33 protein-coding genes are annotated in these 57,671 nt (G+C 63.8%); 10 read left to right on the top strand and 23 right to left on the bottom strand.

Translation table 11 applies throughout. From position 1 onward, the window contains the following. Positions 1-89: 89 nt before the first annotated feature. The 7 genes from lpdA to sdhC form a co-directional block, all read right to left on the bottom strand. On the bottom strand, positions 90-1,526 hold the full coding sequence (lpdA, locus tag FS777_RS20125) for a dihydrolipoyl dehydrogenase (protein ID WP_058602666.1): 1,437 nt from the start codon (positions 1,524-1,526) through the stop codon (positions 90-92). Between the two features lie 94 nt (positions 1,527-1,620). Further along, entirely contained in the window at positions 1,621-2,841 is a 1,221-nt protein-coding gene (gene odhB / locus FS777_RS20120; protein WP_078478823.1) for a 2-oxoglutarate dehydrogenase complex dihydrolipoyllysine-residue succinyltransferase, read from the bottom strand. Positions 2,842-2,883: 42 nt separating this feature from the next. After that, on the bottom strand, positions 2,884-5,715 hold the full coding sequence (locus tag FS777_RS20115) for a 2-oxoglutarate dehydrogenase E1 component (protein ID WP_058602664.1): 2,832 nt from the start codon (positions 5,713-5,715) through the stop codon (positions 2,884-2,886). 239 nt (positions 5,716-5,954) lie between these two features. Beyond that, the gene (locus tag FS777_RS20110) at positions 5,955-6,659 is read right to left on the bottom strand and encodes a succinate dehydrogenase iron-sulfur subunit (protein ID WP_023533615.1); all 705 of its coding nucleotides are present in this window, start codon (positions 6,657-6,659) and stop codon (positions 5,955-5,957) included. An 11-nt stretch (positions 6,660-6,670) separates the two neighbouring features. Further along, complete coding sequence (gene sdhA, locus FS777_RS20105; protein WP_058602663.1) at positions 6,671-8,443, bottom strand: succinate dehydrogenase flavoprotein subunit; 1,773 nt, start codon at positions 8,441-8,443, stop codon at positions 6,671-6,673. 3 nt (positions 8,444-8,446) lie between these two features. Continuing rightward, complete coding sequence (sdhD, locus tag FS777_RS20100) at positions 8,447-8,815, bottom strand: succinate dehydrogenase, hydrophobic membrane anchor protein (protein ID WP_023533603.1); 369 nt, start codon at positions 8,813-8,815, stop codon at positions 8,447-8,449. Continuing rightward, entirely contained in the window at positions 8,809-9,195 is a 387-nt protein-coding gene (gene sdhC, locus FS777_RS20095) for a succinate dehydrogenase, cytochrome b556 subunit (protein WP_008091902.1), read from the bottom strand. Before sdhC ends, sdhD begins: the two co-directional genes overlap by 7 nt. A 352-nt stretch (positions 9,196-9,547) precedes the next feature. Here sdhC and gltA point away from each other — a divergent pair, with 352 nt between their 5' ends. After that, positions 9,548-10,837, top strand: coding sequence for a citrate synthase (gltA, locus tag FS777_RS20090; RefSeq protein ID WP_058639744.1), 1,290 nt, complete (start codon positions 9,548-9,550; stop codon positions 10,835-10,837). A 110-nt stretch (positions 10,838-10,947) separates the two neighbouring features. Here gltA and FS777_RS20085 read toward each other — a convergent pair whose 3' ends face one another. From FS777_RS20085 to FS777_RS20045, 9 genes are all read right to left on the bottom strand, one after another. Further along, positions 10,948-11,553 carry an START domain-containing protein gene (locus FS777_RS20085; protein WP_058602662.1) on the bottom strand — a complete coding sequence of 202 codons (606 nt, stop codon included), beginning with the start codon at positions 11,551-11,553 and terminating at the stop codon, positions 10,948-10,950. Positions 11,554-11,586: 33 nt separating this feature from the next. Beyond that, complete coding sequence (locus tag FS777_RS20080; protein ID WP_027916297.1) at positions 11,587-11,841, bottom strand: YkgJ family cysteine cluster protein; 255 nt, start codon at positions 11,839-11,841, stop codon at positions 11,587-11,589. Between the two features lie 126 nt (positions 11,842-11,967). Further along, positions 11,968-12,432, bottom strand: a complete 465-nt coding sequence (locus FS777_RS20075; protein ID WP_058639745.1) for a hypothetical protein — start codon at positions 12,430-12,432, stop codon at positions 11,968-11,970. Positions 12,433-12,496: 64 nt separating this feature from the next. Next, positions 12,497-13,939, bottom strand: a complete 1,443-nt coding sequence (locus tag FS777_RS20070) for a PLP-dependent aminotransferase family protein (protein ID WP_058602659.1) — start codon at positions 13,937-13,939, stop codon at positions 12,497-12,499. 293 nt (positions 13,940-14,232) lie between these two features. Then, entirely contained in the window at positions 14,233-15,042 is an 810-nt protein-coding gene (locus FS777_RS20065; RefSeq protein ID WP_100852658.1) for an OmpA family protein, read from the bottom strand. Further along, positions 15,042-15,395 carry a DUF4398 domain-containing protein gene (locus FS777_RS20060; protein ID WP_058639747.1) on the bottom strand — a complete coding sequence of 118 codons (354 nt, stop codon included), beginning with the start codon at positions 15,393-15,395 and terminating at the stop codon, positions 15,042-15,044. Before FS777_RS20060 ends, FS777_RS20065 begins: the two co-directional genes overlap by 1 nt. A gap of 9 nt (positions 15,396-15,404) precedes the next feature. After that, positions 15,405-16,226, bottom strand: coding sequence for an ABC transporter substrate-binding protein (locus FS777_RS20055; protein ID WP_145257312.1), 822 nt, complete (start codon positions 16,224-16,226; stop codon positions 15,405-15,407). A gap of 75 nt (positions 16,227-16,301) precedes the next feature. Further along, positions 16,302-17,231 (bottom strand): electron transfer flavoprotein subunit alpha/FixB family protein, encoded by a 930-nt coding sequence (locus FS777_RS20050; protein ID WP_058602655.1) that lies wholly within the window; start codon positions 17,229-17,231, stop codon positions 16,302-16,304. Continuing rightward, positions 17,232-17,981, bottom strand: coding sequence for an electron transfer flavoprotein subunit beta/FixA family protein (locus tag FS777_RS20045; RefSeq protein WP_023533596.1), 750 nt, complete (start codon positions 17,979-17,981; stop codon positions 17,232-17,234). It lies immediately after the preceding gene. 585 nt (positions 17,982-18,566) lie between these two features. On the opposite strand from FS777_RS20045, the gene FS777_RS20040 reads away from it, so the two are divergent. Next, positions 18,567-20,231, top strand: coding sequence for an electron transfer flavoprotein-ubiquinone oxidoreductase (locus tag FS777_RS20040; protein ID WP_058602654.1), 1,665 nt, complete (start codon positions 18,567-18,569; stop codon positions 20,229-20,231). 99 nt (positions 20,232-20,330) lie between these two features. On the opposite strand, the gene FS777_RS20035 is transcribed toward FS777_RS20040, so the two are convergent. The 3 genes from FS777_RS20035 to FS777_RS20025 all read right to left on the bottom strand — a co-directional run bounded on the left by FS777_RS20035 (position 20,331) and on the right by FS777_RS20025 (position 22,827). Then, complete coding sequence (locus tag FS777_RS20035) at positions 20,331-21,650, bottom strand: MFS transporter (protein ID WP_144965070.1); 1,320 nt, start codon at positions 21,648-21,650, stop codon at positions 20,331-20,333. A gap of 73 nt (positions 21,651-21,723) precedes the next feature. Then, positions 21,724-22,197 carry a response regulator gene (locus tag FS777_RS20030; RefSeq protein ID WP_058639751.1) on the bottom strand — a complete coding sequence of 158 codons (474 nt, stop codon included), beginning with the start codon at positions 22,195-22,197 and terminating at the stop codon, positions 21,724-21,726. 153 nt (positions 22,198-22,350) lie between these two features. Then, positions 22,351-22,827, bottom strand: a complete 477-nt coding sequence (locus FS777_RS20025) for a sigma-70 family RNA polymerase sigma factor (RefSeq protein ID WP_058602651.1) — start codon at positions 22,825-22,827, stop codon at positions 22,351-22,353. 211 nt (positions 22,828-23,038) lie between these two features. Between FS777_RS20025 and FS777_RS20020 the strand changes: the two genes are divergently transcribed. Genes FS777_RS20020 through FS777_RS20010 form a run of 3 tightly spaced genes read left to right on the top strand, consistent with a single transcriptional unit; the run spans position 23,039 to position 27,589 of the window. Then, positions 23,039-24,205 (top strand): efflux RND transporter periplasmic adaptor subunit, encoded by a 1,167-nt coding sequence (locus FS777_RS20020; RefSeq protein WP_078478828.1) that lies wholly within the window; start codon positions 23,039-23,041, stop codon positions 24,203-24,205. Beyond that, positions 24,206-26,170: a MacB family efflux pump subunit gene (locus FS777_RS20015; protein ID WP_145257309.1), complete on the top strand. Its 1,965-nt coding sequence runs from the start codon at positions 24,206-24,208 to the stop codon at positions 26,168-26,170. A gap of 3 nt (positions 26,171-26,173) precedes the next feature. Beyond that, positions 26,174-27,589, top strand: a complete 1,416-nt coding sequence (locus tag FS777_RS20010) for an efflux transporter outer membrane subunit (protein WP_058639754.1) — start codon at positions 26,174-26,176, stop codon at positions 27,587-27,589. Positions 27,590-27,839: 250 nt separating this feature from the next. Here FS777_RS20010 and FS777_RS20005 read toward each other — a convergent pair whose 3' ends face one another. After that, positions 27,840-29,468, bottom strand: a complete 1,629-nt coding sequence (locus FS777_RS20005; RefSeq protein ID WP_145257306.1) for a PvdJ/PvdD/PvdP-like protein — start codon at positions 29,466-29,468, stop codon at positions 27,840-27,842. A 211-nt stretch (positions 29,469-29,679) separates the two neighbouring features. On the opposite strand from FS777_RS20005, the gene FS777_RS20000 reads away from it, so the two are divergent. From FS777_RS20000 to FS777_RS19980, 5 genes are all read left to right on the top strand, one after another. Continuing rightward, positions 29,680-31,026 (top strand): dipeptidase, encoded by a 1,347-nt coding sequence (locus FS777_RS20000; protein ID WP_058602646.1) that lies wholly within the window; start codon positions 29,680-29,682, stop codon positions 31,024-31,026. Between the two features lie 16 nt (positions 31,027-31,042). After that, the gene (locus FS777_RS19995; RefSeq protein WP_145257303.1) at positions 31,043-32,329 is read left to right on the top strand and encodes an aminotransferase class V-fold PLP-dependent enzyme; all 1,287 of its coding nucleotides are present in this window, start codon (positions 31,043-31,045) and stop codon (positions 32,327-32,329) included. Positions 32,330-32,366: 37 nt separating this feature from the next. Next, complete coding sequence (locus FS777_RS19990; protein ID WP_145257300.1) at positions 32,367-33,269, top strand: formylglycine-generating enzyme family protein; 903 nt, start codon at positions 32,367-32,369, stop codon at positions 33,267-33,269. A gap of 27 nt (positions 33,270-33,296) precedes the next feature. Beyond that, the gene (locus tag FS777_RS19985) at positions 33,297-34,946 is read left to right on the top strand and encodes a cyclic peptide export ABC transporter (protein ID WP_058639758.1); all 1,650 of its coding nucleotides are present in this window, start codon (positions 33,297-33,299) and stop codon (positions 34,944-34,946) included. A 110-nt stretch (positions 34,947-35,056) separates the two neighbouring features. Beyond that, the gene (locus FS777_RS19980; RefSeq protein WP_145257297.1) at positions 35,057-37,507 is read left to right on the top strand and encodes a TonB-dependent receptor; all 2,451 of its coding nucleotides are present in this window, start codon (positions 35,057-35,059) and stop codon (positions 37,505-37,507) included. Positions 37,508-38,070: 563 nt separating this feature from the next. On the opposite strand, the gene FS777_RS19975 is transcribed toward FS777_RS19980, so the two are convergent. The 3 genes from FS777_RS19975 to FS777_RS19965 all read right to left on the bottom strand — a co-directional run. Then, a complete protein-coding gene (locus FS777_RS19975) occupies positions 38,071-39,033 on the bottom strand; it encodes an alpha/beta hydrolase (RefSeq protein WP_145257294.1) in 963 nt (320 codons plus the stop codon). Positions 39,034-39,069: 36 nt separating this feature from the next. Next, the gene (locus tag FS777_RS19970) at positions 39,070-56,757 is read right to left on the bottom strand and encodes a non-ribosomal peptide synthase/polyketide synthase (protein ID WP_145257291.1); all 17,688 of its coding nucleotides are present in this window, start codon (positions 56,755-56,757) and stop codon (positions 39,070-39,072) included. Then, the coding region (locus FS777_RS19965) for a phosphopantetheine-binding protein (protein ID WP_306107638.1) at positions 56,757-57,671 on the bottom strand (915 nt) is incomplete at its 5' end. The genes FS777_RS19970 and FS777_RS19965, both read right to left, overlap by 1 nt.

Below are 57,671 nucleotides of genomic sequence, written 5' to 3'. Positions count from 1 at the left end.
TTATCCCATGTGATCCGGTCCGGCGGACTTTCCGCGGTGAGTCATGCACGCAAGACTCACGACGGGCAGCCCGCCGTGGTTTCTTATGATTAACGCTTCTTACGGTTGGCGACGTGAATGGCACCGCCATTCACCGCCAGCGCTGCTTCGTGCAACGCTTCGGACAGGGTTGGATGGCTGAAGACCATCATGCCCAGATCCTCGGCACTGGTGCCGAATTCCATTGCGATTGCGCCCTGCTGTACCAGTTCGGCAGCCGATGGGCCAATCACGTGCACACCCAGTACGCGGTCGGTCTTGGCATCGGCGATGACCTTGACGAAACCACCGGTGTCGTTGGCCGCCATCGCACGGCCGCTGGCCGCGAACGGGAAGGTGCCCACGTTAACCTCAACACCCTCGGCCTTCAAGGACTGTTCGGTCTTGCCGACCCATGCGATTTCCGGGTGGGTGTAAATGACCGATGGGATCAGGTCGTAGTTCATCTGGGCCTTGTGACCCTTGATGCGCTCGACGACCATGATGCCCTCTTCCGAGGCCTTGTGCGCCAGCATCAGGCCACGCACCACGTCACCGATGGCGTAGACGCCCGGCACGCTGGTCGCGCACTGGTCATCGACGTAGATGTAGCCACGCTCGTCGATGTTCACACCGCTGTCGGCAGCCAGCAGGTCGGTGGTCACTGGACGGCGGCCCACCGCAACGATCAGCTTGTCGAAGGTGATCTTCTGCTCGCCTTCGGCGTTGGTGTAGGTCACTTCGACTTCGTCGCCGTTGACCTTGGAACCGGTGACGCGCGCACCCAGCTTGATGTCCAGGCCTTGCTTGGTCAGAACCTTCTGGGCTTCCTTGGAGACGGCGGTGTCGGCAGCCATCAGGAAGGTGTCCAGGGCTTCGAGTACGGTCACTTCTGCGCCCAGACGCGCCCATACCGAACCCAGTTCCAGGCCGATCACGCCAGCACCGATCACGCCAAGGCGCTTGGGCACAGCTTGGAATTCCAGGGCGCCGGTGGAGTCGACGATCACATTCTGGTCGACCGGGGCCGGCGGAATGTCGATCGGGCGCGAGCCGGAAGCCAGGATGACGTTATCCGCTTCGATGACTTCGCTGGTGCCGTCAGCCTTGGTCACTTCGACTTTCTTGCCCGCCAGCAGCTTGCCGTGGCCCTGGATGGAGGTCACGCCGTTGGCCTTGAACAGGGTGGCGACACCGCCGGTCAGGTTCTTGACGATGCCTGCCTTGCGGCCAACCATCGCCGGTACGTCCATCTTCACTTCGCCAGTGGAGATACCGTGGACGTTGAAGCTCTCTTTGGCTTCCTTGTATTTCCAGGAGCTGTCCAGCAGCGCCTTGGAAGGAATGCAGCCTACGTTGAGGCAAGTGCCGCCCAGGGCCAGCTTGCCCTCGGCGTCGGTGTACTTCTCGATGCAGGCAGTCTTCAGACCAAGTTGGGCGGCCTTGATAGCAGCTACATAGCCGCCAGGACCGGCACCAATCACTACCACGTCGAATTTCTGGGTCATAAAAGATTCCTTGTTAGCTCAAGCGGCCGCTGCAAGCCGCAAGACAGACAGGCTTCGATCTGAAGCCTGTCGCTCGCAGCTTACAGCTGCGCGATTAGATGTCCAGCAGCAGGCGGGACGGATCTTCCAGCAGGTTCTTGATGGTCACCAGGAAGGTCACCGCTTCCTTGCCGTCGATCAGGCGGTGATCGTAGGACAGCGCCAGGTACATCATCGGGCGAATCACCACTTGGCCATTGATGGCCATCGGGCGCTGGATGATGTTGTGCATGCCCAGGATCGCGGCTTGTGGTGGGTTGACGATCGGCGTCGACATCATCGAACCGAAGGTACCACCGTTGGTGATGGTGAAGGTGCCGCCGGTCATTTCTTCGATGGCCAGCTTGCCGTCACGGGCTTTCTTGCCGAAGGTGGCGATACCGTTCTCGATTTCGGCCAGGCTCATGGACTCGGCGTTGCGCAGTACCGGGACCACCAGGCCACGGTCGCTGGAGACCGCTACACCAACGTCCGCGTAACCATGGTAGACGATGTCGTTGCCGTCGATCGAGGCGTTGACAGCCGGGAAGCGCTTGAGCGCTTCGGTCGCAGCCTTGACGAAGAACGACATGAAGCCCAGGCGCACGCCGTTGTGGGTCTTCTCGAACAGGTCCTTGTACTTCGAACGCAGGGCCATGACTTCGGTCATGTCGACTTCGTTGAAGGTGGTCAGCATGGCCATGTTGGACTGGGCTTCGACCAGGCGCTCGGCGATCTTGGCGCGCAGACGGGTCATCGGCACACGCTTCTCGGTACGATCGCCAGCGGCGGTCACGACCGGTGCCGGTGCTGCAGCGGCAGGCTTGGCCGCCGGGGCAGGCGCCGACTTTTTGTTGGCCACGGCAGCGACCACATCTTCCTTGGTCACGCGACCGCCTTTACCGGTACCCGACACGCTGGCCAGGTCGATGCCATTTTCTTCTGCCAGCTTGCGGGCAGCAGGGGCAGCGACCGGGTCGTCTTCACCGGCGTCGGCAGCGGCGGCGGCCGGTGCGGCGGCCTGGGCAGGCGCAGCAGCAGGTGCAGCGGCAGCAGCGCCGCCCTCCACGATCGAACCCAGCACTTCGTCGGACAGGACGGTATCGCCCTCGCCCTTGACGATGTCACCCAACACGCCGTCGGCAGTGGCCAGCACTTCCAGCACGACCTTGTCGGTCTCGATGTCGACGATCAGCTCGTCCCGCTTGACGGCGTCGCCTGGCTGCTTGTGCCAGGTGGCAACGGTGCCGTCGGCAACCGATTCCGGGAAGGTTGGGGCTTTGATCTCGATAGCCATTATCAGTGTTTCCTTAAATTCGGTTTCAGATGCGCGAAGGCGTTAAACGGTGAACGCGTCTTGCAGCAGTCGTTCCTGCTGTTCGGCGTGCTTGGAAGCGTAACCACAGGCTGGCGCGGCAGAAGCTTCGCGACCGGCGTATTCCAGGTTCAGCGCCTTGTTGTGGCGGCCCAGGATACGACGCATGTGGTGCTGGCTGCTGTACCAGGCGCCCTGGTTCATCGGCTCTTCCTGACACCAGACCGCGTGCTTGAGGTTGGTGTACGGCGCCAGGATTTCGACCAGGTCGTCTTCCGGGAACGGATACAACTGCTCGATACGCACGATCGCAATGTCTTCGCGGCCTTCGGCACGACGTTTTTCCAGCAGGTCGTAGTAGACCTTGCCACCGCACAGCACCAGGCGCTCGACCTTGGCCGGATCGAGGGTGTCGATTTCCGGAATGACGGTCTGGAACGAACCTTCCGCCAGGTCTTCGAGCGTCGAGACGGCGAGCTTGTGACGCAGCAGCGACTTGGGCGTGAGCACGATCAGCGGCTTGCGCAGCGGGCGAATGACCTGACGACGCAGCAGGTGATAGATCTGCGCCGGCGTGGTCGGCACACAGACCTGAATGTTCTGCTCTGCACATAGCTGCAGGTAACGCTCCAGGCGCGCCGAGGAGTGCTCTGGGCCCTGGCCTTCATAACCGTGCGGCAACAGCATGGTCAAGCCGCACAGACGGCCCCACTTGTGCTCGCCACTGGTGATGAACTGGTCGATCACCACTTGCGCACCGTTGGCGAAGTCGCCGAACTGAGCTTCCCAGATCACCAACGCGTTCGGCGTGGTGGTGGAGTAGCCGTACTCGAATGCCAGCACCGCTTCCTCGGACAGGAAGGAGTCGTACAGTTCGAAGCGTGGCTGGCCCGGGTACAGGTTCTTCAGCGGTACGTAGGTGCTGGCGTCCTTCTGGTTGTGCAGCACCGCGTGACGGTGGGAGAAGGTGCCGCGTCCGATGTCCTGGCCGGTCATGCGGATCGGGTGCCCTTCGAACTGCAGCGTGGCGTAGGCCATGGTTTCGGCGTAGCCCCAGTTGATCGGCAGGCCACCGGCTTGCATCTTCTGGCGATCTTCGTAGATCTTGGCGACCTGACGCTGGACCACGAAACCTTCAGGCAGCTCCAGCAGTTTTGCCGACAGCTCCTGCAGGGTCTTGAGGTCGAAGCGGGTGTCGTGGCGAGCCGTCCAGGCGTGACCCAGGTAGGGGCGCCAGTCCACGAACAACTCTCGGTTCGGCTCCTTGACCAGGCTCTTGACCACATGCAGGCCGTTGTCCAGCGCACTGCGGTAGTCGTCGATCTTGGACTGGGCGCGCTCGGCGTCGATGCGGCCTGCCTGGATGAGGGCCTCGGCGTACAGCTCGCGGGTGGTGCGCTGCTTGGTGATCTGCTGGTACATCAGCGGCTGGGTGCCGTTGGGCTCGTCGGCCTCGTTGTGACCGCGGCGACGGTAGCAAACCAGGTCGATGACCACGTCACGCTTGAACTGCATGCGGTAATCGACGGCTAGCTGGGTGACGAACAACACGGCTTCCGGATCGTCGCCATTGACGTGCAGGATCGGCGCCTGAATCATCTTGGCCACGTCGGTGGCGTACTCGGTCGAGCGCGCATCGAGCGGGTTGCTGATGGTGAAGCCAACCTGGTTGTTGATCACGATGTGCACGGTACCGCCGGTCTTGAAACCGCGGGTCTGCGACATCTGGAAGGTTTCCATCACCACGCCCTGACCTGCGAAGGCCGCGTCGCCGTGGATGGAGATAGGCAGCACCTTGTCGCCAACACTGTCGTTGCGGCGGTCCTGACGGGCGCGCACCGAGCCTTCGACCACAGGCGACACGATTTCAAGGTGGGACGGGTTGAACGCCATGGCCAGGTGGACTTCGCCGCCTGGGGTCATCACGTTAGAAGAGAAGCCCTGGTGATACTTCACGTCACCGGAGCCCAGCTCGTTCATCTTCTTGCCTTCGAACTCGTCGAACAGCTCGCGCGGGTTCTTGCCGAAGGTATTGACCAGCACGTTCAGGCGACCGCGGTGGGCCATGCCGATGACGACTTCTTTGGTGCCGTAGGAGCCGGAGCGCTGGATCATTTCGTCCAGCATCGGGATCAGGCTTTCGCCACCTTCCAGGCCAAAACGCTTGGTGCCCGGGTACTTGGTACCCAGGTATTTCTCCAGGCCTTCGCCTGCGGTGACGCGCTCGAGCAGGTGGGACTGCACGTCGGCGGAGAATTCAGGACGGCCACGCACGCTTTCCAGGCGCTGCTGGAACCAGCTGCGCTGCTCGGAATCGACGATGTGGGTGAACTCGGCGCCAATGGTGCGACAATATGTCTTCTGGAGCGCATCGAGGATGTCGCGTAGGCTCGCCTCCTCTTTGCCGATGAACAGGTCGCCGGCACGGAAGGTCGTATCAAGATCGGCATTGGTCAAGCCGTAGTGATTGATCGACAGGTCTACGGGCGCAGGGCGCTGCCACAACCCCAAGGGGTCGAGCTTGGCAGCCTGATGGCCGCGCATACGATAGGCCTGGATCAGTCGCAGCACTTCAACCTGCTTCTTCTCGTGTTCACTGCTCACGCTCCCGGCAGATACCGGCTGGGCGCGGCGCTGGTTCTTTGCCAGCAGTACGAAATGATCGCGGATCGTGGAGTGCGATACGTCGGTAGCGGTGCTGCCGTCGGCGGGCAACTTCTGGAAGTAGGTGCGCCACTCTTCTGGCACAGCGTTAGGGTCGTGCAGGTAGAGTTCGTAGAGCTCTTCCACATATGCAGCGTTACCACCTGAAAGGTGGGCGCTTTCCCACATGCGCTGCATCACGCTTTCTTGCATGCTTGGTCACCCTCGATTAGGGGACTGATCGGCGAGAGCCATGAAAACCTGGAACGGTCCGAAAACAGCGACTGAACCACGCCACCTGGATCCTGCTGATTTTCCGGGTACCAGCCCGGAAAGCCCCTGCTGGTCTCATCTTCATAGGTAATGAACAGGGGCTTTGTGAGCCCCGTTCGGGTTTTACCTCGGTGCGGGTGTTACACCCGCACGTCGGCGTACTGCAGGTACAACGTGTATCAGGTGCCGCTTTGCAGCAGCATGTTACGTACGTGGCCGATCGCCTTGGTCGGATTGAGACCTTTAGGGCAAACGTTGACGCAGTTCATGATCCCGCGGCAGCGGAATACGCTGAACGGGTCATCCAGGGACGCCAGGCGCTCCTGGGTTTTGGTGTCACGGCTGTCGGCCAGGAAACGGTAGGCCTGCAACAGCGCGGCGGGGCCCAGGAACTTGTCCGGGTTCCACCAGAACGACGGGCAGGACGTGGAGCAGCACGCGCACAGGATGCACTCGTACAAGCCGTCCAGCTTGTCACGGTCTTCCGGCGACTGCAGACGTTCGATGGCCGGAGGCGGCGTATCGTTCTGCAGGAACGGCTTCACCTTCTCGTACTGCTTGTAGAAGATGCTCATGTCCACGACCAGGTCACGAATGACCGGCAGGCCAGGCAACGGACGCAGTACCAGCTTGTTGCCCTTGACCACGCCCGACAGCGGGGTGATGCAGGCCAGGCCGTTCTTGCCGTTCATGTTCATGCCATCGGAACCGCACACGCCTTCACGGCAGGAGCGACGGTACGAGAAGCCCTCGTCCTTTTCCTTGATCAGCGCCAATACATCCAGAACCATCAGGTCCTTGCCGCCGGTATCGACGTCGAACGACTCCATCTTGGGGGCCGCGTCGGTGTCGGGGTTGTAGCGATAAACTTCGACTTTCAACATAGCAGCCACCCTTAGTAGGTCCGGATTTTTGGTTCGAAGGCCGGCACGGTCTTCGGCGCAAAGTTGACGCCACGCTTGGCAACGCGCTTGACACCCGGGTAGTACAGGGTGTGGCACAGCCAGTTCTCGTCGTCACGGTCTTCGAAGTCTTCACGGGCGTGAGCGCCGCGCGACTCTTTACGGGCTTCGGCCGCGATGGCGGTAGCTTCGGCAACTTCCAGCAGGTTCTGCAGCTCCAGCGCTTCGATACGCGCGGTGTTGAAGGCCTGGGACTTGTCGTTAATCTTGACGTTGGCAATACGTTCACGCAGGCCAGCCAGTTGCTCGATACCCTTGAGCATGTACTCGCCGGTACGGAACACACCAAAGTAGTTCTGCATGCAGCTCTGCAATTCGCGCTTGAGGCTGGCTACGTCTTCGCCGGTGGAGCGCTCGTTGAGCTTGTTCAGGCGATTCAGGGCAACGTCGATGTCGGTGTCGCTGGCGTCGAGGTGCTCGATGCCGTCGCTCAGCGCCTTCTCCAGGTGCAGGCCGGCAGCACGGCCGAATACCACCAGGTCGAGCAGCGAGTTGCCGCCCAGGCGGTTTGCACCGTGAACCGATACGCACGCCACTTCACCTACGGCGAACAGGCCAGGAATGATGTGATCATTGCCTTCTTCGTCCATGGTGATGGCCTGGCCATGAATGTTGGTGGCAACGCCACCCATCATGTAGTGGCAGGTCGGAACGACCGGCACTGGCGCAACGACAGGGTCAACGTGGGCGAAGGTCTTGGACAGTTCGCAGATGCCTGGCAGACGGCTGTGCAGCACTTCCTCGCCCAGGTGGTCCAGCTTCAGCAGTACGTGGTCCTTGTTCGGGCCCACGCCGTTGCCGGCGATGATTTCCTTGACCATGGAACGGGCAACCACGTCGCGGCCGGCCAGGTCTTTGGCGTTTGGTGCGTAGCGCTCCATGAAGCGCTCGCCGTGGGCGTTGATCAGGTAACCACCCTCACCGCGGCATCCCTCGGTGACCAGTACGCCGGCGCCGGCGATACCGGTCGGGTGGAACTGCCACATCTCGATGTCCTGCACCGGAACACCGGCGCGCAGGGCCATGCCGATGCCGTCACCGGTGTTGATCAGGGCGTTGGTGGTGGAGGCGTAGATACGGCCAGCACCGCCAGTGGCCAGAACGGTGGCCTTGGACTTGATGTACATGGTTTCGCCGGTTTCGATGCAGATCGCGATCACGCCGACGAAGGCGCCTTCCTGGTTCTTCACCAGGTCAACGGCATAGTATTCGTTGAGGAAGGTGGTACCGGCTTTCAGGTTGCCCTGGTACAGGGTGTGCAGCAGCGCGTGACCGGTACGGTCGGAAGCGGCACAGGTACGGGCAGCCTGGCCACCTTTACCGAAGTCCTTGGACTGGCCGCCGAACGGGCGCTGGTAGATACGGCCGGTTTCGGTACGCGAGAACGGCAGGCCCATGTGGTCCAATTCGAAGACCGCAGCCGGGCCTTCCTGGCACATGTATTCGATAGCGTCCTGGTCACCGATGTAGTCCGAGCCCTTGACGGTATCGTACATGTGCCAGCGCCAGTCGTCGTTCGGGTCGGCCGAAGCGATGGCGCAGGTGATGCCGCCCTGGGCGGATACGGTGTGCGAACGGGTCGGGAAGACCTTGGTGACCACGGCAGTCTTGTGACCGCCCTGGGCCAGCTGCAGCGCTGCGCGCATGCCGGCGCCGCCGCCACCGATGATGATGGCGTCGAAAGAAATGGTTGGAATGCTAGCCATGGATCAGATACCCCAGAGAATCTGCACACCCCAGACGAAGTAAGCGAACATCGCAACGCCGCATACCGCCTGGAACAGGAAACGAATCGCAGTTGCCGACTTGCCGAACGACATAGGCGTCAGGTAGTCGGTAGCAATGGTCCACATGCCAACCCAGGCGTGAGCGCCGAGGGCAACGAGGGCCAGCAGACTGAAGATCCGCATCGCGTTGTTGGAGAACAGGGCATGCCACTGGGCATAGTCGATGCCTGGGTGGGCGACCACGTAGCCGATCAGGAAGATGAAGTAAGCCGCGAGAACGACCGCCGAGACGCGCTGCGCCATCCAGTCATAGAGGCCCGAACGCGACAGGTTCGTGACGTTGGTTACCATACCCAAACTCCCACCAGAACGATCAGCACCACGGAGATGACGATCACGATTTTCGAGCCCAGCTTGCCGCCTTCCAGCGTCTCGCCGATACCCATGTCCATGATCAGGTGACGAACACCTGCCACGAGGTGATAAAGCAGGGCGGACAACAGGCCCCAGGTCACAAACTTGGCCAGCGGGCTGGTCAGACACGCCTTCACTTCACCGAAGCCTTCCTCCGAACCCAGCGACTTGCCCAGTGCATACAGCATGATGGCAAGGCCGATGAACAGAATGACGCCGGAGATACGGTGCAGGATGGACGTGTACGCGGTGACAGGAAGCTTGATGGTCCTTAGGTCTAGGTTTACAGGTCGTTGGCTTTTCACGGCTTTTTTCACACTGAAGAGCCCCTAGCGAATCAGGGCAAAGTTGTTGGTAAGTGTACTGGTCAGGTACCCACCACCCAGGGAACGGCGACCCCCAGCAGGTCGGGCTTGCAAGCCCCTGGCGGTCGGGTGCCGAGTATAGACAGTTAGGCTGCTCATGACAACGTGAGGGGGTAGCCCGAATAGCGCATTGCCTTTAAGGAGGAAAAGGCGTAAATGGGCGAGAATTTCGGGAAAAATCAGGCTTGAACAGCTGATTCAACAAGCCTTTAGGCAAATTGACATCTGAATTTATCCCTCTATAGTGGTGCGGGCCCTGCGTGGGGGGTCTGTCTGATGATTTCAAGCATTAATAGGAGGCCACATGGCTGACAAAAAAGCGCAGTTGGTCATCGAGGGCACTGCCCCCGTCGAGCTGCCCATTTTAACCGGCACGGTTGGTCCTGATGTAATCGACGTCCGCGGGTTGGGGGCCACTGGTCACTTCACCTTCGACCCTGGTTTCATGGCAACGGCCTCGTGCGAGTCGAAGATCACCTACATCGACGGCGACAAGGGTATCCTGCTGCATCGCGGCTATCCCATCGAACAACTGGCCGAACAGTCCGACTACCTCGAGACCTGCTACCTGCTGCTCAACGGCGAACTCCCCAATGCCGAGCAGAAAGCCCAGTTCGTCAGCACCGTCAAGAACCACACCATGGTTCACGAACAGCTCAAGACGTTCTTCAACGGCTTCCGCCGCGACGCTCACCCGATGGCGGTGATGTGCGGTGTGGTCGGCGCCCTGTCGGCCTTCTACCACGACTCCCTGGACATCAATAACCCGCAACACCGCGAAATTTCCGCGGTGCGCCTGGTCGCAAAGATGCCGACCCTGGCCGCGATGGTGTACAAGTATTCCATGGGGCAGCCCATGATGTACCCGCGCAACGACCTGTCGTATGCGGAAAACTTCCTGCACATGATGTTCAACACCCCGTGCGAGATCAAACCGATCAGCCCGGTGCTGGCCAAGGCAATGGACCGGATCTTCATCCTCCACGCCGACCACGAGCAGAACGCCTCCACCTCCACCGTGCGCCTGGCAGGTTCGTCGGGTGCCAACCCGTTCGCCTGCATCGCTGCCGGCATCGCGGCACTCTGGGGCCCGGCCCACGGCGGTGCCAACGAAGCGGTACTGACCATGCTCGATGAGATTGGCGATGTGTCCAACATCGACACCTTCATCGCCAAGGCCAAGGACAAGAACGATCCGTTCAAGCTCATGGGCTTCGGCCATCGCGTCTACAAGAACCGCGACCCGCGCGCCACCGTGATGAAGCAGACCTGCGACGAAGTCCTGCGCGAGCTGGGCATCAAGAACGACCCGCAGCTCGAACTGGCCATGCGCCTGGAAGAGATCGCCCTGACCGATCCTTACTTCATCGAGCGCTCGCTGTACCCGAACGTCGACTTCTACTCGGGCATCATCCTGAAGGCCATCGGCATTCCGACCAGCATGTTCACCGTGATCTTTGCCCTGGCGCGCACCGTAGGCTGGATTTCGCACTGGAAAGAAATGCTCTCCAGCCCGTACAAGATCGGCCGCCCGCGCCAGCTGTACACCGGCGAGGCGAAGCGCGACATCGTGGCACTGAGCGACCGCAAGTAAGCGTTCAACGCCCAATGCCAAAAGGCTGCCCTCGGGCAGCCTTTTTTGGTTGGTCCAGTGCTGACCGCCTCTTGTGACAGGCGGCCCTTCACCCATCCAGCAGAGAAACGTCAGTTTTTCTCAGCGCGCGCCCGAAGCGCCTTGAGCGTATTGAACGGCGCTTCCACCACGAACTTGTTGGCAACCATCGCCGGCACACTGCCGCCTGGCTCGGTATGCACCTGGTACGTGACCTCCGTGCTGTCACCCTTGGGCACCAGCTTCCAGAAACCGTCCACCTTCGCCACCCGCACGAAGCCCTTCTCCTCGGGCACGTAGGCAGGCTCTTCGACGAGGTTGCGCGTAAGACTGCCATCGGCACTCTTGACCGTGGTTACACGCAGCACGGAGTCGCGTGGTGTCACAGGCCAGGGTGTATTGAACTGGGTGTAGGTCCAGCTCTGGTCACCCTCGTGCTTGAGCAGTTTCTGCAACTTGCACTCGTGAATCCAGGCACAAGCCCCGGCCACATCCTCCTGCAACGCCTGAACCTTGGCCAGCGGCGCCTTGATGACGGTCACGCCTCGGTAAGCCTTGTACTTGGAGCCCGGCACTTCACTGAGAGAGACCTTGATGCCCTCCTCGTCCTTGGCCACCTGCCAGTTTTCAGCCAAGGCAACAGGTGCAAACAGAACACTGACGCCACACAGCAGCGCAATACGCTTGAACGATCTCATCATGTTTATCCTTGTTGTCGAAGATCCAGCCTGTCACGCCGCCGTTACCCGCTCCCACCAGCCCAGAATCCTGATCGCCTCTTCATTGTCAGCGCCGCACACCTCGGGATCGGCCTTGAAACCGCCACAGACCGCCGGCCGCTCGGGTTTGCCGAACAGGTCGCACAGGTTCGCAGGGGTAAGGTGCAGACACCTCACCCCTGCCGGCTTGCCCTCGGGCATCAGTGGCATGGCTGAGGTGATGGATGGCGCGATGCAACAGGCGCCGCAGCCTTCGCGGCATTTCATGGCATTCAAGTGACTCAGGGCTCCAGAGAACGGGATAGGGCGGCACACACGGATAGTAACCGCTCAAACAGACGTTTGAAATTGCCACCCAGATGAAAATCCACTGACTGGCCGGTCAGTCCCCGCTCACTGACGGTACTCGAAATCGATGGCGGCGCCTTCGACATCCCGGCGGCTGTCGTTGCGAAGCTGCAATTGCATTTCGTTGCTGATCAAGCGGCCGTTGAGTTGAAATGGACTGTCGGCTTCGGACTTTTCAACGAACAACGGCGGCAGCAAGGGCTTGCGCTTCTTGATGGGCGATGGCTCACCCACATTCGGCTGCAGGTTATCCACCAGCTCGGTCGGCAAGCTCAGGTCGAGGTTGGCTTTGGGCAATGGCTTGGCCACTTGCTTGCTGACCTTCTTGTGCGTCGATTTAGCGCGCTTGCTGACTGCCTTGCGAGCACTTTGCTGTGCCTTGGGTTTGACTTGCGCTTTATCTGTACCGGACTGTGCCTGGCTTGCTGGCTGGGCAGCCTGGGCTGGGCTGCCCGGCAGAACCACGGGCAGCAGACACAAGACCATCAGATACCGGCGCAGTGCGTTCATGGCAAATGGACAGAACTCCATGGAAAATGCGTATGCTCCCTGTTCCGCAGCCGCCTGGCAAGCCTCACAAAAGCGGGGTTGCAGGCTCTCTGCACAATTGTTGTGCCAGTAGTCCCAAGGTGATGACTGCGCGCTCGGCCTCCTTGTTCCATGGAATCCCGCAGTTCAGGCGGATACAGTGGTTGAACTGCTCGGTGTTGCTGAAAATCAGCCCCGGCGCGATGCTGATCCCCTGCTCCAGCGCCCGCACGTGCAGCTCCTGGGTATTGACCCGGCCAGGCAAGCTCACCCACAGAATGAAGCCGCCCGTTGGGCGCGTCATCTGAGTGCCCTCCGGGAAGTGCTGCTGCACCGCCAACTGATACGCACTGAGGTTCTTGCGGTACTCCTGGCGAATGAAGCGAAGATGGCGATCATAACCACCGTTTTCCAGGTAAGCCGCTACCGCCATCTGGGTCACGCTGCACGCCGAATGGGTGGTGAAGGTCTGCAAGCGCTGGATCTCGTCCTGGTAGCGGCCGGCAATCATCCAGCCCACTCGCACGCCAGGCGAGAGCGTCTTGGAGAAGCTTGAGCAGTAGATGACCCTGTCCAGACGATCGAACGCTTTCAAAGCCTTGGTCTTGCCCTGCTCGAACATCAACTCGCCATAGATGTCATCTTCGACGATCTGGATGTCGTAGTCCGATGCCAGGCGCAGCAACTGCTTTTGCCGCTCTTCGGGAACGGTCCCTCCTAGCGGGTTGCTCAACCGCGCGGTCAACACCAACGCCTTGATGGACCATTGGTTGGCGGCCAATTGCAAGGCCTCGAGACTGATGCCGGTCGAGGGGTCGCTGGGGATCTCGATCACTTTCAATCCGAGCAAGTCCGCCAATTGCAGAAGACCGTAGTAGGTCGGCGACTCGGCCGCGATCAGGTCGCCGGGCTTGGTGAGCACACGCAGCGACATCTGTAACGCATCGACACAGCCATGGGTGACGATCACCTCCTGAGGGTCGACCAGCACGCCGGCGTCGCGCATGCGAATGGCGATCTGCCGACGCAGGGGCTCGAAGCCTGGGCTGAACATGTAGCTGAAGGCGCGCGGGCTGTGAAAGCGTGTCACCTTGGCCAGTTGCTGGTGCAAGGCTCGCACGGGCAGATAGTCGACATGTGGCACGGCCGCGCCGAAGGCGAATACGCCATCGCGGCGCGCCTCGGTCAGCACCTGCTGGATGATGCTGGCCCGGGTCACCAGACCGGGGCGCTCCACGCGCGCGATGTCCGGCGTGGGCGCCGTTAGCGCCGGGGTCTGGTGCACATAATAGCCAGACTGGGGACGCGCGCGAATCAACCCCTGGTCCTCCAGGTTGGCATACGCTTGCAGGACGGTGGCATGGCTGACATTGAGCTGTGCACTCATCTTGCGCACCGAAGGCACCCGTTCGCCTGGCTGGTAGACACCGCGCCGGATGTCTTCGGCCAGTTGCTGGGCGATACGCTGGTATAACAGCAGGTTGGTCATGGCTGGATCTCGACGCGCGGACAGGCTCATTATTCTTGTGTCGCTCACTGCGGTTCAGGATACCGGAACAGTTGCAAAGTGTACTGGGACAGATGACAGAATAGTCAACGGTACACGTGCTTGGAAGCGATTTGCAGCACCGGCACTTAAACGGTGTGCGGGCATGCTGGTCATGAGCCTATCCGGCAGGTGGCAAGCGCCCAAAAGTCATTCACGCGCAGGGGCAACGGCTGCCATGCACTGCCCATTTCGACGGCCAGCATGACCCATTGCCCGGGCCTGACACCCATCCATCAGCGTGCTGGCGCGAGCTTGCCCTTGTCGTCGGAGAACACGATCTCGACCCGTCGATTCTGCGCCCTACCCCGCTCCGAGGCGTTGACCTCAACCGGGTATTGGTCGCCATAGCCCTCGACTTGCATCCGTTTTTCATCGATGCCCAGGTCGGCCAGCATATCGGCCACGGCCTGCGCCCGGTCGCGGGACAGCTTGAGATTCTCTTCAGGCGTGCCAGTGCTGTCGGTATAACCTTCGATGCGCACTATGCGGCGGGGGTTGAGCTGGAGGAACTGCACAAGCTTGAGCACCGTCCGGCTGGCCGAGTTCTTGAGATCGGCGCTGCCGGTATCGAACAGTACGTCACCCAGCGTCATGACCAAGCCACGGTCGGGCTGCTCCGACGCCAGTGCGACGATCTGCGACTCGACCCATTTGCCCTGTTGCTGCACGCTGGCCAGCTTGGCCTCGCGCAGCGCCAATTGCAGCCGTTGGCGTTCCAAGTCGAGCTTGGCCTGGCGTTCCTGATTCAGCGCAAGCTTGGCGTGCTCACTGGCAATTTCGCTATAGCGTTGACTGAGGTAGGCGTAATGGCGCACATCGGCACCGGTACCCATGTAGCTGGACAAACGCTCGGCGCGCGACAGCGACTCGCCAGCGCGGATCACATCACGCGGCGCGCTGCGCAGCACATCCGAGTCGTCCTTGACCTTCTGGAAGCTGGCAGCGGCTTGATCCAGCGCGGCCGTGCTGCGCTGGCTGGCGCAACCGGTCAGGCCTGCTGCAAGGGCCAGCAACGTCAGTACCGTGAAAGAACCACGCGCCATCATGGCTGCACCTCCAATTGTTTGCGCAGGCGCTTAATCCTCGATTGCAGCAGTTGCAACTGCTCATCGCTCTTTTGGTTCAACACTTGTGCCTCGGCCAGCCGAGCATCGAGCTCAGCCTGTTCGGCGCGCATGCGAGCGTCGCGAAAATCCTGTGTGAGCATGTTTGTACGAGCACGTCCCAGTTTGTCTTCGGCCAGCTTGAACGCTTCGACCTGGTCGGTAGCACCAACCGCTTTTGCTTGTTCCAGGGCCTGTTCGGAGAGGCGCATCTGCTCATCCGGGACAGGGTCGTTGGCGCAGCCAGCCAGGGCAAGCACGGCCATGGCAAGGATCAAAGGTTGGGTTTTCACGCGATCTTCCTAGTGTTTGGGGGCGTCGCCCTGCACCTGCAATTGCGCCTTCCAGCGCTCGAGATTGGTCTGCAGCACAGCATCGGACGTACCGGAGATGGGCAATTCTGTCAGTTTTTCCGCCAAATGCCCACGCAGCCAACTGTCGTTGCACGCCGAGTCATGGGACAGCGCCACGTAAAGCCCGGGTCGATCAACGGGTAGGCCGCGGGCAATCAGGGCATCGTTCATGCCCAGGCTCTGGACCATGGCCATGCCCGAGTAACGACCGGCTAGCACGTAGTCTACTTGGCCGAGTACCAACTTCTGAAAGGCCTGGGTCAGATTCTGCGCCATCACCGGTTTCAACTGGTCTTTGGCAAACGCGGTGAACGCGGGGGTCAACCGCGCTCGCTCCGAAAGACTTCCCCGATACCGCGCCAGGTCGGCTGGGCCATCGAAGGTCAACTCGGCATCGTGCCGCGTCCATACCAGATACTCATTGAGTTGCAACGGCGGGTGGATGTAGTCCAGCGATGTCAATTGCTCAACTTGCAACGGCGCATCGAGCAGCAGATCCATGCGCCCGCTGCGCACCTCCTCAAGGGCCTGATCGCGCCGGCCGGCATTGAGCACTTCCACCTTGATACCCAGCTTGCCCGCGACTTGGCGCAGCAAGTCGACGTTGGCGCCAATCAGGTGCTTAGGGTCTTTAGGATCCTGCCACGAATAGGGCGGCGCGTCGGGGCTGCCGGTGGCCACCAGGCGTTCGCACTTGCCTGCCGCCATCGCCAGTGGCGATACCAGAACTGTCATGCAGGCCAGCGTCCTGCCCGTTGCACCCAACCTCATCCCATACTCCTCGACCATAAAAAAAACCCGGCCCTCAACAAGAGGGCCGGGTTCTTTATAAGTGAAGCCAGCGGATCAGACCAGCTTTTCCAGCTCCGGCACGGCTTCGAACAGGTCGGCAACCAGGCCGTAGTCGGCAACCTGGAAGATCGGTGCTTCTTCGTCCTTGTTGATCGCCACGATCACCTTGGAATCCTTCATACCGGCCAGGTGCTGGATGGCGCCCGAGATACCGACGGCGATGTACAACTGCGGAGCGACGATCTTGCCGGTCTGGCCGACCTGCATGTCGTTGGGCACGAAGCCCGCATCGACCGCTGCACGGGAAGCGCCAACAGCGGCACCCAGTTTGTCGGCCAGGCTGTACAGGTGGCTGAAGTTATCGCCGTTACCCATGCCGCGCCCGCCGGAAACGACGATTTTGGCAGCGGTCAGCTCAGGGCGATCGGACTTGGCCAGCTCTTCGGAAACGAACGCCGAGATGCCAGCATCATGGGCAGCACCCACCGCCTCGACAGCGGCGGCGCCACCCTCGGCAGCCACGGCATCAAAGCCGGTCGTGCGCACGGTGATGACCTTCACGCTGGCGCTCGACTGCACGGTAGCGATGGCGTTACCCGCGTAGATCGGGCGCTTGAAGGTGTCGGCAGATTCGACCGAGATGATTTCGGAGATCTGATCGACGTCCAGCAGCGCTGCAACGCGCGGCAGGGTGTTCTTGCCATTGGTGGTGGCCGGGGCCAGCACGTGGCTGTAGCCCTGGGCAAGCTCGACGATCAACGGCGCAACGTTCTCGGGCAGCGCATGGGCGTAAGCGGCATTATCGGCGACCAGAACCTTGGCCACGCCGGCGATCTTGGCGGCGGATTCGCCAATGGCACCTACATTGTGACCGGCGACCAGTACGTGCACGTCACCACCAATCTTGGCGGCAGCAGCAACGGTATTGAGGGTGGACGGCGCAACGGCACCGTTCTCGTATTCAGCGACAACCAGGATAGTCATTTAGATTACCTTCGCTTCGTTCTTCAGCTTCTCGACCAGTTCGGCCACCGATTTGACCTTGATGCCAGCGCCACGGGCAGCGGGTGCTTCCACTTTCAGGGTCTTGTTGGTAGAGGCCAGGGAAACGCCCAGCGCATCCGGCGTCAGGGTCTCGAGCGGCTTCTTCTTGGCCTTCATGATGTTGGGCAACGACGCGTAGCGCGGCTCGTTCAGGCGCAGGTCGGTGGTGACGATGGCCGGCAAGTTGAGCGCGACGGTTTGCAGGCCGCCGTCGATTTCACGGGTGACGTTGAGCTTGTCGCCAGCGACTTCGACCTTGGACGCGAAAGTACCCTGGGCGTAACCGGTCAGTGCGGCGAGCATCTGGCCAGTCTGGTTGTTGTCACTGTCGATGGCCTGCTTGCCGAGGATGACCAGCTGCGGCTGCTCCTTGTCGACCACGGCCTTGAGCGCCTTGGCCACAGCCAGGGAGTTCAGTTCGTCGGCTGCTTCGACCAGGATGGCGCGGTCGGCACCCAGCGCCAGGGCGGTACGCAACTGCTCCTGGGCGGTAGTCGGGCCGACGGATACGACGACGATCTCGGTCGCAACGCCTTTTTCTTTCAGGCGAACGGCCTCTTCCACGGCAATTTCGCAGAAGGGGTTCATGGACATCTTGACGTTAGCAAGGTCGACGCCGGAGTTGTCCGCCTTGACGCGAACCTTGACGTTGTAGTCGACCACTCGTTTGACAGCTACAAGAACCTTCATGGATTCCTCGTTACTCTCCGGTGAATAGATAGTCGCCTGGGACTAGGCCCTGCGATACGCGTGGGTACAAGGGCACCTCTGGAAACAAGCCGCAGACGAAGTTTTCATGGTGAACGCAACCAAGTGCGCCCCGGCGTTCGCCGACCCATCACTGATGTGCACATGCCTGGGGCAAAAATGCACGCGGGTCATTTGCTGTCGTGGCGTGTAGACTTCACTACAAACCGCTTGAACGCTTGAAAACCCTGCTCCACACCTGGTCTTTAGAGGTGTACCTGCGCCCGGCTGCAAGCCTACGGCGAACGTAAAACCGCTCGTATCTTGACCGTATCACCCCATCCGGTCAATACGGCAAATCGGTCACCTTCCAGCCGCCTTCCTTTGATTTTACTGGGCTGCGGCAAATTCAAACAAACGTTTGTATTGGACCGGTCAAGTGGTGTAGATATAATGCGCGTCCAAGACAAAACGGTGTAGTTCGTCATTTGCCCAGCTACAACCTGGTGGCCTGGCCACCGCTGCGAATGTCCGCGCACCCATAAGACAAAGCAACAGCTATGAGCCTTGATGAGTAGGAGAGAACCTGTGGAACGCGAATACATGGAATTCGACGTGGTCATCGTCGGCGCCGGCCCGGCGGGCCTGTCCGCCGCCTGCCGCCTGAAGCAGAAGGCCGCCGAAGCCGGTAGCGAAATCAGCGTCTGCGTGGTGGAAAAAGGCTCCGAAGTCGGTGCCCATATTCTCTCCGGCGCCGTGTTCGAGCCACGCGCCCTGAACGAGCTGTTCCCGGACTGGAAGGCGCTGGGCGCGCCGCTGAACACCGAGGTCAAGCGTGACGACATCTACGTGCTCAAGGATGCCGGCAGCGCCACCAAGGTACCTGACCTGTTCGTGCCCAAGACCATGCACAACCAGGGCAATTACATCATCTCGCTGGGCAACCTGTGCCGCTGGCTGGCCCAGCAGGCCGAGAACCTGGGTGTCGAGATCTACCCAGGTTTCGCAGCCCAGGAAGCGCTGTTCGACGAAGACGGCGTCGTACGCGGCATCGTCACGGGCGACCTGGGGGTCGATCGCGAAGGCCAGCCCAAGGAAGGCTTGTACACGCCAGGCATGGAATTGCGCGCCAAATACACCTTGTTCGCCGAAGGCTGCCGTGGCCACATCGGCAAGCAACTGATCAAGCGCTTCAAACTGGACAGCGATTCGGACGTGCAGCACTACGGTATCGGGCTCAAGGAACTGTGGGAAATCGACCCAGCCAAACACCAGCAAGGCCTGGTGGTGCATACCGCCGGTTGGCCGCTGGACGTCATGGCCAAGGACAACACCGGTGGCTCGTTCCTCTACCATCTGGAGAACAACCAGGTGGTCGTCGGGCTGATCGTCGACCTGTCCTATGCCAACCCCTACCTGTCGCCCTTCGACGAGTTCCAGCGCCTGAAGCACCACCCGGTGATCAGCCAGTACCTCGAAGGCGGCAAACGCATCAGCTATGGTGCGCGCGCGCTGGCCAAGGGCGGCATCAACTCGCTGCCCAAGATGGTATTCAAAGGCGGCGCCCTGATCGGCTGCGACCTGGGTACCATGAACGTTGCCAAGATCAAGGGCAGCCATACGGCCATGAAGTCGGGGATGCTCGCTGCAGAGGCCGTCGCTGACGCCCTGATCGCCGGCAGTGAGGGCGGTGACCAGCTAGACGGCTATGTCAGCGCCTTCAAGGCCAGCTGGCTGCATGAAGAACTGTTCGCCAGCCGCAACTTCGGCCCGGCCATGCACAAGTTCGGCCCGTTGCTGGGTGCTGCGTTCAACTACATCGACCAGAACTGGTTCGCCGGCAAGCTGCCCTTCACGCTGCGCGACACCAAGCCTGACTATGCCTGCCTGAAGCTGGCCGCAGACTCGCAAAAGATCGAATACCCCAAGCCCGACGGCAAGCTCAGCTTCGACAAGCTCAGCTCGGTGTTCCTGTCCAGCACCAACCATGAAGAAGAGCAGCCCTGCCACCTGAAGCTGGCCGACCCGACCATTCCGATCGCCAGCAACCTGCCGCTGTATGACGAACCTGCTCAGCGTTATTGCCCGGCAGGCGTCTACGAAGTAGTCACTCAGGAAGATGGCAGCAAGCGTTTCCAGATCAACGCGCAGAACTGCGTGCACTGCAAGACGTGCGATATCAAGGACCCGGCCCAGAACATCACCTGGGTCACGCCCGAAGGCGCTGGCGGGCCCAACTACCCGAACATGTAGTCACCTCGCCCTGGCCGATATAAAAAGCCCCCGGTTCTCTCGAACCGGGGGCTTTTTATATCGGCCAGGGCGTGCTCGGAAACGGCAGGGTCGCACGTGTCAGGCCGTGCGCGAGAGCTCAAGCCCAGGTTCACCCGCCGCCAGGGGCTCTCGGCGCCCGAAGTACACCGCCGTCATTACCCCTACCCCGCCCATCACCAGACAGAAACCCACACATACCCAAGGGCTCCATGGCATCAGTGCGATAAGCGCCAAGGGCGTGATACTGGCCCACAGCGCATAGGCCACGTTGTAGGTGAACGAAATACCCGATACGCGAATCTGCGCGGGGAACAGCCCGACCATGACCGAGGGCACCACGCCCACCACGCCGCACGACAAGCCCGCCAGGGCATAGGCCACCCATGTCATGCCCCAGTGCCCGATCAGGCTGGCATAGAGCACGCCGATCCCCAGGGGTAGCAGCACGCTGTACAGCAGCAGCGCCCGCCACGCGCCCACGCGGTCTACCAACAACCCGGCAAGCACACAGCCCAGATTCAGAAACACGATGCCCACGCTGCTCAGGGCAAAGGTATCCCCGGCACTCATGCCAAAGCGCTGCTGCATGACCGTCGGGGTGATCACCACCAGCACCACCACTGCCGAGGTCAGCACGCAGGTCAGCAACGCCGCTGGCGCCAAGGCACGTTTATGTTCGCCAAGCACCTGTCGCAAGGGAAACTTCACCGGGGCCTGCTGGCTGCGCAAGGCCACAAAAACCGGCGTTTCACTCAGCCAGCGGCGCAACCACACGCCGATGACCCCGAACACGCCCCCCAGCAGGAACGGATAACGCCAGGCGTAGCTGAGTATTTCCTCGGGCGAGAACACGTGGGCCAGCAAGGTTGCCGTCAGGGCGCCCAGCAGATAACCGAACGTGAGCCCGGCCTGCAGAAAACCCAAGGCATAGCCGCGTCGCCCGGGCGGTGCATGTTCGGCAACGAAGGTCCAGGCACTGGGCACTTCACCGCCTACTGCAGCCCCTTGCAGAATGCGCAGAGCCAGCAACAACAACGGCGCCGCGTAGCCGATGTCGGCATACGTCGGCATGACGCCGATGAGCAGGCAAGGCAGCGCCATCATCAGAATGCTGAGGCTGAAAACGCGCTTGCGGCCCAGGTGATCCGCGAAATGCGCCATCAGGATGCCACCCAACGGCCGGGCCAGGTAACCGGTGACGAAGATGCCGAAACTTTGCAGCAGCCGTAGCCATTGAGGCATTTCGGGCGGGAAGAAAAGCTGGCTGAGGGTCAGGGCAAAAAAGACGAAGATGATGAAATCGTAGATTTCCAGCGCGCCGCCCAGCGCAGCCAGGCCCAGCGTCCTGTGGTCACGGCGGGTGAACCGGGGTGGACGAGCGGTATCGGTGGCAGTCATGGCAGGTTTCGCAGCAATGGTCAAAGGCCGGAGGATAGCAAATAGCGACCCGATTGCCCCTACACTGCCCGGCTCAGCGATGAAAGACCGTCTGGGCCAGGTTGCCGGGCGCTCTGGGGCCCGCCCTGCGTAGCCCGTCCGGCATAGGCAAGGTGCCCACCACCACGGGTGCGTCGATGATGGACATGAACGACGCCAGGGCGTCATCGTCAGGTACGTGGGGCAGGCTCAGGCTGACCGCCTGGCGCTCGGCCTGGGGCACCGCAGGCACCTTCAGCTGGGCGCAATGGTAAAGCAGGGCATGCTGGATCTGCGTGCTGACCCGGCAAAACCGTACCAGGTCTACGCCTGCGTGGCTGGCCAATTCGATGTTGCCCAGCAGCAGGTGGAAGGGCTGCAGGGCACCGAGTACCAGGCGCTGCAGCTCCTCGAAACTGTCGACAGGGGCAATACGGTAATACCCCAGGCCATTGAGCATACGCTCCAGTTGCAGGCGTTGGTGCGGGTGGGCATCGGCAATCAGGATACGCAAGGACTTGTTGGCCATGGTCGAACCTGGACAGTGGTAGGAGCGCCCAAGACCTGGCCGAGCCCGTCAAGCCCATGCCAGGTCCGGCATTGATACCCCTAGATACAAGCCGGGAAACCCTCGGAAAGCAAGCGGCGGCCCAACAGAATGTGCAGTTTGCGCGGCGTGCCGTCAGGACTCCCACTGGCGCATGCGTTGCCGGCAGTGTTTCATGGCATTGACGATGTGCTTCTCCACCAGGCTACGCGACAGGCCTAGCCGCTCGGCGATCTGCGGGTGGGACAAGCCTTCGAGCTTGCGCAGCAGAAAGCTGTCACGGCATGGCTTGGGCAATTCGTCCAAGGCGCGCTTGAGCAGGTCCAGCCGCTGGGCGTGGTGCATGTCCTGGGACCAGACCGTGTGCTGCCACTGAACGCCCTCGTCGAGCACTTCCAGCGGTTCGGTCTGGCGAATCAAGTGGCGCCGATGTCGATCCACCACCAGATTGAGCGCGGTGCGATAAAGAAACGCCCGAGGGTGTTCGATCACTTGCGCATCGACACGCTCCAGTACCCGAACGTAGGCGTCATGGGCCACATCTTCGGCAGCCTGGCGGCTGCCAAGGCGTGCGCTCAGGAAATTGACCAACTCGCGATAATAGTGTTCCACGGCGGCACCCTGAATCGCCCGATGAAGGCCCCGCGCAGCCCAGATGGTCGCAGGTGATATCAAATTGGAATCTTACAAATTATCATTAACCGCAGCAACCGACGTCGGTCGCCTGCCAAGGCTAAATTCAACACCATGACCTTCGTTTAACGGGGACCTGCCTGCGCACAGGCATTGCTTGCGCTCAGGCCCACTTCGGCTGGAAGTCCCCATGAGACGTGCACCCGCTACTCGCCACCGCCTGCTTCTGGGCGGCTTCGCCCTGCTGAGCCTGGGCAGTCTTCTGGCCTGGAGCACCCTGCCCCTGGGCGCGGTACCGGCCAATACCGTCACCGTGACGCGTGCAGACATTGAAAGCAGCGTCACCGCGCTGGGCACGCTGCAACCCAGGCGCTATGTGGATGTTGGCGCACAAGCCTCCGGGCAGATTCGCACGCTTCACGTCGAAGCCGGCGATACCGTGCGCAAGGGACAACTGCTGGTGGAGATTGACCCGTCAACACAGCAGGCGCGCGTGGATGCCGGGCGCTTTTCCATCGACAATCTCAAGGCGCAGCTCGCCGAGCAGCGCGCCCAGTTCAAACTGGCCAAGCAGCAGCTCGCCCGCCAGCGCAGCCTGGCCGATGCCGGCGCCACCCGCGAAGAGGATGTGCAGGCGGCCAATGCGCAGCTCAGCGTCACCCAGGCGCGTATCGACATGTATCAGGCGCAGATCCGTCAGGCCCAGGCGAGCCTGCGCAGTGACGAAGCCGAATTGGGCTACACCCGCATCTACGCCCCGATGGATGGCACCGTGGTCGCGGTGGATGCCCGTGAAGGCCAGACCCTCAATGCCCAGCAGCAAACCCCGTTGATCCTGCGCATCGCCAAGCTCTCGCCCATGACGGTGTGGGCGCAGGTATCGGAGGCCGACATCGGTAAGGTCAAGCCTGGCATGACGGCCTACTTCACGACACTGGCAGGCGGCAAGCGCCGCTGGAGCAGCCGCGTCAGGCAGATCCTGCCGATTCCACCCAAGCCGCTGGAGCAAACCAGCAGCGGTGGCGGTAGCCCGGCGAGCGCGACCAATGGCGCCACCGGTACTCAGGTGGTGCAGTACACCGTCTTGCTGGATGTGGAGAACCCTGACGGTGCGCTGATGGCCGACATGACCACGCAAGTGTTCTTCGTCGCCGGGCAGGCCAGCGGTGTACTGACCGTACCCCTGGCCGCGCTGGACGAACGCGATGGCATGCACATCGCCCAAGTGCTCGCCCCCGATGGCCAGGTGCAACCGCGTCAGGTACGAACAGGGCTTAGCGATCGCCTGCGTGTGCAGGTGCTCGATGGCCTGGGCGAAGGTGAGCGGTTACTGATCGGCCAAGGCAGTGGAGGCTAGATGACCACGCCCCTGATCGAACTGCGCGACATCTGCAAGGCTTACGGCGGCTTCGGCACCCCCAGGGTGGACGTGCTGCGGGGTATCAGCGTGCGTATTCATCCCGGTGAATTCGTTGCCATCGTTGGCGCTTCGGGCTCCGGAAAGTCGACCTTGATGAACATCCTCGGTTGCCTGGACCGTCCCACCCGCGGCAGCTATCACTTCGCGGGGATGGACGTGGCCGAGCTGGGCAACGATGAACTGGCGTGGCTGCGCCGCGAGGCATTCGGATTCGTCTTTCAGGGTTACCACCTGATCCCTTCCGGCTCTGCGCTGGAAAACGTCGAAATGCCCGCCATTTACGCAGGCATCCCGGCCCAGGAGCGCCAGGTGCGCGCCGCGGCCCTGTTGGACCGGCTAGGCTTGGCAAGCCGCACTGCCAACCGCCCGCATCAACTCTCGGGGGGTCAGCAGCAGCGGGTGTCGATTGCCCGCGCATTGATGAACGGTGGCCACATCATCCTCGCCGACGAGCCCACCGGTGCCCTGGACAGCCACAGCGGCAAGGAAGTCATGGCACTGCTGGACGAGTTGGCCAGCCAAGGCCATGTGATCATCCTGATCACCCACGACCGCGATGTCGCGGCCCGCGCGCACCGGGTCATCGAAATTCGCGACGGCCTCATGATCAGCGACTCGGCCGACCAGCGCGACGGCGCAGCCCGCCACCCCGGCCTGCAGGCCGATGATCTGCGTCAGCGCCTGGGCCAGGGGGCGCAGCTGCGCGGCGCCTGGAAAGGCGAGCTGGTCGAAGCACTCCAGGCAGCTTGGCGCATCATGTGGATCAATCGCTTTCGCACCGCGCTCACCTTGCTGGGCATCGTCATCGGAGTAGCCTCGGTGGTGGTCATGCTGGCCGTGGGCGAAGGCAGCAAGCGCCAGGTGATGGCGCAGATGGCCGCGTTCGGCTCCAACATCCTTTATCTCAACGGCAAGCCGGCGACACTCGGCGAGCCTGCAGGTACCGTCACCCTGGACGATGTCGCCGCCATCGGCCAATTGCCGCAGGTCAAGCACGTCATGCCCGTTATCGGGGAAAAGCTCATGGTGCGCCAGAACAACACCAGCCAGATGTTCTACGTGGGCGGCAACAACACCTGGTTCGAGGACATTTTCAACTGGCCCGTGGTCGAGGGCTCATTCTTCAGCCAGGCCGACGAAGCCGGCGCGGCGGCAGTCGCCGTGATCGGCCAGAAAGTGCGGGAGAAGATGCTGGGCGATCATGCCAACCCGATCGGCCAATACCTGCTGATCGGCAACGTGCCCTTCCAGGTGATCGGCATACTGGCGGGAAAAGGCGCCAGCTCCGGCGACCAGGACAGCGACGGGCGTATCGTGGTGCCGTACTCGGCCGCCGCCATCCGCCTGTTCGGTCATCGCGACCCCGACTACATCACCATCGCGGCGCGCGATTCGGCGCAGGTCAACGGGACCGAGGCGGCCATCGATCACCTGTTGCGCCAGCGCCACCAGGGCCGCCACGATTTCGAACTGACCAACGATGCGGCCTTGATCCAGGCCGAGGCACGCACCCAGAGCAGCCTGTCGTTGATGCTCGGCGCCATCGCGGCCATCTCGCTGCTGGTGGGCGGCATTGGGGTGATGAACATCATGCTGATGACCGTGCGCGAGCGCACCCGCGAAATTGGTATCCGCATGGCCACCGGAGCGCGCCAGCGCGACATCATGCGCCAGTTCCTCAGCGAGGCGGTCATGCTGTCGATGGTGGGCGGGCTCAGCGGCATCGTCCTGGCCCTGGTCGTCGGCGCCGGCTTGATGCTGGCCGATATCGCGGTGGCCTTCGCGCTGCCTGCCATGCTTGGCGCTTTTACCTGCGCTGTGATCACCGGCATCGTGTTCGGCTTCATGCCCGCACGCAAGGCCGCCCGACTCGACCCGGTCAAAGCCCTTACCAGCGAATAAGCCATGCCCTTGCCAAGCCGCATCAGCCTGTTGACCCTCTGCCTGGCGCTCGCCGGGTGCAGCCCGCCCACTCTGCCCCAGGCAGAGGTCCAGCTGCCAGGGGCCTGGCAGGGCCCGACACGCGCTTTCAGTGAGGCCGATAGACCGGCGCGTCAGTGGTGGCAGTCCTTCAACAGCCCCGAACTGGACAACCTGGTGCAACGCGCCCTGCATAACAGCCACGACCTGGCGGCCGCCACCGCGCGCATCCGCCAGGCCAGAGCCCGTGCTGCCATCGCCAATGCACCCTTGCTGCCAGCGGTCGAACTGGGCGTGGATGCCAGCCGCCAGCGGCTGCTCAAGGGCGAGGGTTATAACGACCTCGATGCCACCAGCAGCCAGCGCACCAGCACCGCGTTCGATACCCAGCTCAGTGCCAGCTATGAAATCGATTTCTGGGGCGGCCTGCGGGCTAGCCGCGACAACGCCCTGCACGCACTGCAAGCCAGCCGCTTCGACCGGCAGACGGTGCAGCTGAGCCTGCTCAGCGACATTGCCAACACGTATCTGCAGGGCCTGGCCCTGGCCGAGCAACTGCGCATCGCCCAACTGAACCTGGACAATGCACGGGGCATCTTGCGCCTGGTCCAGGCGCGTCAGCGCGCAGGCTCGGCAACACGCCTGGAGCTTGCCCAGCAGCGCAGCCTGGTCGCGGCCCAGGCGCGTCAGATCCCCCTCTTGGTGCAACGCGTGCAAGACGCCCGAATCACCCTCGCGACATTGCTCGGCGACCCGGTGCAGCAACTGCCAACCAGCCGTCAGCCGTTCGCCAACGTGGCCTGGCCGACGGTCGACAGCGGCCTGCCCAGCGACCTGCTGACCCGTCGCCCCGATATTGCCGCCGCCGAGGCCCGCCTGGCAGCGGCCAATGCCAACGTGCAGGTGGCCCGAGCGGCCATGCTGCCCAAGGTAACCCTTGGCGCCACCCTTGGCAGCGGCGCCCGCACCTTCGCCCAGACACTGGAAAGCCCCTATTACACCCTGACCTCCGGCCTGCTTGCGCCGATTTTCGACAACGGCAAGCTGCGCGCCTCCCGCGACCTGGCCGAGGCCGAGCAGGCCGAATTGCTGGAGCAGTATCGCAGCAGCATCCTCGCTGGCCTGAGCGATGTGGAGAAGGCGCTCAATGCCCTTGACGGTGTCGACCGCCAGCGTCACTGGCAGGACGAAGAAGTGCGACAAGCCCAACTGGCCTTTGACCTGGCCGAACAGCGCTACGGGGCAGGCGCCGAGACCGTGCTGACCGTACTGGAAACCCAGCGCACGCTGTATACGGCCCAGGACCAGCAGGCAACGCTACGCCTGGCCCGCCTGCAAGCGAGCGTGGCGCTTTACAAGGCGCTGGGTGGTGGGTGGGAGGTGGGGGGTGATGCACCGTAGGCGCAACGCTGAGCTCGAAAAACGCCAGGATAGCCGAGGCCGCTGCGCGGCCTGTCGCGGCGCAAGGCCGCACACGGGCTAACCTTTAGATGCGATGCAAGGCAGTTGCTTCGGTATAGTCCTGGAGCGGCCTCGCCAGGGCGCCAGACCGACCGCGTTGGGCTGCGCAGCAGCCCCAAGAACCCAGCGTCGCAGCGCATATTGTCGGGGCCGCCTTGCGTCCCATCGCTGCATGAATTGCCCCAGGCCCTTACCGCGACGCCCGCATCACCTTCAGATGCCGGGCATACCACGGCCGCTGCGGCACCTTGGGCCGTAACGCGGCGAAACGCTCGTCTTCGGCATAGATGATACGCAGGGCCAGCTTCATGGTCTCCGGGTCCATCTCCACGCTCCGCCCTGGGCGCAACCCAGGCACAGTAGAGCACCCATGGGTATCAGGCCCCAGCCAGGGGTCGGCGACCTCTACCCAGCGCCCCGGCGCGAACCAGGGCACGCCGTTGACCTCCAGGCGCCGCACCTCACCAGGATGAAGCCGTTCATGGGCCTGGAACCAGTCCTCGATGCGGTCGTCGATCCAGCCATGAAAGCGCCAGAACACCGGGTTTACATGGGATGAAAAAGGGTCGCCGAGAAAATCGTTCTCGGCGCTATACCAGCGCTGGGCATAGTCGTCGGGCGTGCGCGCCATCGGCACCGGCATGCCGTTGGCCGGATCGCGCGGCACCGAGGCCCAGCGCATGTGCAGCCAGTCATGCAGGCCCAGCTCCAGCTCCGAGCCAAGCTGCCCCAAGGTCAGCGTACTGAGGTAATGAGGATCGCCATAGCGCGACTCCCAGACCTGGAAGTTGCCGTAGAAGGTGTCCGGGCTCTTGATGTCGCGCACCCACTGGGCGTACTCCTCGTCATCATCGGCCAACCATGTAGGCGGCAAAGCATTGCCGTCATGGTTGTCGAAGTAGGCCGCAAACCCTGCGCGGTCGCGCTCGAGCGCCGGTTGGGGCAAGGGAAAGCGCGGCCACGACGGTAAAGGCTCGATGGCCCTGGCGTTACCCAGCATGTGCCGGTGCATGAACAGAAAGTCCTCGCCGGAGCCGTTGCGGTCCTTGTGCCGGCCCCGGGCATCACGCTCGCGCGCCCTTGGCCCTGGCTGCCAGCCCAGCCCTCGCAGCGCACCGCGCTTTTCGTCATCGAGCTTGTGCCACTTGTCCCGTGACGCATGCCACAGCTGGTGAAACAGCCGGTGTTCCGGCGCGATCAACTTGGCCAGCAACGGCGCCGACAACGGCGTGCGCTCCCGCGCTTCGGGAAAGGTTTTTTTCAGCGCCAGGAAACGGTTGTCCTGCACAGGCAGCGCCAAGGGCCGCTCCAATGCCGCCACGTGTCCGCTCAAGGTCGCAGGCCCTGCGTTACCGTACGCCCCCCAGACCTCGTCAAGCACAACCTGGCACTCGTAGCGTGCCCCAAGCGGGTTGGCGTCCGTGGCCAACAGCCGCCAGCGTAGCGTCCCTGGCTGATCGAGCAACAAGTCAGCCACCACCCGATAGCGTGGCTCCAGCGTGCTGCGCAAACGTTCAGGTGTGTCGAGGTAGCCGCGCAAACCCCGCCCGCTCCAAGCCACATCCAGGAACAGCTCAAGCTCCCCTGGCGGCACGCCGGCAAGCCCGGCCTCGCGGCCTTGAGGTGTCCAGTGCCAGATACCGCGCAAGGTGTCGCCCAGTTGCCTGACAGGCGTATCGGCGAGTTCCACCACCGCCTCGCCAGGGGTCTCAGGGTATTGCTCTTCACTGGCTCGCCGCCGCTGCAGGTACCGCGCGCCTGGCACTGCCATACCCGTCAATGCCACACCGGCGATGAACCCGCGTCGAGAAATCGTCATTGCCCTACCTGTGCTTTCACTTCGGCCATGGAGCACGGCCCATCCAAGGCTAGGACGTGGCCCGGCGGGCGAAATTTAGCGCTGCAGTGCGCGCTGGCACCTGCCTTCAGCCAGGCGGCGGGGGCTTAAATTTCTGCCATCGCAGCTCGTTCCCTCCAGGTAGCGGCGGCATCCAAGCCCATCCCTCGACGGTGAACCTACTGAGACCAAGATGACGACACCACGCTGGAAGAAAGCCCTGTATATCAGCCTGGCCGCGGCCGTGGCCGCCGGTGCCGGGTGGGCGGCCTGGGACTACCTCGACACGCCGGCAGGCTACCCCAGGGAGGTCATGCGCCAGGCCAATGACCTGCAGGAGCGCCTGCTTTCGTTCGACAGCCACATCACGCTGCCGCTGACCTTCGGCACCGAAGGCAGCGAAGCCGACCAGGACGGTGCGGGGCGCTTCGACCTGAACAAGGCAGCGCGCGGGCGCCTGTCTGCCGCTGCCCTGACCCTTTTCGCCTGGCCCGAATCCTGGACCGGCGACAATGGCCCACACCGCCCTACCCCCGGCTTCGTCGAGGCCGCCCGCCATACGCAAGAGGTGCGCTACAACGCCATCATGGGCATGGTCCGCGACTTTCCCGAAAGGGTGGGCATTGCCTATACCCCACAGGACATGCGCAGGTTGCACGGCGAAGGCAAGTTTGCGGTGTTGCTCAGCATGCTCAATGCCTACGCACTGGGCGACGACCTGGACCAGCTGGACCGTTGGGCCGCCCGCGGCATGCGCCTGTTCGGCTTCAGCTATGTGGGCAACAACAGCTGGGCCGACTCCTCGCGCCCGCTGCCCTTCTTCAATGACACCGTCGATGCACTCGAAGGCCTGTCACCCATAGGCAAACAGGCGGTACAGCGCCTGAACGATCTGGGGGTGGTCATCGACGTGTCGCAGATGTCCAGCCAGGCACTGGCCCAGGTCGTGGCGCTCAGCCGGGCACCGGTGGTGGCGTCGCATTCAGCGCCCCGGGCGATGGTCGACATCCGCCGCAACCTGTCGGACAAGGAAATGCAACTGATCAAGGACAGCGGCGGCGTCATCCAGATCGTCGCCTTCTCCACCTACCTCAAGCCCTTGAGCAGCAAAACCCAGCAGCGGCTCAACGCGCTGCGCAGCGACTATGCCCTGCCGCCCCTGGCCGACCTGAACTACGCCCTCATGCCGGGCGACCCTGTCATCGCGGGCTGGCCTGAACAGAAAGTGGGCCAGTACGCCAATGCGTTGTACGCCATCCTCGACGAAGAACCGCCAGCCACGCTCAAGGACTACGGCGACGCCATCGACTATGCGGTGCGCAAGGTCGGCATCGACCATGTCGGCCTGAGTTCGGACTTCAACGAAGGCGGCGGCATCGACGGCTGGCAGGATGCCAGCGAGGCCCGCAACGTTACGGCCGAACTGATTACACGGGGTTACTCCGAAGCTGACATCAGCAAGCTGTGGGGCGGCAATTTCCTGCGTGTCTGGCAGCAGGTACAAGCGGCAGCAGCCCCTGGCGCCACCCCCTCCCGATGATGATGCGAGCCCTTTGATGAACGACCGTCGCGCCTTTCTGAAGCAGGCCAGCCTGCTCGCTGCCAGCCTGCCACTGGCAGGCCACTTGATACCCGCCGCCCAGGCCGCGCCCACACCCGCCACAGGCGCTGACGCCTGGGCGGGCTTTCGCAGCCTGTTCAACCTCGACCCGGCCTACGCCCACTTCGCCAACTTCCTGATCACGTCGCACCCAAGACCGGTGCGCGAGGCCATCGAGACCTTGCGCGCGCAATTGGACCGGCACCCGGCACGGCTGGTGGACTGGGACAGCCAGTCGGAATGGAAACACGAAGCGCAGGTGCGCGAAGCGGCGGCCCGCTACCTGGAAGTCGCCCCGCGGCAAATTGCCCTGACCGGCAGCACCACCGAGGGGTTGGGCCTGATCTACGGTGGGCTGAAGATAGCACCCGGGCAAGAGATCCTGACGACGGTGCACGAGCACTCCGCAGCGCGCCACACCCTGGACTTTCGCACCGCCCGCGACGGCACCCCGGTACGCCGCCTGCGGCTGTTCGACGAGCCGTGGAACCTGTCCACCGACCAGGTGCTGAGCACCATCAAGGCGGCCATCAACCCCAAGACCCGCGCGCTGGGCATGACCTGGGTGCACTCGGGCAGCGGCGTGAAGCTGCCGGTCGGCGCCATCGGCGAACTGGTCCGCGAAGCCAACCGCGACCGCGCCGAGCATGAGCGCATCCTGTACGTCATCGACGGCGTACATGGCTTTGGTGTCGAGGACATGCGCTTTGCCGACCTGAACTGCGACTACTTCATTGCCGGCACGCACAAGTGGATGTTCGGCCCACGCGGCACAGGGATCATCTGCGCTGCCACCACCGCACTCGATAACCTGAACCCGCTTATCGCGACCTTTTCCGAGGACGAGGATTTCGCCACCACCTTCACCCCAGGCGGCTATCACGCCTTCGAGCATCGGTGGGCGCTGGGCACAGCCTTCGACTTGCACCTGCAGCACGGCAAGGCCGCCATCCAGGCACGCATCCACGGCCTCAACGACTACCTCAGGCAGCGGCTCGAAACGTTACCGGGCGTGCAGCTGGTCACGCCGCGCAGCACCCGCCAATCGGCTGGCTTCACCTTCTTTCGGGTGGCCGACCAGGATGCCGACGAGGTCGCCGCCTACCTCAACAGCCAGCGCATCGTCGTCGATGCGGTATCGCGCGACGTGGGACCGGTGGTGCGCACTGCACCGGGCCTGCTCAACACCGAAGCCGAAATCGACCGGCTGATCGCCGTACTCACGCCACGCTTGCGCCGCTGAACCCTTCATCCAGACCACCGATCACGGACTTATCACCATGCCCAACCTGCCTTGCGCTTCACCCAAACCATTGTCCAGCAGACTGTACAAGCTAGGCGCTGCCTTAGTGCTCGGCCTGCTGGCCTGCCCTGTTGTCCACGCAGGCGAAGCGATCAAACCCGGTAGCGTTTTCAAGGACTGCCCACATTGCCCGGAAATGGTGGTACTGCCCGCCGGCAGCTACCTGATGGGTACCCCGGAGGATGAAGTGGGCCGCGAATACGACGAAGGCCCGCAGCACACCGTGACCTTCGCCAAGCCGTTCGCGGTGGGCCGCTTCCCGGTCACCGCAGGCGAGCTGGATGCGTACATCCGGGAAACCGGGGTCAAAATCACCGATGGCGACACCCGTCCTGGCCGCTTCTGCAAGGCCAGCAAACCCACCTATAAGCAGGGCCCTCGCCAACCGGCGGTGTGCATCAGCTGGTTCGACGCCGATGCGTACGCTCAATGGCTGACGAAAAAGACCGGGCACACCTACCGTCTGATCAGTGAGGCGCAGCGCGAATACGCCGCCCGGGCCGGCTCCACCGGCCCCTTCCCGTTCCCCTTCGACAACAACGACGAGAAGGCCTACAGCATCAGCCAGCACGCCAACACCTACGGCCCCGCCGATGGCTACTCCTACACCGCGCCCGTGGGCAGCTACCCGGCCAACGCCTTTGGCGTGTACGACATGCATGGCAATGTCTACGAGTGGACGGCCGATTGCCTGAACCCTGACTACGAGGGTGCGCCTGCCGATGGCAGCGCCTGGAAGACCGGCAACTGCGAGAAGCGCGTCATGCGCGGCAACGACTGGGGTGAGGCCCCGGTGTTCTCGCGCTCGGGCAACCGCAACAACCGCTCCCCCGAGGTGCGCGGCGACTTCCTTGGTTTCCGAGTCGTCCGCGACCTCTGACAGCCCCACGCGATTGAGGAGAAACACATGACCCATCAACCTCGTGGCGCCGTCAGGGAACTGTTCGCCCTGCTCAAGCCGTTCTGGCCCCTGGTCACGGTTTGCATCGTCCTGGGCATGATCGGTGGCCTGAGCGTCACCGCTCTGCTGGCCACCATCAACAGCAGTTTGCACAGCGACGCCGGCCTGACCCAGGGCGTGGTGCTGGGCTTCGCCGGCCTGTGCCTGCTGGCGCTGCTCAGCTCGATTCTGTCCGACATGGGCACCAACTACGTAGGCCAGCACGTCATCGCGACCTTGCGTCGTCAGCTGGGTGAAAAGGTGCTGGCCGCACCCATCGACCAGATCGAGCGTTACCGCAGCCACCGGCTGATCCCGGTACTGACCCATGATGTGGACACCATCAGCGACTTCGCCTACGTCTTCGCCCCGCTGGCCATCTCGCTCACCGTGACGCTGGGGTGCCTGGGCTACCTGGCCCACCTGTCGTGGCAGATGTTCCTGGTGATCCTGGTGGCCATCGGCGTGGGAACCGTGTTGCAGTTCATCGCCCAGGCCAGGGGCATGCGTGGCTTTGAAGCCGCCCGAGAAGCCGAGGACGACTTGCAGAAGCACTACAGCGCCATCGCCGAAGGCGCCAAGGAATTGCGTATTCACCGTCCACGCCGTCAACGGATGTTCAGCCACGGCATCCGCGACACGGCCAACCGGATTTGCGCCACCCAGGTCCGCTCGATCAACACCTTCGTGATCGCCAAGACCCTGGGCTCGATGTTGTTCTTCGTGGTCATCGCGGTGGCGCTGGCCCTGCAATCGTACTGGCCCTCGGCGGACAAGAGCGTTACCAGCGGTTTCGTGCTGGTGCTGCTGTACATGAAGGGCCCGCTGGAGCACCTGATCAGCACCCTGCCGATCATCGGCAAGGCCCAGATCGCCTTTCGCCGCATTGCTGCGCTGTCCACGCAGTTCTCCTCGCCCGAACCACACCTGCTGCTGGACGACGCACGCAAGCCAGCCCTGGCCATGAACTCGCTCGAACTCAGGGATGTTCGCTACACCTTCCCTGCCGTGGAGGGCGCCGAGCCCTTCCAATTCGGGCCGGTAAACTTACAGGTCGAGCAAGGCGACATCGTGTTCATCGTCGGTGAAAACGGCTGCGGCAAGACCACCCTGATCAAGCTGCTGCTGGGCCTGTACGCCCCGCAGGCCGGAAGCATCGTGCTCAACGGCCAGCCCGTGACAGCCCAGACCCGCGATGACTATCGCCAGCTGTTCACCACCATCTTCGCCGACTACTACCTGTTCGACGACGTGATCCAGGGCGACCAACCGCTGCCCGATGACGCAGGGCGTTACCTCAGGCGGCTGGAGATCGACCACAAGGTGAGCATCCGCGACGGGGTGTTCAGCACCACCGACCTGTCTACCGGCCAACGCAAGCGCCTGGCGCTGGTCAGCGCCTGGCTGGAGGAGCGGCCCGTCCTGGTGTTCGATGAATGGGCCGCCGACCAGGACCCGACGTTCCGGCGGATCTTCTACACCGAGCTGCTGCCAGACCTGAAGCGGCTAGGCAAGACCATCATCGTGATCTCCCACGACGATCGCTACTTCGATATCGCCGACCACTTGGTGCGCCTGCACCGCGGCAAGATCGCGCCAGCACTCCACCCCGCCTGATCCGTTGTAACCGGACTGAAACTTTTCTTTCCGGTTTTCCTACGCTGATGCGTCTCACTGAGCAACTAATACAAATCATTATCATTTCAAACTCCATCAGAGAGGATGTAATGCCAGCCCTTAGCACGCTCAACCCGCTCACCCAGGCCTTAAGGCTTCACCGTGCCTTCCAGACGACGCTGCTCGGCTCAAGCCTGAGCATGGCGCTGTGCCTGCCGTTGTCGGCCCAGGTGATGGCCCAGGAAGTGGATGTGGACATTGCCGCCATGCCGCTCTCCGCTTCGTTGCAGGCGTTCGGGCGGCAGGCCGACCAGCAGGTGTTGTTCAGCCCGGATGATGTGCAAGGGCTCAAAGGTCGAGCCGTCAAAGGCCACCTCACCGCGCAGCAGGCCCTGGCCACCTTGCTGGCAGGCACGGGGCTTGCGTACGACATCCAGGGCAACAGCGTGACCATTCACCGTCGTGGCAACGACACCAGCTCGCTGCAGCTGGACGCCACCACCGTGCAAAGCAACCTGGACGGTTCGAGCGAAGCCAGCCGTTCGTACACCGTCAACAGCAGCAGTGCGTCCACCAAGCTGCCCATGTCCCTGCGCGAAACGCCTCAGTCGGTCAGCGTGATGACCCGTCAACGCCTGCAGGACCAACAGCTGACCACCCTGAGCGACGTGCTCAAGCAGGCGCCGGGCCTGTCGGTGCAGAACATCGACAGTGAGCGGGTGAACATCTATTCGCGCGGCTATTCGATCGACAGCTACCAGTTCGATGGCATCCCCACCACCCTGATCGTGCAGACCAGCGCCAGCCCGCAGAGCCTGATCGACACTTCGATCTACGACCGCGTCGAAATCGTGCGCGGCGCCACTGGCCTGATGACAGGTGCCGGTGACCCATCAGGCAGCATCAACCTGGTCCGCAAGCGGCCGACCTCCACCTTCCAGGGCTCGATCACCGCCGGGGCGAGTTCCTGGGACACTTACCGCACCGAGGTGGACGTGTCTGGCCCCCTGACCGACGATGCCCGCCTGCGCGGTCGCACAGTCGTGGCGTACAAGCAAGGCAACAGCTACATCGACCACTACCAGCAGGAAAAACAGACCTACTACGGCATCCTCGAAGCCGACCTCACCGACAGCACCCTGTTGAGCGTGGGCGTGGACTACCAGAAGAACAACCCGCGTGGCGTATCGTTCGCCAGCTTCCCGCTGTTCTACAGCAATGGCGAGCAGACCGACTTTTCCCGTTCGATCAACGCAGGTTCGCGCTGGAGCTATCGCAAGCAGAACACGCTCACCACCTTCGCCAACCTTGAGCAAAGCCTGGTCAACGACTGGAAGCTCAAGGTGGCGGTCAACAACATGTACAGCTCGCGTGACTATTCCCTGGCCTCGCTCAGCGGCGACTTCCCCGATAAGCAAACCGGCGAAGGTGCCTACCTGTACGGCGGCGACGGCTCAGGCTCGCAGCGCCAACTGGGTATCGACGCCCTGGTGCAGGGCCCCTTCCAGCTATTGGGCCGCGAGCATGAGCTGGTGATCGGCCTGAGCGGTTCGGAATTCCACGACTACAGCGACCCGGCAGACGACGACCTGGAAGGCCGCCCGGCCAATATCTACACCTGGGACAACGACACAGAGCGCCCCCTTTCAGTGGGCAAGCTGATGAACGACGACACTACCGTGCGCCAGAACGCCGCGTACATGGTGGCGCGCTTCAAACCCACCGATGACCTGTCGCTGATCCTGGGCGCGCGGGTAGGTGACTACAGCTACAAGAAAAAAACCGTGGCTAACCCGTCCTACCCGGGCCTGAACAGCCGGGCCTCGACCCGCGAAAGCGGTTTCGTCACCCCCTATGCAGGAGTGGTGTACGACCTCACCGACATCCACTCGCTTTACGCAAGCTACACCAAGATCTACAAGCCGCAGTCGATCCGCGATCAAGCAGGCAAGACCCTGGAATCGCGCGAAGGTGACAACTACGAGATTGGCCTGAAGAGTGAGTTTCTGGAGGGGCGAGTCAACACCGCCGTCGCCCTTTATGAAATCAAGCAGGACAACCTGGGCGTGGCCACCGGCGAGACTGTCGAAGGTACCGTTCGTGAGTCGGCATACCGCGCGGTGTCCGGCGCCAAGACCCGCGGCATCGACATGGAAATCTACGGCGAAGTCATGCCCGACTGGAACGTCAGCGCCAGCTACAGCCACAGCCTGACCAAGGACTCGGACCACGAGCGCATCATGACCGAGGCGCCGGCCAACCTGGTCAAGCTCTGGACCACCTACCGCCTGCCCGGCGAGCTCAACCAGCTGACCGTGGGTGGCGGCATGAACTGGCAGAGCGGCTTGAGCCTGACCACCAGCCAGGGCAAGGCGACCCAGCAGCAGTACGCCGTGTTCGACCTGATGGCGCGCTACGACATCACCAAGGAGCTGAGCGCCACCGTCAACGTGAACAATGTGTTCGACAAGAAGTACTTCAGCGCCTTGGACCCCACGTTCTTCACCGGTTATTACGGTGAGCCGCGCAACGTGATGTTCACGACCCGGTATAGCTTCTAAACCCCCTGCCTGGAACGTCAAGCCGGCTCGGCAACTGGGCCGGCTTGCCTGCGAGGCGCCGCAAGGCGGCTGTGCTCGAACGCTACCCATCCTGTAGCCATCTGCAACGCCTGCCTAGGCTCCGTGTGAAAAGTCTTGAGACGAAGGTCAGGCAAGGCGAAAACAGCCGAGGAACGGTCGGAGTCGCGCTCGACGTTACGGGTGGTTGTAAATGAGCATTCCGACCGGGCTGGCGATCCAGGCTGTTTTCCACGCAGCATCACCGAGTATCAAGGCTTTTCTCACAGAGCCTAGGAAACGATCAGAAAAAAGCACACACCTACTATCCAAGTTGGTCGCAATAGATAGGGCTGGATGTGTGTGCGCTCTATTCTGCTAACGGCACGCCAGGGCTATTACGCTCATCGCCTGCCCGCCGCTGTTGCACATGGGCTGCGCCGCCCGAAACGTGTACGTCATCCAAATGCAACGTCAGCTGAGAAATCGTCAGGTACCAGCGCCGTGGTAACGGCAGATCAGTCTGCTGTTGATGGCCAAATCGACGAAATAACACAACGCCCACCTCACCCCCCAACCGCGTTCAGCCACCCCCCCACATCCCGATAAATTCCCCCCACCTGCCCCACCAACCCCGACATCCGCAAAAAGTCATGGCTAAGCCCCTGTGCCCGTACAAACGTCACCGGCGTCCCGCTCGCCTGCAACCGGTCGCGATAGGCCAGGCCTTCGTCATGCAACGGGTCATATTCCGCCACCCACAGATAAGCCGGCGCGAGAGGCGTGTCCACTTGGGCTAGCAGCGGTGAAGCGCGCCAGTCCAGGCGTTGTTGGGGCAGCGGTGCGTAGTGCTGGTAGAACCACTCCAGCGTCTCGGTCTCCAGCAAATAGCCTTCGGCATGCTGGCGGTGGGAGTCGCGCAGGCACGACAAGTCGGTGACCGGGTAGAACAGCAGCTGCGCCAGCGGCTTGATCGCCAACGTTTCAGGGGCCTTGACCGCGGTGATGGCCAGGACGGTCGCAATGCTTGCGCCGACGCTGTCGCCGGCAAACACCACCCGGCGGTTGTCCAGCCCAAGCGCAAGGGCATGCTCGGCCAGCCAGTTGGCGGCATCGAGCGCATCGTTCACAGGAACGGGGAAACGGTGCTCCGGCGCCAGTCGGTAATCCGGGGCGAGCACCGCGAAGTCGCCCATGCTCGCCAGGCGCCGGCACACCGAATCGTGTGAGTCGAGGCTGCCGACCACATAGCCGCCGCCGTGCAGGTAGAGGATCACCGGTTGCGGTGCAGCTGCAGGCTGCCCGTTGCGGTAGAGCCGTGCGGGCAGCTGGGCGCCGTCGCGGGTGGGGATGCTCAATTGGCTGACACTCAGGTCACCGGGCGGGCTGGGGTCGAGCACTTGCGAGCTGGCGGCGAATTCGGCGCGGGCCTGGGCCACCTCCATCGCGTGCATGGGCTGGCTTTTGCCGGTCAGCCTGCCGAATTCGACCAGTTCCAGAAACGCGGCCAGGTCAGGGTGCAATGCCATGTTCAATCCTTACTTGAAAGTCAGTGACAGGGCGCGTCACGCGCGCCCCTGGGTTTCGGTGGTCGCATCCAGGCACTGGCACACCTCGCGCAACACCTGGGGCTGCTTGAGGATGTCGAAGTGCGACGCCTGGATGAGCGTTGCGTCGTCATGGCTGAACCGCCGTTGATAGGCGTGGGCCGGCGCGCCGTACCCCTCCTCTGCCCACCAGAAGCTGGCCGGGCACTCGATGGCGGGCAGCGGCGCCAGGCGTCGCGACAGTGCCTTGAGGCGCAGCGCCACCGTAAAGGCATGCACCAGTTCCTCGGCAGCAAAGCGCGGTGAATCACCGCTGCCCAGCACGTGGGCCTGCACCTGCGCTACCAGGGCTTCGAGGGCCTGGTGGGAGCCGTCGAGAGTCAGGTCGAACGTCGGCAGGCTTTCGGGCGGCTGGTCCAGGATGATCGACAGGAAGTTGCGCAGCTCTTCGGTCAGGTCGTCCTCTGGGCCGTGGTCACCGGGCACGAAGCTGTCCACCAGCCCAACGAAGTGCACGCAGTGGCCCTGCCCTTCCAGCACACGGGCGACCAGCAGCGCCAGCGGCCCGCCCAGCGACCAGCCCAGCAGGTGGTACGGCCCTTGTGGTTGCTGTTCGCGGATGAACCCTGCGTAGTCCTGGGCCATGGCTTCCAGCGAGCTGTCCTGCCAGTGCTTGTCCAGCAGCATGCGGCACTGCACGCCGATGACCTGGCGCACTCCGTCCAGTCGCCGCGCCAGGGGCTCGTAGTCGAACACGGTGCCGAACCCTGCGTGCAGGCAGAACAGGGGCTCGCATTGCGCGACCGGACCGTTGAGCGGCAGCAGCGGTGACGGCACTGCCACGGCGTCATCCACATAACCGGACAACTCGGCGATGGTGGGTTTGCTCATCATGTCACGCAGCTTCAGCTCAATGCCCAGCGCCGGTTGATTGCGCACCTTGGACAACACCTTCAGGGTGCGCAAGGAGTCGCCGCCCAGCTCGAAGAAGTTGTCCGTCACCCCGACCTGCTCCAGCTCCAGCACCTCTTGCCAGATCGCGACAAGGCCCGCTTCGAGGGCGTTGCGCGGCGCCACGTACTCGCGGCCCTTGAAGGACGGGTCTGGCAGCGCCTTGCGGTCGACCTTGCCGTTGGGGCTCAGCGGCAGGTGTTCCAGCACCAGGATCTGGCTGGGCACCATGTAGTCGGGCAAGCCCTGTTGCAACGCCATGCGCAGCGCCTCGCCTTGCAGCGCCGGGCTGCTGGTGGCCACGTAGCCGATCAGTTGCTTGCCGCCTTCGGTGTCACGGGCCACGACGACCGCATCGCGCACCTGGGGTTGACTGCGCAAGCGGGCCTCGATTTCGCCCAGCTCGATGCGAAAGCCCCGGATCTTCACCTGATGATCCAGGCGGCCAAGGAAGTCGATCACTCCGTCTGCGCGGCGGCGCACCAGGTCGCCGGTGCGGTACAGGCGCGCGCCACTGCCGCTGGGGTCGGCGACGAAACGCTCGGCGGTCAGGCCTGGCCGCGCATGGTAGCCCCGCGCAAGCCCCTCCCCGCCAATGTACAACTCACCCGGTACGCCATCGGGCAATGGGTTCAGGCCGGCATCGAGAATGTGCAGGGTACGCTCGCCCACCCGTGTGCCAATCGGCGCATAGGCCGCCTCGCAGCGCTGGTCGGTATCGACCACCCACAGCAACGGCGTGACCACGGTTTCGGTAGGGCCGTAGCCATTGGTCAGCAGCCTTGGGCGCAGGGTGCGCTTGACCAACTCGAAATTGGCATCGGCCACAGCGTCGCCGCCAAAGCAGTAGATCTGCACCGGTGGCGGGCTGTCGAAGGCCTGGCCGTATTCGGCCAACTGTTGCAGGTACGCAGGCGGGAAACAGGCGATGGTGATGGCCTGCTCATGCAGCACCTGCCAGGTTTCCTCGGGCGTCCACAGACGGTTGTCGCGCACCACCAGCTGACCACCGGCCGCCAGGGTGGACAGCCAGCGCTCCTGGGCGCCATCGAAGGCGAACGACATGAACAGCAATTCGCGGGTTGCCTCGCTCATCCCATAGCGCTCGATGATGGCCTGGCAGTGCATGGCCAGCGGCCCGCGGGCGACCGCAACGCCTTTGGGCTTGCCCAGCGAACCGGAGGTGTAGATCAGGTACGCCAGGTTGTCCTCGTCGATCGCAACCGCCGGCAAGGCGACCTGCGCCTGCACCGGCGCAAGCGATTCGAGCAGCAGGGTGTCGACCCCTTCGGCGCTTGGCAAACGTTCACTGACGCTGGCCTGGCTGATGAGCAGTCGCATGGCCGAGTCCTCGATGATCCACTGCACCCGCTCGCGTGGGTAGTCGATATCGACAGGGACATAGGCAGCGCCGGTCTTGAGCACCGCATAGAAGGCCACGATCATGTCCACCGAGCGCTCCAGCGCCACCCCGACACGCACCTCCGGGGCAGCACCGGCCTCGATCAGGGCCACGGCCAGGCGGTTGGCGCGCGCCTCAAGTTGGGCATACGTCAGGGACCGCCCGGCGCAGCTGACCGCCACCTGCTGACCACGGGCCTGCACATGCCCGGCAATGCGCTGCAGCAGCGGCGTGCGGGTCGGGTTGGCGACCAGCCGGTTGGCCTGGGCTTGCTGGCGTTCAGCGTCGGCATCGAGCATGGGCAGGCTGCCGATGGCTGCCAGTGGGTCGCCCAGCAGCGCTTGAAGCAAGCGCTCGAAGCTGCGCCGGATGCCTTGGCAGGCGGCGGGGCTGAAGCGGCTGCGCCAGTAAAGGAACTCGATGCTCAAGGTGTCATCCAGGTGCACGGCGAGGTCCATGGCATAGTTGGTCACGTCGCGGCCTTCGCTGGCGCCGAAGCGCAAGCCGTCTTCACCGGCGTCTTGCAGTCGCTCGTCTAGGGGATAGTTCTCGAACACCACGATGCTGTCGAACAGCGCCTGCCCGCTTTGCCCGGACCAACGCTGCACATCGGCCAGAGAGACGTGCTCGTAGTCACGCACCTGCACGTTGTAGTCCTGCAGGGCCTGCAACCACTGGCCCACCGGTTGTTCGGGCGCAGGTGCCTGGATGATCGGCAGCGTGTTGATGAACAGGCCCAGCATGTCTTCAGCACCCGGCAGGTTTGCCGGACGACCGGCAACGGTTGCGCCGAAGCACACGCGCGATTGCCCGGTGTAGCGTTGCAGCAGCAGCAACCACGCCGCCTGGATCAGCGTGTTGGGCGTGACCCGCAGGCGCTGGGCCTGATCACGCAGTTGCCGGGTTTGCGCGGCGTCCCAGTTCAGGTACAGGGCGTCGTAGCCGTCGGCCTCGGCGACGGGCGCTGGATGCAACCCGGTGGCCAGCAGGGTGGGCCCTTCCAGCCCGGCCAGCTTGTCTTTCCAGAAGAGCTCCATCTGCGCCTGGGGCTGGGCGGCCAGCCAGCCGATGTAGTCGCGGTAGCTGCCGCGCTTGCCGGGCAGTGCTTGCCCACCGTACACGGCGAACACCTCGCCAAGCAGGCGTGAGTGGCTCCAGCCGTCCATGAGGATGTGGTGGCTGCTCCAGATCAGTTGCTGGCGCTGCTCGTCCAGGCGCACCAGGGTCAGGCCCATCAAGGGCGGGTGCAGCAGGTCGAAGCCGCGGGCGTAGTCCTGTTCGGCCAGGCGTTGCAGGTCGGCGACGCTGACCGGGCGATCCCGCCAATCGAGCTCGCGCACACGCAGTTCGGCGCGCTTGGCCACCCATTGCAACGGCTCGCTGAGGTGGCTTTCGGTCCAGGACCCAGTGCGCAGGATTTCATGGCGATCGACCATGTGCTGCCAGGCCGCAATGAAGCGCGCGTTGTCCAGCCCTTGTACCTGCACACTGGTTTGGCTGACGTACAGCCCCTGTTGGGCGGCTTCGAGGGTATGGAACAGGATGCCCTGTTGCATCGGCGACAGCGGGTACAGGTCTTCGACAGCCCCGGCCGGCACCGGCAAGCGGTCCAGCTGCGCCTGGCTCAGCCCTGCGAGCGGGAAGTCGGACGGGGTCAGGCAGGGGTGCTCCAAGGCCAGGCAGTGTTCAATGACCGCACGTAGCTCGCCCACATAGGCCTGGGCCAGTTCCTCGATGGTGCCCGCGGCGAACCGCTGGCGGCTGAAGGTGAAGTCCAGCTTCAGGGCGCCCTCGAACACCTGCCCGTTGATGGTCAAGGCATTGCCCAGCGGCGCCTGATCACTGACCTGGCGCCCACCGCTCTGCGCAGCCGGGGCGAACAGCGCGTCGTCCTCACGTGCGGCGCTGGCGTCGAACTGGCCCAGGTAGTTGAAGGTGATGCGTGGCTGCGCCAGGGTGGCCAATGCCTGGCGGGTGGCCGCATCGCCCAGATAACGCAGCACTCCAAAGCCAAGGCCCTTGTCCGGGATGGCACGCAGGTGCTCCTTGACCTGCTTGATGGTGTCCCCCACTGGCCCCGCCACCGGCAGTTTCACTGGGAACAGGCTGGTGAACCAGCCCACGGTACGGGTGAGGTCGACGTCGTCGAACAGCGTCTCGCGGCCGTGGCCTTCCAACTCGATCAATGCCGCCTGCTCGCCCGTCCATTGGCAGATCACCCGCGCCAGGGCGGTCAGCAGCAGGTCATTGACTTGGGTGCGGTAAGCGGCCGGGGCCTGCTGAAGCAGTTGTCGGGTCAGCGCTGGATCCAGTTCAACCTGCACGGTGTGGGCGTCGCCCACCTGCTGGCTGCCTTGGGCATCTTCGCCAGGCAACGTCTGGGCAAAGCCCTGCAGTTGGGCCTGCCAGTAGGCCAGTTGCTGGCATAGGGTTTCGCTTCGGGCGTGGGCTTGCAGGCGTTCAGCCCAGGCCTTGTAGGCGCTGGTCTTGGCCGGCAGGCTGAGCGGCTGCCCGGTCAGGCACTGCTGGTAAGCCTGTTGCAGGTCCTCGAACAGAATGCGCCACGACACGCCATCGACCACCAGGTGATGGATCGCCAGCAGTAAGCGCTGACTGCCATCGGCCAGGGTGGCCAACACCGCGCGCAGCAGCGGGCCCTGGGCCAGGTCCAGGCTACGCTGGGCATCGTCGCACAGGGCGGTGAGTGCCTGGGCATCGGTCACCTCGCGTTGCCACAGCAGCGCCTGGGCACTGTCGCCGTGGCAGGCCTGCCAACCCTGCTCGCCTTCACTGAAGCGCAGGCGCAGGGCATCGTGGTGGTGCACCAACGCCTGCAACGCCTGCTCCAGCGCAGCCCCTTGAAGCGGCGCGCTCGGCACCAGCAACACCGACTGGTTCCAGTGGTGACGCTGGGCAATGGCCTCACTGAAGAAGCTGTGCTGCACAGGGAGCAACGGCGTGCTGCCGGTGACCGCACCTTGGTCGATCTGCAGAGCTGTGTCTGCCGTGCCAACGACCTGGGCCAAGGCCCGGAGGGTCTGGTGCTGGAACAACGCTTTCGGGGTCAGGTGCAGCCCCAGTTGCCGCGCTCGGCTGACCACCTGAATGGAGATGATCGAGTCACCGCCCAGCTCGAAGAAGTTGTCGTCCACCCCGACCCGCTCAAGCTTCAGCACGTCTTGCCAGACTGTGGCCAACTGCTGTTCGAGCGCTGTCTGCGGCGCGGCGAAGGCATGGCGGCTAGCGGCCTCGGGTAGCGGCAGCGCCTTGCGGTCGATCTTGCCGCTTGGGCTCAATGGCAGGCTGTCGAGCACCACCAGGTGCGCCGGCACCATGTAGTCCGGCAGGCTCGCTTTCAGGGCATCGCGCAGCGTGACCGCAGCCACCTGCGTGATCACGTAGCCCACCAGTTGCGGCCCATTGGGACCAGGCTGCGCCATGACCAGCGCCTCGCTGACACCGGCCTGCGCCAGCAGGCAAGTCTCGATCTCGCCCAGCTCGATACGGAAGCCACGGATCTTCACCTGATGGTCCACCCGGCCGACGTATTCGATCACGCCATCGGCACGGTAGCGCGCCAGGTCGCCCGTGCGATACAAGCGCCCGCCGTTGCCGCCGAACGGGTCGGGCAGGAAGCGCTCGGCGGTCAGCGCACTGCGGCCGAAATAGCCGCGCGCCAGCAACTGGCCGCCGATCACCAGCTCACCCACGACACCGGTCGGCACCGGCTGCCCGGCGTCGTCCAGCAGGTAGATGTCCCGCCCTGGCAAAGCCGTGCCGATCGGCAAGGTGTGAGGCACGGGTTGTTCGCCCAGCACGTACGGGGTGCAGTCGAGCGTGGTGGAAGTGACCGTGGTTTCGGTCGGGCCGTAGGTGTTGAGCAGGCGCACATGGCCCAGCCCGGCCTTGTGCCAGGCGGCCATGCCTTCAGGCGGCATGGCTTCGCCGCCCGCATGAATCTGGCGCAGCTGCCCGTAGTCGCGTGGCCCTACGCTGGCAAACTGGGTGGCCAGCAGGTTCCAGTACGCGGTCGGCAGGTCGGCCACGCTGATGCCGTGGGCCAGCACCCGCTGGTAGAACGTCTCGCTGTCCCAGATTTCGTTGCCCCGCAGCATCACGGTGGCACCGCAGACCAGCGGGGCGTAAAGCTGCTCGACGAAGGCGTCGAAGTTGAACGTGGCGAATTGCAGCACGCAGTCGGATGCGTGGATATCGGAATACCACTGGGCCACGAAAGCGTGGCGGGTCAAGGCACCATGGCTGATGGCCACGCCCTTCGGCCGGCCGGTCGAGCCGGAGGTGAAGATCACGTAGGCCAGGTTGTCGGCGTGCACGCGGTTGAGCGGGTCGCTGTCGGCGCCGCTGCCGTCCTCAGGCGTATCCAGCAGCAGGCACTGCACCTGCGCGTCCAGCGCCAGTGCTTGGCGCAAGTGCGACTGGGTCAACAGCAGCGCGATGCGGCTGTCCTCGACCATCTGCTGCAAGCGCTCGCGGGGGAATTTCGGATCGAGCGGCACGTAGCCGCCGCCTGCCTTGAGCACGGCCAGCAAGGCGATGACCATCGGCGCGTCGCGCTCGGCGGCGATGCCAACCAGCACGTCCGGGCCCACGCCCTGGGCGATCAGGCGGTGGGCCAGGCGGTTGGCCGCCACGTTGAGCTGGGCGTAGGTCAGCTCGGTGGTTTCAGTGATCAGCGCAATGTGGTTCGGAACACGCAGGGCCTGCCGTTCGAACAGCACATGGGCAGGCGCCAGGCTTGGGTATTGACCGGCGGCCATGCCCCAGTCCTGCACCGGGGCGCGCTGGCGACCGTCGTCCAGCAGGGTCAGATCGCCCAGGCAAAGCCCGTCGGGCCCCTCGACCATTTGCAGGAGCAAGTGGGCCAGGTTGTCACTGATGCCCGCGATACCCGGCGCATCGAACGCCTCGCCCGCATAGGTGAAGTGCAGCAGCACGGTGGACCCGGCGTTTACGCTGACGGTCAGCGGGTAGTTGCTCTGCTCATGGTTGTCGATGCTGCCAAAGCGCAGGTCCACGGGCGCTGCTTGCAGCGCCTCGGAAACCGGATAGTTCTCGAACACCAGGATGTTGTCGAACAGCGCTTCACCGCCCTGCCCGGCCCAGCGCTGGATATCGAAGAGCGGGGTGTGCTCCTGCTCGCGCAGTGCCAGGTTCAGTTGCACAAGCGCATGCAGCCACGCCTGCAGCGGCTGATCTACCTGGGGGCTGGCCACTACCGGCAAGGTGTTGATGAACAGGCCGATCTGCTGCTCCACACCGCTGATCGCCGCCGGGCGCCCGGCCACGGTGGCCCCGAACACGACGCCGTCGTGCCCGGTGTAGCGTTGCAGCAGCAACAGCCAGGCCGCCTGGATGACGGTGTTGAGGGTGACCTTGTGGCGCCGCGCAAAGGCGCTCAGACGCTGGGTGTGATGTTCGTCCAGCCGGTGGTAATGATCGTATTGACCTGAGCTGCGCGTTGCCGGCTTCAAGGCTTGTGCCAGCAGGGTCGGTGCCGGCAGGCGGGCCAGTTGATCGCGCCAGAACGCCTCGCTGGCCTGACGGTCCTGACGCAGCAACCAGCCGATGTAGTCGCGGTACTGCGTAGGCCCTTGGGTGACCGGGTGACCGGCATAGCGCTGGAGCACTTCGCCCAGAAGCTGCGAGGTGCTCCAGCCGTCCATCAGGATATGGTGGCTGGTGTAGATCAGGTGATAGTCCTGCACATCGGTCTGTGCAAGTACCAGCCTGAGCAACGGCGCGGTATGAAGCTCGAAGCCACGTTGCAGTTCGCTTTGCGCCAGGGCATCAAGGGTTGCTTGCGCAGAGGTTTCGTCGCGCAGGTCCAGCAGGCGGAACGGCAGCTCGACCCGATTCATGACCACCTGCACGGCCTGCTCGAACTGCCAGTTGAACCCGGTGCGCAGAATGGCGTGGGCATCGAGGGTGGCCTGCCAGGCACTGCGGAATCGCTGCGGGTCGAGCCCACCGATGTCCAGACGCATCTGGTTCAGGTAATCGCCACTTCCCTGTTCGTAGAGGCTGTGGAACAACATGCCCTGCTGCATCGGGGACAGCGGGTAGATGTCCTCAAGGTTGGCCGCAGGCACCGCAAGCTGGTCCAGTTGCGCCTGGTCAAGACTGGCCAGGGGGAAATCGGACGGCGTCACGCCGCCCGCGTCAGGCGCCAGGCAGTGTTCGATCAGCGCTTGCAGTTGTGCGCCGTAGGCATCGGCCAAGTCCTTGATGGTCTGCACCTCGAACTGCTCGGCGCTGAACGTCCAGTCCAGGCTCAGGCAACCGTCGTACACGCGCCCGTTGAGCACCAGCCAATTGTCCAATGGGGCATCTGGGCTTTGCTCACGGCCGCGCTTTTCGGTAGCCGGGGTGAACAAGGCGTCATCGTCGTCGGCAAAACTGCCGTCGAACTGGCCCAGGTAGTTGAAGGTGATACGCGGCGTCGCCAGGCCCCCCAGGGCCTCGCGTGTGGCAGCGTCCCCCAGGTAGCGCAGCACACCATAGCCGATACCCTTGTCAGGGATGCCGCGCAGGTGTTCCTTGACCTGGCGAAGCGTGTCGCCAAGGTCGGTCGACACGGGCAACTTCACCGGGAACAGGCTGGTGAACCAGCCCACGGTACGGGTGAGGTCCACGTCGTCGAACAGCTCCTCGCGGCCATGGCCTTCCAACTGGATCAGCGCGGCCTGTTCGCCCGTCCACTGGCAGATCACACGGGCCAAGGCGGTCAGCAGCAAGTCGTTGACTTGGGTGCGGTACGCCGCAGGCGCCTGCTGTAACAGGCGACGGGTTTGCTGGGCGTCCAGGCGGGTCTGCACAGTCTGGGCGTGGTGCCCCTGCATGCCCGCATCGGCCTTGGCGCCCGGCAGGTCTGTGCGTTGACCACGCAGTTGCGCCAGCCAGTAATCCTTCTGGCCCAGCAGCGCCGGCTTGTGGGCATGCGCCTTCAGTTTCTGCGCCCAAGCCTGGTAGGCCGTGGTCTTGCTCGGCAGTTTCAGGGGCTGCCCGGCCAGGCATTGTGCGTAGGCCTGTTGCAGGTCCTCGAAGAGGATGCGCCACGATACGCCATCGACCACTAGGTGATGGATCACCAGCAGCAAGCGCTGGCTGCCGTCGGCAAGGGTGGCCAGCACCGCGCGCAGCAGCGGGCCGTGGGCCAGGTCCAGGCTGCGCTGGGCATCGTCGCACAGGGCGGTGAGCGCCTGGGCATCGGCCACCTCGCGCTGCCACAGCAGCGCCGTCACGGGCTCGCCATGTTCGGCCTGCCAGCCTTGCTCACCCTCGCTGAAGGTAAGGCGCAGCGCATCGTGATGCTGCACAAGGGCCTGCAATGCCCGCTCCAGTGCAACGCCCTCAAGCGCGGTGCGTGGTACCAGCAGCACCGACTGGTTCCAGTGGTGACGCTGGGCAATGGCCTCGCTGAAGAAGCTGTGCTGCACCGGCAGCAGCGGCATGCCGCCGAGGACGGTACCCTGGTCGATGTGCACGGCGCTGTCGCCAGTGCGCACGACCTTGGCCAGGGCGCGCAGGGTCTGGTGCTGGAACAGTTCCTTGGGCGTGAAGTGCAGCCCCTGCTGACGGGCTCGGCTGACCACCTGGATGGAGATGATCGAGTCACCGCCCAGCTCGAAGAAGTTATCGTCCACCCCGACCCGCTCAAGCTTCAGCACGTCTTGCCAGATACGCGCCAGTTGCTGTTCGAGCGGGCGCTGGGGGGCGATAAATGCCTGGTTACTGGAGGCCTCGGGCAGCGGCAGTGCCTTGCGGTCGATCTTGCCGCTCGGGCTCAGCGGCATGTGGTCGAGCAGCATGAGATGGGCGGGGACCATGTAGTCCGGCAGGCTCGCCTTGAGCGCTTCGCGCAGCGTCTGCACGTTTGCATCTGCAACCAGGTAAGCGACCAGTTGCGGCCCGTTCGGGCCAGGCTGCGCCATGACCAGCGCCTCGCTGACACCGGCCTGCGCCAGCAGGCAAGTCTCGATCTCGCCCAGCTCGATACGGAAGCCACGGATCTTCACCTGATGGTCCACCCGGCCGACGTATTCGATCACGCCATCGGCACGGTAGCGCGCCAGGTCGCCCGTGCGGTACAAGCGCCCGCCGTTGCCGCCGAACGGGTCGGGCAAGAAGCGCTCGGCGGTCAGCGCACTGCGGCCGAAATAGCCGCGCGCCAGCAATTGGCCACCGATCACCAGCTCACCCACGACACCGGTCGGCACCGGCTGCCCGGCATCGTCCAACAGGTAGATGTCCCGCCCTGGCAAAGCCGTGCCGATCGGCAAGGTGTGAGGCACGGGTTGTTCGCCCAGCACGTACGGGGTGCAGTCGAGCGTGGTGGAAGTGACCGTGGTTTCGGTCGGGCCGTAAGTGTTGAGCAGGCGCACACGGCCCAGCCCGGCCTTGTGCCAGGCGGCCATGCCTTCAGGCGGCATGGCTTCGCCGCCCGCATGAATCTGGCGCAGCTGCCCGTAGTCGCGTGGCCCTACGCTGGCGAACTGGGTGGCCAGCAGGTTCCAGTACGCGGTCGGCAGGTCGGCCACGCTGATGCCGTGGGCCAGCACCCGCTGGTAGAACGTCTCGCTGTCCCAGATTTCGTTGCCCCGCAGCATCACGGTGGCACCGCAGACCAGCGGGGCGTAAAGCTGCTCGACGAAGGCATCGAAGTTGAACGTGGCAAATTGCAGGACGCAGTCGGATGCGTGGATATCGGAATACCATTGGGCCACGAAGGCGTGGCGGGTCAAGGCACCATGGCTGATGGCTACGCCCTTCGGCCGGCCGGTCGAGCCGGAGGTGAAGATCACGTAGGCCAGGTTGTCAGCGTGCACGCGGTTGAGCGGGTCGCTGTCGGCGCCGCTGCCGTCCTCAGGCGTATCCAGCAGCAGGCACTGCACCTGCGCGTCCAGCGCCAGCGCTTGGCGCAAGTGCGACTGGGTCAACAGCAGCGCGATGCGGCTGTCCTCGATCATCTGCTGCAAGCGCTCGCGGGGGAATTTCGGATCGAGCGGCACGTAGCCGCCGCCTGCCTTGAGCACGGCCAGCAAGGCGATGACCATCGGCGCGTCGCGCTCGGCGGCGATGCCGACCAGCACGTCCGGGCCCACGCCCTGGGCGATCAGGCGGTGGGCCAGGCGGTTGGCCGCCGCGTTAAGCTGGGCATAGGTCAGCTCGGTGGTTTCAGTGATCAGCGCAGTGTGGTGCGGAACGCGCTGGGCCTGCTGCTCGAACAGCACATGGGCAGGGGCCAGGCTTGGGTATTGACCGGCGGCCATGCCCCAGTCCTGCACCGGGGCGCGCTGGCGCCCCTCTTCGAACAGCTTCAGCTCACCCAGGCAGCGCTGGGGCGAGCCGTCCGCCATCTGCGCCAGCAGATGGGCCAGGTGGCCTGCAACCTGAGCCATGCGTTCGGCACTGAACTGCGCCGCGTCATAGCTGTAATGCAACAACAGGTCGGCCCCGGTGCTGACGCTCAGGGTCAGTGGGTAGTTGTTCTGCTCATGGCTGTGCACGTCACCAAAGTGCAGGTCACTGACGCCGCCTTGCTGCAGCGCCTCGGACACAGGGTAGTTTTCGAATACCAGCAGGGTATCGAACACTCCATCGCCGCCCTGCCCGGCCCAGCGCTGCACATCACTCAGCGCACTGTGTTCGTGGTCCCGAAGTGCCAGGTTGATGCTTTGTACGGTCTGTAACCAACCGGCCAGCGCCAGCTGCGGCTCGGGCCGCGCGACCACCGGCAGGGTATTGATGAACAGGCCGATCTGCTGCTCGATGCCCTGCAACTGCGTAGGCCGGCCCGCGACCGTAGCCCCGAATGCCACGCTGTCGTGGCCGGTGTAGCGCTGCAACAGCAACAGCCAGGCGGCCTGCACGAGCGTGTTGAGGGTGACTTTCTGCTGACGGGCAAAGCCGTGCAACTGTTCGGTCATCGCAGCGTCCAGGCGCCATTTCAATTCGCCTTGCCCGGTCTGGCCGGTGGCGGCGCACTTGAGCGCACGGCTCAGCCAGGTCGGCTCCTCAAGGGTGGCGAACTGTGCGCGCCAGAAGGCCTCGCTGGCCTGTTTGTCCTGGCGTTGCAACCAGCCGATGTAATCACTGTAGCGCCCGTTCAGGCTCTTCAGCGCCTGGCCTGCGTAGTGCTGCAGCACCTCGCCAAGCAGCTGCGAATTGCTCCAGCCGTCGAGCAAAATGTGATGGCTGGTATAGATCAGCTGATAGCGATCATCCCCCGTGCGGGCCAGCGTCAAGCGCAGCAGTGGCGCCTGGGCCAGGTCGAAGCCTTGCTCGCGTTCGGCATCAGCCAGACGCGTCAATGCAGCGTCAAGATCTTCATGGCCACGCAGGTCGATTTCACGGCACGGCAGCTGCACCTGCTTGCGCACCCACTGCAGCGGCTGGGCCAGCCCGCCTTGCCAGAGGAACCCGCTGCGCAATATGTCATGGCGCTGGACCACCGCCTGCCAGGCCTCACGGAAACGCTCGGGCGCCAGCCCCTCGACGCTGACCGACAGCTGGTTGATGTAGTCCCCCCCTTGTTGCTCAAGCAAGCTGTGGAACAGCATGCCCTGCTGCATGGGCGAGAGCGGGTACAGGTCCTGGACGTCCGCCCAGGGCAGGCCAAGGGCGTCCAGCTGTGGCTGGTCGAGCATGGCCAGCGGGAAGTCCGAAGGCGTCACCCCGGCACTGCCCGGCAACAGGCAGTGGGCGACCAGCTGGTTCAGCTCGCGTGCGTAATCCTGCGCCAACCGCTCGATGTCGCTGCGCTCGAACATCGCTTCGCTGAAGGTCCAGCCCAAACGCAATTGGCCTGCGTACACCTGGCCGTTGATGCTCAGCCAATTGCCGAGCGGGGCCTCGGCGCCCTGTTCAGCGCCGGCGTCCTCGCTGGCTGGCACGAACAGGGCACCCTGGTCGCTGGCAAAGCTGCCGTCGAACTGGCCCAGGTAGTTGAAGGTGATGCGCGGCTCGGCCAGGCCGTTGAGGGCTGCCTGCGACTGGGCGCTGCCCATGTAGCGCAGGGCGCCGTAGCCGATGCCCTTGTCAGGGATCGCGCGCAACTGCTGCTTGACGCGCTTGATCGCGTCGGTCACCTCAGCGGCATCGTCCAGGCGTACCGGGAAGGCGCTGGTGAACCAGCCCACTGTGCGGGTCAGGTCGACCTCGTCGAACAGCGCTTCACGGCCGTGCCCTTCGAGCTGGATCAGCGCCGAGGCCTGCCCAGTCCAGCGGCAGATCACGCGGGTCAGCGCGGTCAGCAGCAGGTCGTTGACCTGGGTGCGGTAGGCCGCCGGGGCCTGTTGCAGCAATTGCCGGGTCAGCGTGTCGTCCAGGCGCGTGTGTACCGTACAGGCATGGCGTTTTTCCAGGCTGGCGTGAGGACGCGCGCCTGGCAGGTGGTCGGCGGCGCCTGCGACCTGCGCCTGCCAGTACGGCAGCTGCTCGGCCAGGGCCGGGGTTTGCGCCAGTGCCTGCAGGCGTTCTGCCCAGTGCTTGTAGGCCGTGGTCTTGGCCGGCAGCGACAGCGCCTCGCCTGCCAGGCACTGCGAGTAGGCCTGCTGCAGATCGTCGAACAGAATGCGCCAGGACACACCGTCCACGACCAGGTGATGAACCACCAGCAACAGCCGCTGACTGCCATCGTCCAACTCCGCCAGCACAGCCCGCAGCAGCGGCCCTTGGCGCAGGTCGAGGCTGCGCTGGGCCTGCTCGCACAACGCGGTCAGGGCCTGGCCGCGCGCGGCCGTGGCGTGCCACAGCAAAGGCGCCTGCTCCTCGGCGCTCTGTTGCTGGGCCGGTGCCCGGTGCCAGGCGAGCCCGGCTTGGGCATCGAAGCGCAGGCGCAAGGCGTCATGGTGCAGCACCAGCGCCTGCAACGCCGCTTCCAGCGCACGTGGCTGCAACGCCTGCGTTGGTGCCAGCAGCACGGACTGGTTCCAGTGGTGCGCATCAGCAATGCCCTGGGCGAAGAACCAGCGCTGGATGGCCAGCAGCGGCAGGCTGCCAGCGACCGGGCCCTGATCGATGCGGGCGACCTCGCCAAAACGGGCCACACCGGCCAAGGCCTGCACGGTCTGGTGCAGGAACAGGTCTTTGGGACTGAGCACGATGCCGGCCTGACGGGCCCGGCTGACCATCTGGATCGAGATGATCGAATCACCGCCCAGCTCGAAGAAATTGTCGGTCACCCCCACCTGAGGCACCTTCAGCACCGCCTGCCAGATCTGCACCAGCGCCTGCTCGAGCGGGCTGCTGGCGGCCACATGCTGGCCTTGCAGCTGGGTAAGGTCGACTACGGGCAGGGCCTGGCGGTCGATCTTGCCGTTGGGGGTCAAGGGCATGCGTTCGAGCAACTGCACGTGCGTGGGCACCATGTAGTCGGGCAGGTCCACCTTCAAACAGCGCTTGATCGATTCGCGGCGCTCAGCCTGGGCTTGATGATTGGACGCCAATTGCGGCGCGTCGTCGCTCACCACGTAGCCGACCAATTGCTGGCCGCTCGGGCCGGCCTGGGCCACCACCACCGCTTCGCGCACCCCCGGCACCGCCAGCAGGCGCGCTTCCACCTCGCCCAGCTCGATACGAAAACCCCGCACCTTGACCTGGCGGTCGATGCGCCCGAGGTAGTCGATGATGCCGCTGCTGCGCAGGCTCACCCGATCACCGCTGCGGTACAGCCGGGCACCGTTGCCGAACGGGTCCGGTACGAACCTTTCAGCAGTGAGCGCCGGGCGCTTGAGGTAGCCACGGGCCAAGCCCTGCCCGCCCAGGTACAACTCACCCGGGATGGCCAGGGGCAACAGGTTCAGGTCGGCATCGAGCACATACGCGCGCCGTTCACCGACGCGATCGCCAATGGGCGCATAGGCCGCACCGCAGCTGTCCTGTTCGCCAGCTTTCCAGATCAGGGGGGTGACCACGGTTTCGGTAGGGCCGTAGCCATTGATGATATAGGTCGGACGCAGTGCGCGCCGAGCCATGGCGTAGCTGGCCTCGGACACCGCATCGCCGCCGAAGCAGTACACCCGCATCGGCGGTGGGTTGCCATCGCGCTCGGCGTGCTCGGCCAGTTGCTGAAGGTAGACCGGTGGAAACGCAGCGACCGTCACCCCATGTGCATGCATGGCGGCATAGGTTTGCTCCGGGGTCCACAGCTGCGGGTCGCGGATGAGCAGCGAAGCCCCGTGGGTCAGGGGCGTGAGCCAGCGTTCGTGGGCACCGTCGAAAGCGAATGACATGAAGTGCAGTTCGCAGTCGGCCGGCGTCATTTCGTAGCGCTCGCCAATGGCTCGGCAGTGCATGGCGATGGGGCCATGGGCCACTGCCACCCCTTTGGGCAGGCCCGTGGAACCCGAGGTGTAGATGACGTAGGCCAGGTTATCGGCCTGGGCGGCGTTCGCTGGCGCGTGGCAGGGTTGCGCGGCCAGGTCCATGTGGTCCAGGGCCAGGGTTGCCAAGCCATCCGGTACCGGCAGGCGCTGCATGAGCGCGCTGTCGCTGAGCAGCAGGGCCATGCCGCTGTCCTGCATCAGATAGGACAGGCGCTCGCGGGGGTATTGCGGATCGAGCGGCGTATAGGCACCGCCGGCCTTGAGCACCGCCAACAGGCTCACGACCATCTCAAGGCCACGCTCCAGGGCGATACCGACCAGCACTTCCGGCCCCACCCCTGCTGTGACCAAAGCATGGGCCAGGCGATTGGCCTGCTGATCGAGCTGGGCAAAGCTCATGCGCTGCTCGCCAAACAGCAAGGCGGTGGCCTGCGGGGTTTGCGCAGCCCACTGGGCAATGCGCTCGTGCACCAGCGGGCCGTCGGCATGGCGCAGGTCCGGGGCGTTGCGCACGGCGTGCAGGTGCTCATGCTCATCGACGGCCAGCATCGGCAGTGCAGCAACGCAGCGCGACGGATCGGCGACGAGGCCGCGCAGCAGGGCCAGCCAATGGCCCCCCAGGCGCTCGATGGTGGCGGCATCGAACAGGTCGCACGCATAGGTCAGCGACGCCCACAGGCCGTCTTCACCCTCGACGGTGTCCAGCGTCAGGTCGAACGAGGCGCTGTGGCTTTCCCAGAACAGCCCTTCGATTTCCAGGCCAGGCACCTGCTGGGCACGTGGGTCGCGGCCCTGGCGCTGATGGTTGTACATCACCTGGAACAACGGGTTGTGGCTCAGGCTGCGGTCTGGCTGCAAGGCTTCGACCAGTTGCTCGAACGGCAAGTCCTGATGCGCCTGAGCACCGAGTACCGTCTGCTTGACCTGTTGCAACAACGTCGGGAAGGCCAAGGCCCCCTGCACATCAGCGCGCAGCACCTGGGTGTTGACGAAGAAACCCAGCAGGCGATCGGTCTCGACCCGGTTGCGGTTGGCGTTGGGCACCCCGACGCGAATATCGGTCTGGCCGGTGTAGCGGTGCAGCAGCACCTGGAACGACGCCAGCAACAGCATGAACAGCGTGACCTGTTGCTGCTGCGCGAGGGCTTGCAAGGCTTCGCTCAGCGCCTTGTCGATGGGCAAGTCGAAACGCGCGCCGCGCAGGCTTGGCTGGGCCGCGCGCGGACGGTCGGTGGGCAACTCGAGCACCGGTTGATGCGCGCCCAGTTGCTCACGCCAGTAGGCCAGTTGCTGCTCGCTGCCGCCGGCTTCCATCCAGCGACGCTGCCAGATGGCATAGTCGGCGTACTGAATGGGCAGCGCAGGCAGCTGGACCGCCCGCCCGTGGACCAAGCCCAGGTACAGCTGCATCAGCTCATCGACCATGACCTGCATCGACCAGCCATCGGAGACGATGTGGTGCTGCACCATCACCAGCACATGCTCATCGTCAGCCACCCTCAGCAGCCCCAGCCGTACCAGCGGGCCGTGCTCGAGGTCGAAGGGCCTGGCGATCTGCTGCTCGATCAACGCCTGCACTTGGGCGTGTTGATGCTCGGGTGCCAGGGTGGCCGGCAGGTGCAACGGCTCGATCGCGATCGGCAGTGAGCCATGCACGTGCTGGCAGGGCCGCTCGTCCTTCATCACGAAGGTGGTGCGCAGGGTCTCGTGGCGTGCCACCAGGGCATCGAACGCTTGTTGCAAAGCCTGGGTGTCGAGGTGACCGCGCAGGCGCAAGGCGGTAGGGATATGAGATGCGCTGCTGCCTGGCTCCAGTTGCCAAAGGAACCACTGGCGCTCCTGGGCGAAGGACAGCGGCAGGCTGTCTAACTGCTCGCGGATGACAGGAATTGGCAGGTTGCCGGGCGAGACCTTTTGTTCGGCCATCTTGGCCAGGTACTGGCGGCGCTTGTCCAAGGGCAAGGCGATGAAACGCTGGGCAATGCGCAGGGCGCTGGCGTGATCCATTACACCGCCTCCATTTCGTCGAGCAGGCTTTCGAGCTGGTCGAGGGTGGCGGCATCCACCGCCCCGCCTTCGTGCTCCAGTTGGCGGGCCAGCTCGCCCAGGGTGGGGTATTGGAAAATCAATTGCGCAGTTGCCTTCATACCAAGCTCGAGTTGAATGCGTGAGACCAGGCTCACGACGAGAAGAGAGTGACCGCCCAGGTCGAAGAAGTGGTCGTTCAAGCCGACCTTGTCGAGCTGGAGCAGGTCCTGCCAGATCGCTGCCAGTTGGCACTCGACCGGGCGTTGCGGGGCTTCGTAGCCGTGTTGTGGTGGCGCTGCCTGGGGCAGTGGCAAGGCCTTGCGGTCCAGCTTGCCGTTGGGGCTGAGCGGCCACTGCTCCAGCAGCAGCCATTGGCCGGGGACCATGTAGCCGGGCAGGTTGGCCTTGAGGTGAGCCTTGAGGCGCTCGCGCAGCAGCGCCTGGCGGGTGGGCTCCAGGTCAGCACCGTCGACCAGCACGTAGCCGACCAGTTGCGCGCCAGCGGCGCCAGGCTGAGCTAGCACGACCGTTTCCCGGACTTCGGCCATCTCCAGCAGGCGCGCCTCGATTTCTCCCAGCTCGATGCGCTGGCCACGGATCTTCACCTGGTGGTCCAGGCGACCGAGGTACTCCAGCACGCCGTCGGCGCGGTAACGCACCCGATCACCCGTGCGGTACAAGCGCTCGCCATTACCCAGAGGGCTTGCCACGAAGCGCTCGGCGGTCAGCGCCGGGCGGCGGTGATACCCACGGGCCAGGCCTACGCCACCCAGGTACAACTCACCGGCCACCCCTGGCACCACCGGTTGCAGGGCAGCGTCCAGCACGTAGGTGTGCAGGTTGGCGATGGGGCGCCCGATGGGCACGCTGTCGCTGCCCTCCTCCACGCAGGT

The organism is Pseudomonas sp. DE0157 (assembly GCF_007678615.1).
Classification (GTDB): Bacteria; Pseudomonadota; Gammaproteobacteria; order Pseudomonadales; family Pseudomonadaceae; genus Aquipseudomonas; species Aquipseudomonas parafulva_B.
This window is presented reverse-complemented; position numbering and strand designations above follow the sequence as displayed.

Coding starts and splice junctions, on each gene's coding strand:
- gltA (WP_058639744.1), top strand. CDS start 9,548: ATGGCTGACAAAAAAGCGCAGTTGGTCATCGAGGGCACTGCCCCCGTC.
- sdhA (WP_058602663.1), bottom strand. CDS start 8,443: ATGGCTAGCATTCCAACCATTTCTTTCGACGCCATCATCATCGGTGGC.
- FS777_RS20005 (WP_145257306.1), bottom strand. CDS start 29,468: ATGACGATTTCTCGACGCGGGTTCATCGCCGGTGTGGCATTGACGGGT.
- FS777_RS20055 (WP_145257312.1), bottom strand. CDS start 16,226: ATGAGGTTGGGTGCAACGGGCAGGACGCTGGCCTGCATGACAGTTCTG.
- FS777_RS20115 (WP_058602664.1), bottom strand. CDS start 5,715: ATGCAAGAAAGCGTGATGCAGCGCATGTGGGAAAGCGCCCACCTTTCA.
- FS777_RS20045 (WP_023533596.1), bottom strand. CDS start 17,981: ATGAAGGTTCTTGTAGCTGTCAAACGAGTGGTCGACTACAACGTCAAG.
- FS777_RS19975 (WP_145257294.1), bottom strand. CDS start 39,033: ATGGCATTGCACCCTGACCTGGCCGCGTTTCTGGAACTGGTCGAATTC.
- FS777_RS19980 (WP_145257297.1), top strand. CDS start 35,057: ATGCCAGCCCTTAGCACGCTCAACCCGCTCACCCAGGCCTTAAGGCTT.
- FS777_RS20000 (WP_058602646.1), top strand. CDS start 29,680: ATGACGACACCACGCTGGAAGAAAGCCCTGTATATCAGCCTGGCCGCG.
- sdhD (WP_023533603.1), bottom strand. CDS start 8,815: ATGGTAACCAACGTCACGAACCTGTCGCGTTCGGGCCTCTATGACTGG.
- FS777_RS20010 (WP_058639754.1), top strand. CDS start 26,174: ATGCCCTTGCCAAGCCGCATCAGCCTGTTGACCCTCTGCCTGGCGCTC.
- FS777_RS20070 (WP_058602659.1), bottom strand. CDS start 13,939: ATGACCAACCTGCTGTTATACCAGCGTATCGCCCAGCAACTGGCCGAA.
- FS777_RS20015 (WP_145257309.1), top strand. CDS start 24,206: ATGACCACGCCCCTGATCGAACTGCGCGACATCTGCAAGGCTTACGGC.
- FS777_RS19995 (WP_145257303.1), top strand. CDS start 31,043: ATGAACGACCGTCGCGCCTTTCTGAAGCAGGCCAGCCTGCTCGCTGCC.
- FS777_RS20065 (WP_100852658.1), bottom strand. CDS start 15,042: ATGGCGCGTGGTTCTTTCACGGTACTGACGTTGCTGGCCCTTGCAGCA.
- FS777_RS19985 (WP_058639758.1), top strand. CDS start 33,297: ATGACCCATCAACCTCGTGGCGCCGTCAGGGAACTGTTCGCCCTGCTC.
- FS777_RS20080 (WP_027916297.1), bottom strand. CDS start 11,841: ATGAAATGCCGCGAAGGCTGCGGCGCCTGTTGCATCGCGCCATCCATC.
- FS777_RS20030 (WP_058639751.1), bottom strand. CDS start 22,197: ATGGCCAACAAGTCCTTGCGTATCCTGATTGCCGATGCCCACCCGCAC.
- FS777_RS19990 (WP_145257300.1), top strand. CDS start 32,367: ATGCCCAACCTGCCTTGCGCTTCACCCAAACCATTGTCCAGCAGACTG.
- odhB (WP_078478823.1), bottom strand. CDS start 2,841: ATGGCTATCGAGATCAAAGCCCCAACCTTCCCGGAATCGGTTGCCGAC.
- FS777_RS20050 (WP_058602655.1), bottom strand. CDS start 17,231: ATGACTATCCTGGTTGTCGCTGAATACGAGAACGGTGCCGTTGCGCCG.
- FS777_RS20085 (WP_058602662.1), bottom strand. CDS start 11,553: ATGAGATCGTTCAAGCGTATTGCGCTGCTGTGTGGCGTCAGTGTTCTG.
- FS777_RS20020 (WP_078478828.1), top strand. CDS start 23,039: ATGAGACGTGCACCCGCTACTCGCCACCGCCTGCTTCTGGGCGGCTTC.
- FS777_RS20035 (WP_144965070.1), bottom strand. CDS start 21,650: ATGACTGCCACCGATACCGCTCGTCCACCCCGGTTCACCCGCCGTGAC.
- lpdA (WP_058602666.1), bottom strand. CDS start 1,526: ATGACCCAGAAATTCGACGTGGTAGTGATTGGTGCCGGTCCTGGCGGC.
- FS777_RS20110 (WP_023533615.1), bottom strand. CDS start 6,659: ATGTTGAAAGTCGAAGTTTATCGCTACAACCCCGACACCGACGCGGCC.
- FS777_RS19970 (WP_145257291.1), bottom strand. CDS start 56,757: ATGGATCACGCCAGCGCCCTGCGCATTGCCCAGCGTTTCATCGCCTTG.
- FS777_RS20075 (WP_058639745.1), bottom strand. CDS start 12,432: ATGAACGCACTGCGCCGGTATCTGATGGTCTTGTGTCTGCTGCCCGTG.